Genomic DNA, 54,336 nt, shown 5'->3' with positions numbered 1-54,336 from the left:
ACGAGGGCCAGGTCCGGGTTGCCGTTCTCCTTGATCCCGGCGGCGATGCCGGCCGCCGTGAATCCCTTGGCTGCCGTGACGCTCACTGTGCTTCTCCGTTCGCTTCTCCGACCGCGCAGCGGACAGCTGCGGGCATCGTCTTCGTCTGCGGCCCGGCGGCTGCGCGCTCGTCGCTCACGGTGCGACTCCGATCGTGGAAAGTCCGGTCTCCTCGGGGAACCCGAGGGCGATGTTCATGCTCTGCACCGCGCCGCCGGCGGTGCCCTTGGTGAGGTTGTCGATGGCGCTGATCGCGATGACGCGGCCGGCCGTCTCGTCGTACGCGACCTGGACCTGGACGGCGTTGGAGCCGTAGACGGAGGCGGTCGCGGGCCACTGCCCCTCGGGCAGGAGGTGGACGAACGGCTCGTCGGCGTACGCCTTCTCGTACGCGGCGCGTACGTCCTCGGCCGTGGTGCCCGGCTTGGCCTTGGCGCTGCAGGTGGCGAGGATGCCGCGGGCCATGGGGGCGAGGGTCGGGGTGAAGGAGACGGTGACCTTCTCGCCCGCCACGGCGCCGAGGTTCTGCATCATCTCGGGCGTGTGGCGGTGGCCGCCGCCGACGCCGTACGGGGACATGGAGCCCATGACCTCGGAGCCGAGCAGGTGCGGCTTGAGCGCCTTGCCCGCGCCGGAGGTGCCGGTGGCGGCGACGATCACGGCGTCCGGCTCGACGAGGCCGCTGCCGTACGCCGGGAAGAGCGCGAGCGATACGGCCGTGGGGTAGCAGCCGGGCACCGCGATGCGCTTGGACCCCTCCAGCGCGGCGCGGGCGCCCGGCAGCTCGGGGAGGCCGTAGGGCCAGGTCCCGGCGTGCGGGGAGCCGTAGAACTTCTCCCAGTCGGCGGCGTCCTGCAGCCGGAAGTCGGCGCCCATGTCGACGACGAGGACATCGTCGCCGAGCTGCTCGGCGACGGCGGCGGACTGGCCGTGCGGCAGGGCCAGGAAGACGACATCATGCCGACGGCCCTGCCCGGCGAGGACCTCGGCGGTGGTCGGCTCCAGCACCCGGTCCGCGAGCGGCAGCAGGTGCGGCTGGAGCCCGCCGAAGCGCTGGCCCGCGTTGGAGTTGCCGGTCAGGGCGCCGATCTCGACGCGGGGGTGGGCGAGGAGCAGACGGAGGAGCTCTCCACCCGCGTATCCACTCGCGCCCGCCACTGCTGCTCGTACTGCCATCGGTCCTCCTCGGTGATGGCATGACTATACGCAGCTCCGCAGCTTTATGCAAAGGGTCGGCGGCTCCGCTCAGGCGGAGCCTCCTGGCATGATCCTCGACCATGGAGGACCGGTGTAAGCAGGCAGGCCATGGGGTGCGTTTCGAGTGGGGTCCGATCGGCGCAGAGCGCCTGGCGGCGGACGTCGCCTGTCTGGTGATCGTCGATGTGCTCTCGTTCACCACGTCGGTGACGGTCGCGGTGGAGGCGGGGACACGGGTCTATCCCTATCGGTGGCGGGATGAGAGTGCCTCGGTGTTCGCCGACCAGGTGAACGCCGCGTTGGCCGTAGGGCGCCGCGCAGCTACACGTACGTCTCCTTGGACGCTCTCTCCGGCCGCTTTGCGACGCGCCCCGTTCACACCGCGACTGGTGCTTCCGTCACCCAACGGGTCGGCCATCGCCTCCGCGGCCGGCGACGCCACCGTCGTCGCGGCGTCGCTGCGCAATGCGGCCGCTGTGAGCAGCTGGCTCGCCGCCAACGGTTACGGATCCGCCGAGCGCCCTGTCGGGGTGATCGCCTCTGGTGAACGCTGGCCGGACGGCAGTCTCCGGCCCTCGCTTGAGGACCTGCTGGGTGCAGGAGCAGTGGTCGCCGGGCTGAGGAAACTCGGCAGCGGCTCGCTCTCCCCCGAAGCCGACGCGGCGGCGGGGGTCTTCGCGTCGACCTCCGACGCGGGCGCCGCCGTCGCCGCCTGCGCTTCCGGACGGGAACTCGCCGCAGGGGGGTTTGCCGACGACGTCGCCATCGCGATCGAACTCGACGGCTCCGCTGTCGTTCCCCTCCTCACCGACGGGGCCTTCGCGCCTGCGGGATGATCGTGAGCCGTCGCATGGCTCGCACCCGCTCGGCCCCGGACTTCCCGATCGGGAACGCGCATCAGGGAGCGACCGGGCGCTCGAAGAAGGTCTCGAGCACCACGGTGGCCTGCGTGCCGCTGACGCCGTCGATCGCGTAGATACGGCGCAGCACGTCCTGGAGCTGCTCGGTCGTCGAGGTCCTGACCTTGACGAGGACGGACGCGCTGCCCGCGATGACGTGGGCTTCCTGGATCTCCGGGATGGCGGAGAACCGGTCGCCGGAGTCACCCACCCATTGCGTCGAGTCCACCATGACGAAGGCGAGCACACCCCGGCCGATCGCCATGGGGTCGACTTCCACGGCCGTCCGCCGGATGACACCCCGCTCCCGCAGTTTGCGTACGCGTTCATGGGTCGCCCCCGCCGACAGCCCGACGGCCTGGCCCAGCGCGGCGTACGACTGTGTGGCGTCCTGCTGGAGGAGGGCGAGCAGGTGCCGGTCGACGTCGTCCAACGAATCTCCTTCGGGTAAGTCCTTGATCCATCGAATGTCGTTCTGCATAGTAAGGCTTTGTTCGACTTACATTCGCCGAGGGTGAGGATGCCGCATGTCCAGTGAGCGACCGCCGTTGTACGAGGTCCTCGATGACCGGTTCCGCACGGGCAGGTGCAACGCGGGCGACTCGAGGCTGGAGAAGCTGTACGAGGGCAGCCGCTGGGCCGAGGGGCCGGTCTACGTCCCGGCCGGCCGGTACCTGGTGTGGAGCGACATTCCCAACGACCGGCTCCTCCGCTGGGACGAGACCACCGGGACGGTCGGCGTCTTCCGCTCACCCGCCGGTCACCCCAACGGCAACACGCTGGACGCCGAGGGCCGGCTCGTCACCTGCGAGCAGGGCAACCGCCGGGTCACCCGCACCGAACACGACGGTTCGGTCACCGTGATCGCCGACCGCTACCAGGGCAAGCGCCTGAACAGCCCGAACGACGCGGCGGTGAAGTCCGACGGGTCCATCTGGTTCTCCGACCCCGACTTCGGGATCACCAGCGACTACGAGGGCCACCGCGCCGAGAGCGAGATCGGTGCCTGCAACGTCTACCGCGTGGATCCCCGCAGCGGTGAGGTGCGGCTGGTCGCGGACGGTCTCCGCGGCCCGAACGGGCTCGTCTTCTCCCTCGACGAACGCCGCTTGTACGTCTCGGACAGCCGGGCCAACCACATCCGCGTCTTCGACGTCCACGAGAACGGCACCCTCACCGGCGGTGACGTCTTCGCCGAGTGCAAGATCGGCAACTTCGACAACATCCGCTTCGACGACGACGGCCGGCTCTGGGCCGCCGCCATGGACGGCGGCGTCCACTGCTACGACCCGGACGGCACGCTCCTCGGCCGCCTTCTGGTCCCCGACCCCGTCGCGAACATCCGCTTCGGAGGCGCCAAGCGCAACCGCTTGTTCATCGCCGCCGACACCGCGCTGTACTCCGTCGTCATGGGCGTCACCGGCCCGCCGCCCCTGCCGGCGGCGCGCGGGGACCACGCCCGGCGCAGTGGTTGAGGCCGGCGTCGCGCGTCCGTGACGGCGCCCGCCGCCGGGCCCTGGCCGGCTTCCAGGCCGAGGAGCACGCCGCGGGCTCCCGGGCGCGGCCGGGCCGTCAGGCGGTGTTCGTCACCACGCGCATCCCGCCCGGCCCGTTGACGGCCTCGCCCAGCGCCAGGTAGAGGCCCGGTACGTCGGTGATGGGCCGGCCGTCCAGCTCGTACACGCCTCCGGCGCGCCGGTCCTGGTGCCGGAGGCGACAGCCCCGCTCCCGGACGAGGTCGAGCCAGGCCCCTCGCCGACGGGTCCCGTACCGTTCCCGCCCGCGATGATCGCCGTCCACCTGCACGGGGGGGGGCATGCCCGGATCAGGTGGAACCCGGGAGGCCATTTCCGGCGGAAACGTTCAGTCGCCGGCGCCGACGTACGCCGCGAGGTGCTCGCCGGTGAGGGTGGAGCGGGCGGCGACGAGGTCGGCGGGAGTGCCCTCGAAGACGATCCGGCCGCCGTCGTGGCCGGCGCCGGGGCCGAGGTCGATGATCCAGTCGGCGTGCGCCATGACCGCCTGGTGGTGCTCGATGACGACGACCGACTTGCCGGAGTCGACCAGCCGGTCCAGCAGGCCGAGCAGCTGCTCGACGTCGGCGAGGTGGAGGCCGGTGGTCGGCTCGTCGAGGACGTACACACCGCCCTTCTCCGCCATGTGCGTGGCGAGCTTCAGCCGCTGCCGCTCGCCGCCGGAGAGCGTGGTGAGCGGCTGGCCCAGGGTGAGGTAGCCGAGCCCGACGTCGGCGAGCCGCGCCAGGATCCTGTGGGCCGCCGGGGTGCGCGCCTCGCCGGTGGCGAAGAACTCCTCGGCCTCGGTCACCGGCATCGCGAGCACCTCGCTGATGTCGCGCCCACCGAGGTGGTGGTCGAGGACGGACGCCTGGAACCGCTTGCCCTCGCACTCCTCGCAGGGGGTGGCGACACCGGCCATCATCGCCAGGTCGGTGTAGATGACGCCGGCGCCGTTGCAGGTGGGGCAGGCGCCCTCGCTGTTGGCGCTGAAGAGCGCGGGCTTGACTCCGTTGGCCTTGGCGAAGGCCTTGCGGATCGGGTCGAGCAGCCCGGTGTACGTCGCGGGGTTGCTGCGCCGCGAGCCGCGGATCGGAGTCTGGTCGATGGACACCACACCCTCGGAGGCGGGGATCGACCCGTGGATGAGCGAGCTCTTGCCGGAGCCGGCCACCCCGGTGACCACGCACAGCACCCCGAGTGGGACGTCGACGTCGACGTCCCGGAGGTTGTTCGCCGTCGCGCCGCGGATCTCCAGCGTGCCGGTGGGCTTGCGCACCGCCTCCCTGAGCGCGGCCCGGTCGTCGAGGTGGCGGCCGGTGACGGTGTCGGCGGCCCGCAGCCCCTCGACGATGCCCTCGAAGCAGACCGTGCCGCCCGCCGTACCGGCGCCGGGGCCGAGGTCGACGACGTGGTCGGCGATGGCGATCACCTCGGGCTTGTGCTCCACGACGAGGACGGTGTTGCCCTTGTCGCGCAGCCGCAGCAGCAGGTCGTTCATCCGCTGGATGTCGTGGGGGTGCAGGCCGGCGGTCGGCTCGTCGAAGACGTACGTGACGTCGGTGAGCGAGGAGCCGAGGTGGCGGATCATCTTGACGCGCTGCGCCTCGCCGCCCGACAGCGTGCCCGACGGCCGGTCGAGCGAGAGGTAGCCGAGCCCGATCTCCACGAAGGAGTCCAGGGTCTGCCGCAGCGAGGCCAGCAGCGGCGCCGCCGAGGGCTCGTCGAGGTCGCGGACCCAGGCGGCGAGGTCGCTGATCTGCATCGCGCAGGCGTCGGCGATGCTGATGCCCCGGATCTTGGACGAGCGGGCCGCCTCGGTGAGCCGGGTGCCGTCGCACTCGGGGCAGGTGGCGAAGGTGACCGCCCGGTCCACGAACGCCCGGATGTGCGGCTGGAGCGCCTCCCGGTCCTTGGACAGCATCGACTTCCGGAGCTTCGGGATCAGCCCCTCGTAGGTGAGGTTGATGCCCTCGACCTTGATCTTGGTCGGCTCCTTGTGGAGGAGGGCGTACAGCTCCTTCTCGGTGAAGTCGCGGATCGGCTTGTCGGGGTCGAAGAAGCCGCAACCGGTGTAGATGCGGCCGTACCAGCCGTCCACGCTGTAACCGGGGACGGTGAGCGCGCCCTCGTTGAGCGACTTGGTGTCGTCGTACAGCTGCGACAGGTCGACGTCGGAGACCCTGCCCATGCCCTCGCAGCGCGGGCACATACCACCGGTGATCTTGAAGTCGCGCCGCTCCTTCACGGTCTTGCCGCCGCGTTCCAGGGTGACCGCGCCGGCGCCGCTGATGGAGGCGACGTTGAAGGAGAAGGCCTGCGGCGAGCCGATGTGCGGGTGGCCGAGCCGGCTGAAGAGGATGCGCAGCATGGCGTGGGCGTCGGTGACGGTGCCCACCGTGGAGCGGGGGTTGGCGCCCATCCGCTGCTGGTCGACGATGATCGCGGTCGTCAGGCCCTCGAGTACGTCGACGTCGGGGCGGGCCAGCGTCGGCATGAAGCCCTGCACGAAGGCGCTGTACGTCTCGTTGATCAGCCGCTGCGACTCCGCGGCGACGGTGTCGAACACGAGCGAGCTCTTGCCCGAACCGGAGACTCCGGTGAAGACCGTCAGCCGGCGCTTCGGGATCTCCAGGCTGACGTCCTTGAGGTTGTTCACGCGTGCGCCGTGCACGCGGATCAGATCGTGGCTGTCGGCGGTGTGCGGCACGGGCGACTGCGGGTCCGTCGTCGTGGCCATGCTCATCGTCTCTCCATCTGTGGGGCGGGCGGGGCGGAGGGGCCGGCGATCTCTCGGCGTCGGGGAAGTATGCCCCGCGCCGGGGAGCGCGGTCACTGTGGGCCGCGCTCCCCGGCGACTGGTCTTCGGGCGGCCGAGTCGCTTGCCCGGCACCGGAGTTGGAGCCTCCGGCGGCGGGGCGGCGGGCCCGGCCGAAGCCGGTCGTTACCGCTTGCGGGGCTGGTTGAAGCGGAGCATGTTGCCGGCCGGGTCGCGGAAGGCGCAGTCGCGGACGCCGTACGGCTGGTCGATCGGCTCCTGCAGCACCTCGCCGCCGGCGGCCCGGATGCGTTCGAAGGTGGCGTCGCAGTCGTCCGTGGTGAAGATGACGCCGCGCAGCATGCCCTTGGCCAGCAGCTCGGCCATCGCCTGCCGGTCGGCGGGCGAGGCGTTGGGGTCGGCGAGCGGCGGTTCGAGGACGATCTCCACGCCCGGCTGCGTGGGCGAGCCGACGGTCACCCAGCGCATCCCCTCGAACGCGACGTCGTTGCGCACCTCGAGGCCGAGGACGTCGCGGTAGAAGGCGAGCGCCTTGTCATGGTCGTCGACGGCGATGAAGCACTGTGAGAGTTTGATGTCCATGCCGTCGACGCTACGAGGCGGCGGCCGCTTCCGCTTCTCCGATCCTGACCGGTTCTTCTCCGGTCCCGGCCGGTCCTTCTTCCGCCTCGGCCGGTCGTTCTTCGGCCCCGGCCGGTCGTTCCTCGGCCCCGGCCGGTGCGCGGTCCCGGGACGGCCGGGTGAGGACCTTGGCGACGCAGGCCGGGATCGCGGCACCGGCCTCGTGGGAGCGGGCCCGGTAGGCGCTGGGGCTCTCGCCGACGAGCTCGGTGAAGCGCGAGCTGAACGACCCGAGCGAGGTACACCCCACCGCGAAGCAGACCTCGGTCACGCTCATGTCGCCTCGCCGCAGCAGCGCCTTCGCCCGCTCGATACGGCGGGTCATCAGGTAGTTGTACGGCGTCTCCCCGAAGGCGGCGCGGAAGCTGCGGGAGAAGTGCCCCGCCGACATGAGGGCGACCTTGGCCAGCGCGGGCACGTCCAGCGGCTGCGCGTAGTCGCGGTCCATCACGTCGCGGGCGCGCCGCAGCCGTACCAGGTCCTCCAGGGTCGCCATACGCACCAGGATGGCATGCGGCCGGGGGGCTGCGCGGGCGGAACGTCGTCGACCCCCTTGACGAGTGGGCACGCGCCCCCTACAAGTGGGCGTATGCCCACTTCGCCTGAGCGAGGCCGTCCGTCCGGACGGGGACCTCACCAACACCGGCACGTGGCCGAGTCGTTCGGCACGGACGCCGAGCGCTACGACCGCGCCCGGCCCCGCTACCCCCAGGCCCTTGTCGAGCGGATCGTCACCGCCGGCCCGGGCCCGCGCGTCCTCGACGTCGGGTGCGGCACCGGCATCGCCGCCCGCCAGTTCCGGGCGGCCGGCTGCCGGGCCCTCGGGGTCGAGCCCGACCCGCGCATGGCCGACCGGGCGCGGCGGCTCGGGACCGAGGTGGAGGTGGCGACGTTCGAAGCCTGGGACCCGGCCGGCCGGAGGTTCGACGCGGTCGTCGCCGGCCAGGCGTGGCACTGGATCGACCCCGTCGCGGGAGCGGCCAAGGCCGCGCGCGTACTGCGCCCCGGCGGGCTGCTGGCGCCGTTCTGGAATGTGTTCCGGTTGCCGCCCGACCTGGCGGAAGCCGTCTCCGAGGTCTGCCGACGGGCGCTGCCCGACGCGCCGTTCGACCACGACGCGATGGCGCAGGGCTCCCTGGACGCGTACGAGGCGGTCTTCGCCAAGGCCGCCGACGGGATGCGCGAAGCCGGTGGCTTCAGCAAGCCGGAGCAGTGGCGCTTCGACTGGGAGTGGTCCTACACGCGGGACGCGTGGCTGGACCAGTTGCCCACCCAGGGTGCCTTCACCCGGCTCCCGCCCGACAAGCTGGCGGAGGTGCTGGAGGGTGTCGGGGCCGCCGTCGACGCGCGGGGCGGCGGTTTCACCATGCGGTACGTCACGGTGGCGGTCACCGCGGTCCTCGACGGCGGAGCCGGAGCCGGGGGCGGCCCCGAAAGCGGGACCGGAAGCGACACCGGAACCGGAGCCAGGGACGGAGGCCGGGACTGATGCCGACAGGCGTGGCCATCCGCGACCCGCGCGAGCAGCTCTTCGACGCCGCCGAGCGCGTCCTGCTCCGGGCCGGGCCGAACGCGCTGACCAGCCGGGCGGTCACCACGGAGGCCGGGTGCGCCAAGGGGGTCCTGCACCGGCACTTCGCCGACTTCGACGCCTTCCTCGCCGAGCTCGTACGGGACCGGGTCCAGCGCATCGACGACCAGGCCGCCGCCCTGCGGGCCGCCGCCGGGACCGGCACCGTCACGGGCAACGTCACCGACGCGCTGATGGAGCTCTTCCGGTCGGTCGCCGTGGCGATCGTCGCCCTCGTCATCTCCCGGGACGAGCTGCGCGCCCGCCTGCGCCGGGGCCGGCCGGCCGGCGTCCCGGCCCTGTCCGAAGCGGCCGCGATGATCGCCTCGTACCTGTCCGCCGAGCGGGAGCTGGGCCGCGTCGACGCCCACGCGGACGTCGACACCCTCGCTCCCACCCTCATCGGCGCCGTGCACCTGCTGTTCGCCGACCGGGAAGGCGTTCCACCGGAGGCAGAGGCCGTCGGCAGGGTCGTGGACGCGGTCCTCGCCGGCGTCGTACGTCGGTGATCCGAACCAGGTCTTCCAGGGCCGCCATACGCTCCGGAGCGGCACGCGGCCGGGCGCCGGGGGCGGGGGCCGGGGGCCGGGGCAAGCCGTGGGCAGACGGCCTTCGGGGACAATGGGCCGATGCCGGGACAGAGGAAGAGGAAGAACCGGGAGCAGGCCGCGAGCCGACGGGCCGCCGTCCGCACAGCTCCCGGGGCAGGCCGCTGGGAAGTGGTGTTCGAGACGCAGGACGAGTCGGAGTGGCGCACGTACCTGCGCCGTCTGCGGACGTCGACGGGGCAGCCCGACGGGGCGATGACCCGGATCGACACGCTCTGCGGGCGGCTGACGCAGCCGACCACCTACCGGCTGAGCCGCTTCGTGCCGGACGCGGCGCCGTAGGAGTCCCCGCCGCCGGTCACGCGGCCCGTGGCTCAGTACCCGGCCGGGCGCACCACGCCCGTCTCGTACGCGAAGACCGCCGCCTGGGTCCGGTCGCGCAGGCCCAGCTTGACGAGGATCCGGCCGACGTGGGTCTTCACGGTCTGCTCCGCGACGACCAGCCGCTCGGCGATCTCCGCGTTGGACAGGCCCTGCGCGATCAGCGACAGGACCTCGGTCTCGCGTTCCGTCAGGTCGCCGGCGCGGCCCTGGCGCGGCGTGCGGGCGTTGCGGGCACTGCGGGTCACGCGGGTGAACTCGGCGATGAGCCGCTTGGTGATCGTGGGCGCGAGCAGCGCCTGGCCGTCGGCCACGACCCGGACCGCCTGGGCGAGTTCCTCGGCGGAGGCGTCCTTGAGGAGGAAGCCGGAGGCGCCGGCGCGCAGCGCCTCGTACACGTACTCGTCGAGGTCGAAGGTGGTCAGGACCAGGACGCGGGCGGTGGCGCCGGGTGCCGCGGTGATGCGGTGCGTGGCCTCGATGCCGCCGAGGCCGGGCATGCGGATGTCCATCAGGACGACGTCGGGGGCGAGTTCGGCGACCTTGGCGACGGCGTCGAGGCCGTCCACGGCCTGGCCGACGACCTCGATGCCCGGCTCGGCGTCGAGCAGCACCGTGAAGCCCTGGCGGACCATCATCTGGTCGTCGGCGATCAGGACGCGGATGGGGGACGTCATGCGGTGTCCTCACAGGGGTGGATGGGGTGCGTCGGCAGGACCGCGGTCACCTCGTAACCGCCGTCCGGGGTGGGCCCGGTGGCGAGGTCGCCGCCGAGCATCGCGGTGCGCTCGCGCATGCCGAGCAGACCGTGTCCGGCGCCCGGCGAGGGCGCGGCCGGACGGGCCGGCGGGGTGTTGGTGACGCGGACGGTGAGCGCGGCGGGGTGGTATCCCGTCTCCACGCGCACCTCCGCACCGGGCGCGTGCCGCATCGTGTTGCTGAGCGCCTCCTGCACGATCCGGAACGCCGACAGCTCGACGCCCGGCGGCAGCGGGCGCCGTTCCCCGGTGGTGCGGGCGGTGACGGTGACACCGGCGCCGCGCACGCCCGCGAGGAGCTCGTCCAGCTGGGCGAGCGTCGGCTGCGGGGCGTGGCGTCCGCCCTCGGTGGCGGCCTCCTCGGAGCGCAGGACGCCGAGGACGCGGCGGAGTTCGGTGAGGGCCTCGACGGCGCTCTGGCGGATGCCGGCGAGGTTCTCGCGCAGCGCGTCGGGCGGGTCGGCGACGAGGTGCCGGGCGACCTGCGCCTGGATGGAGATGACCGACATGTGGTGGGCGACCACGTCGTGCAGCTCGCGCGCGATCCGGTGGCGCTCCTCCAGCAGCGTGCGCCGGGCGCGTTCCTCGGCGGTGAGCTCCTCCTGGACGCTCAGTTCGGTACGGGCGACCTGGCGCCCGCGCAGGGCCGCGCCGAGCACCGTCGCCCCCACCAGGACCGGAACGGCCAGAAGGACGCTCCCGAGGCGGTACCCGGAGCCCACGGCGTCCAGCATCAGCACGATCCCCGCCAGCACGGTGATGACCAGTGCCATGGCCGCGGCGCGCAGCCGGACCCGCAGGGCGAGCAGGAACAGCAGGCCCGCCTGCACGCCGAGTCCACCGGATGTCCACGGGTACGGCACCCCCACATGGGGCAGGAGCGGGCCCGGCGCCCAGGGGTGCGGGTCGACGGCGCCGTCGGCAAGGGGCTGCGCGGCCATGGCCATGACGAGCGTCGCCGCCCACCAGGCCGGAACCGGGAAGTACAGCCCGGCGACGAGCGCCGCCGCCTGGACGCAGGCGAACAACACGCCCAGCCCGCTGCCCAGCCCGTAGTCGGAGCCGTACTCCTCCGCGCCCACGACGACCAGCATCGCGGCGGTCAGGACCAGCGGGACCAGGAGAGCGGGCCGCCAGTCGAGCCAGCGCGGCGCGCGGGCTCCCGGCAGCCGTTCCGGGTCCACCGTCAACAGGTCCTCGCGCAGGGCGCGTACGACCGCACGCGGGCCCCTCACCCACCGCTCCCCCACCGTCCCCCTGGTCACATGGCTCACCCTAGGCACGCCGCGCCTCCGTCTCCCGCGCGGGGCCGCCCGTGCGCACCACGCGGCTCGCGCCCGGCCCGGAGCGCTTGCCCGGCGGTTCCTGCTCGTACGTACGGAACGCCACCCAGCACACCAGCAGCGCAAGCGCGAACAGCGGCAGCCAGGCGAGCCGGGCCGCGATCCAGCCGGCGCCGTCCGGGACGGTGTGCAGCCCCGGCAGGGGCCCGTCCGCGAGCAGGCCGAGCGCGGTGACGGCCATCATCGCCGTCTGGTGCCAGAGGAAGACCGTCATCGCGGAGAGGTTCACCAACGCCACGGCCGCCCACGCCCCGGGCCGCCTCAGCACCCGCCGCAGTGGGCCGATGAGCAGCAGCGCCGCGCCGCACTGGGCGACGCCGAAGGTGACGGCGGCGAGCGTCGGCGGGTTGAGGTTGGAGACGGCGGCACCGGGCACGCCCACCATGGACGCCGGGTAACCGGCGACCAGGACGAGGCCGGCGGTGGCGGCGGCGCCGACGGCGACCAGCGCCCATCCCGTCGTACGCCCCGGCAGGCCGTCCCGCGCCCACAGCGCGCCCAGGCAGTACGGCACGAGCCAGCCGGCCGCCACGTTGACCCAGCCGAGCGCGTCCGGGCTGCCGAGGCCGAAGCGCACCAGGTCGACGTGGAGCACGACGGCGAGCGGCCACAGCGGGTGCAGCCGCGCGACGAGCGGGGTCGCCGCCGTCAGCGCCGCGAAGACGAGCAGGAACCACAGCGGCGACAGCACCAGCTTGAGCAGGGTGTGGACGGTCCCGGCGCCCGCCCCGGCGGCGAGCATCGCGCCCGCCGCCACGGCCCACACCGCCGCCACGGCGGCCACCGGCCGGGACAGCCGCACCAGGCGCGCGCCCAGCCACCGGCGGTACCCCGTGCCGTCGGCGCGGGCCGCCGCGTGACTCCGTGCGGCCACGTAACCGCCCGCCAGGAAGAAGACGGCGAGGGTCTGCAGCAGCCAGGAGACGGGGGCGAGGTGGGGCAGGTACGACAGCGGGCTGGTGGCGCGGACCGTGCCGCTGTCGGCGACCAGGGCCGTCACCAGCCAGTGCCCGAGGACCACGCCGAGGATGGCGAGGGCGCGCAGGCCGTCGACGGCGCGGTCACGGCCGGGCGGGGTGGCGGCGTCGATCCGCCGGACGAGTTCACGCATCGGGAACCTCCCCGGAGACGATGCGGGCGATGTTGCGCAGAGGTACGGAGCCGGGTCCGAGGTAGTCGCTGTGGCCGCCCGGGCCCGCGTCGAAGGGGCGGGCGCCGAACTCCGGCGACACCGGGTCGGTCCCGAACCCGACGGTGGCGAGGAGCGGGATCCGGAGCCGTACGTGCGGGACGTCGGCGATCCAGTCGGCGGCGCCCCGGCCCGCCCAGACGGTGGCCGTGGTGCGCAGCTGCCGGACGGTGCCGGTGCGGCCCGTGCCCGGGCTGCCGTACAGGACGATGTCGGCGAGCGGCAGGCCCGGGGCGGCGTCGGCGCAGACGACGGAGCCGTAGGAGTGGCAGAGCAGGGAGATCCGGGCGGCGGGCTTGGCGCGGGCCAACTCCCTGACGAAGCCCGCCAGTCGCGGCCCGGCGTCGGCGGCGCGGCCGTCCGTCAGGGCCTCGGGGCCCAGGGTGCGCGGCGTCTCGTAGCCGAGCCAGGCGACGACGGCCGCCCGGTCGCCCAGTTCGCGCTGGAGCGCCACGGCGCCGGCATGGAAGCGGCCGTACGTGTCGAGGCCGGTGTCGGCGCCGGGTACGAGGACCGCGACGCGGTCGGCGCGTGCCAGGTCCCCGACGACCTCGGCGGTGCGGCCGCCGTCGCGGCCGTCGAAGTGGAGGAAGCGGCGTTCCGGTTGCGCCATCGCGCGCAGCGCGGCCGCCCGTCGGCGGTCGCCGTGGTCGGCGGCCGTGCGCGCGGCCGCGCGGAGGGAGTCCCGGTTGACGGCGTAGCGCGCGTCGAGCGCCCCGGGCTCGGCCGTGGCGGCCGTGAGCGGTGCGAGGCGGGCCGGAGCCGGCGCGGGTACGGCGGAGGGGCGGGCGGCGGCCGACACCGGCAGCGCCACCGAGGTGGTGAGGAGCGCGGCGAGCAGGGCGCGGCGCAGGCGGGACGCCATGGAGGTTCCTTCCGTACCGGAGGGGGTGTGGGGCGGCTTGTGGTCCGGACGTTAGGGACCGGGCCGGGTGATCCGCGTCCCGCCGGGGAGGGCATCCGGGCCCTGGCTCTCAGGTATGACGGGTAGGGGGAGGAGCCATCGGTTGTGTGGGATTCCCATAAACACGGACGGCCGGAATCCGTGGAGGTACGCACCTGACCATGGATCGGTTCGCTGGCAGAGTGACCAGCGAAGTGATCTTGTTGTGTGGTGTTGATAAAGGAGGGTGTGGCAGTGAGCGCTTACACGGGTGACGTGGTGGTGACGGGTCTCGGCGCCACCACCCCGCTCGGCGGGGACGCGGCGGCCACCTGGGCCGGGATGCTGGCCGGCCGGTCGGGGATCCGCCCCATCGAGGAGGAGTGGGCGGCCGGGCTGCCCGTGCGGATCGCGGGCCGGCTCGCGGTCGAGCCCACCGAGGTCCTGGACCGCGTGCAGGCCCGGCGTATGGACCGCTGCGAGCAGGTCGCGCTCGTCGCCGCGCGGGAGGCGTGGGCCGACGCGGGGGCTCCGGAGGTCGAGCCGGAGCGGCTGGCCGTGGTGATCGGTACGGGCACGGGCGGGGCGCTGACCATGCTCGGCCAGGACGACGTGCTGGAGGCGTCCGGGGTCCGGCGGGTCTCCCCGCACACGGTGCCGATGCTGATGGCGAACGGCCCGGCCGCCTGGGTCAGCATCGAGCTCGGCGCCCGTGGCGGTGCGCACACCCCGGTGAGCGCCTGCGCGTCGGGCGCGGAGGCGATCGCCATGGGCCTGGACCTGATCCGGCTGGGCCGGGCGGACGTGGTGGTGGCGGGCGGCGCCGAGGCGTGCATCTGCCCGCTCCCACTGGCTGGGTTTGCACAGGCCAGGGCGCATTCGACGCGCAACGACGACCCGGAGCGGGCGTCCCGGCCCTTCGACGTGGACCGGGACGGCTTCGTCATCGGCGAGGGCGCGGGCGTGGTGGTGCTGGAGCGCGCGGACTTCGCGGCGGCGCGGGCGGCCCGCGCCCACGCGGCGCTCGCCGGGGCGGGCGTGACGTCGGACGCGTACCACATCACGGCCGCGCACCCGGAGGGCCAGGTCCGCGCGATGCGCCTGGCGCTGGCGGCGGCGGGGCTGTCGCCGCTGGACATCGCGCACGTCCAGGCCCACGCGACGTCGACGCCCCAGGGCGATGTGACGGAGGCGCGGTCGGTGGCCGAGGCGATCGGGACGCACCCGGCCGTGACGGCGACGAAGTCGATGACGGGTCACCTCTTCGGCGCGGCGGGGGCGGTGGGCGCGCTGGCCGCGATCATGGCGGTGCGCGAGGGCGTCGTCCCGCCGACGGTGAACGTCGAGACGCTGGACCCGGAGGTGAGGCTGGACGTCGTCACCGGCGGGCCGCGCCGGGGGCCGGTGGGCGCGGCGCTGACGAACGCGTTCGGCTTCGGCGGGCACAACGCGTCGCTGGTGTTCACGGCGGCGCGGTAAAGACCGCTCGCCGGGTCCGGAACAGGGGCAAGGGCAGGGGCGTCGAACGGACCTGGTGCCAGGTGCTACCGCTTCGCCGCCCGCAGGACCACGAACTTCGGGTCGCTCGCGACGGTCTCGCAGTTGCCGAAGATCCGCCGCAGCGTCACGTGGTAGCCCAGGTGCCGGTTGCCGATGACCCACAGCTCGCCGCCGGGCCGCAACGCGCGGCGGGCGTCGGTGAACATGCGCCGGGCCGTGCGGTCGGTGGTCGCCTGGTGGCTGTGGAAGGGAGGGTTGTTGAGGACGAGGTCCACGGACTCCGCGGGGACGTCCGCGAGCCCGTCGCCGACGAGGAACTCCGCCTTCGTCCCGGCCGGGGCGCTCTCCCGGTACGTCTCCTCCGCCGACGCGACGGCCTGGTACGACTCGTCGGCGAAGACCAGCTCCGCTTCCGGGTCGGCGAGCGCCACCGCGAGGCCGACGACGCCGTTGCCGCAGCCGAGGTCGACGACGCGGCGGCGGCCCGGGCCCGTCGTCGGCAGGTGCCGGAGGAAGAAGCGCGTGCCGATGTCGAGGCGGTCGGCGCAGAAGATGCCGGCGTGGTTGACGACGCTCCGGCCGGCCACGGGGGCGGGGGCGTCGCCGGGCAGCGCGTACCGGTAGGGCCAGGGGCTCGGGCCGCGCGGCAGCGACGGGTCCGGCGTGGAGAAGATGAGGCGGGCCTTCTTGACGGCCAGCGAGGTGCGGGTGGGGCCGACGAGCCGCTCGAAGAGCTTCAGCGTGGAGGTGTGGATCTCCTTGACCATGCCGGTGCCGACGACGACCGTCCCCGCGTGCAGCGCGGGGGCGAGGCGGTGCAGCTGGTCCTCCAGGAGCGCGAGGTTCTTGGGGACGCGGACGAGCAGCGCGTCGATGCGGTCGGGCGGGGTGTCGCGGGTGGTGAGGAGCCGTACGGACCTCTCCTCGATCCCGTTGCGGGCGAGGTTGGCGCGGGTGGCCTCGCGGGCGAGGAAGGAGTCGGTGATCTGTACGGGGCCGAGCCCGGCGAGCGAGGTGACCAGCGCGCCCCACCGGTCGCCGACCACGACCACGGTGCCGGAGAGGTCCGGGGACGCCTCCGCCAGGTGCCGCAGCAGGTACTCGTCGGCGGCGTCCCAGGCGCGCAGCGGATCGCGCGGGTCCTCGGGGAAGCGGGCGAGCTCGGCATCGCCCCAGGGCGTGGTCAGACGGTTCATCGTGACCTCAGGCTAACCGCTCGGCCGCGGCCTACTGGAATCGGAGCGCCATCCAGTGCTCGGGCACGTCCAGGGCCCGGAAGCCGACCTTCTCGTACACGCCGTGCGCGTCCTCGGTGGCGAGCATGACGCGTTTGACGCCCAGCGGGGCGAAGTGGTCGCGGACCGCCTCGACGAGGGCGGTTCCCAGGCCCTTGCCGCGGGCGGCGCGGTCGACGTAGACGTCGCAGAGCCAGGCGAAGGTGGCGTGGTCGGTGACGGCGCGGGCGTAGCCGACGAGTTCACCGGAGCCGGTCTCGTACAGGCCGAAGTTGAGCGATCCGTCGATGGCCCGGTCCTGTTTGTCGCGGCTGCGGCCGAGCGCCCAGTACGCGTCGGTCGACAGCCAGTGGTGGACGCGGGCACGGTCGAGGCGGGCGGGGTCGGTGGAGATCTCGTACGCGCCCAGGGCGCCGCCGCTCGCCGCCGGGCCGTTCGCCGTCAGAGGGTTCGCCGTCAGGGGGTTCGCCGTCGTCGTCTCGTCCATGATCGGACTCTGGCAGGGCGGGGGCCGATTGTCAGTGGCGCGTGCCACGCTTTTTGTTGGGCGGTTCGCCACGGTCAGCGCCGCAGTTCGTCGCGGGCGGCGCGCAGCCGGCGTACGCCCTCGGCGAGCTCGGCCGGTCCGGCGACGGCGGCGAAGCCGAGGCGTACGTGCCCGGCGGGTGGTTCGGCGCAGAAGTAGGGGCGGCCGGGGGCGACGGCGACGCCCGCGCGCAGGGCGGCGGCGACCAGGGCGGGCTCGTCGAGGGTGTCGGGGAGGCGGAGCCAGAGCTGGTGACCGCCGGAGGGGAGGTGGGTGAGGGCGAGTTCGGGCAGGTGCAGGGCGAGCCCGGCGGCCAGGGCGTTGCGCCGGGACGTCAACTCGGCTGCTACGGACCGGAGGTGACGGCTCCACGCGGGAGACCCGACGAGCTCCAGCGCGGCTTCCTGCAGGGGTCGCGGTACGAAGAACGTGTCGACGACCTGGATGGCGCGCAGCCGTTCCAGCACCGGGCCGCGCGCGGCCAGCGCGCCGACCCTCAGGCTGGGCGAGGCGATCTTGGTGAGCGAGCGGACGTGGACGACGACGCCGTCCGGGTCGTCGGCGGCGAGCGGCGCGGGGAGCGGGCCCGCGTCCTCGTGGACGAGGTGGCGGGCGAAGTCGTCCTCGACGACGAAGGCACCGGCCTCGCGGGCGATGCGCACCACCTCGCGGCGCCGCTCGACGGGGAGGGCCGCGCCGGTGGGGTTCTGGAAGAGCGGCTGGACGACGAAGACGCGCGCGCCGGTGGCCCGGAAGGCGGCGGCCAGCAGGTCGGGACGGACGCCGTCGCGGTCGGTCGGTACGGGCACGGGGCGCAGCCCGGCGGCGCGGGCGACGGCCAGCATGCCCGGATAGGTGGGCGATTCGACGAGGACGGGCGCGCCGGGCGGGGCGAGGGCCCGCAGCGCGGTGGCGATCGCGGCCTGGCCGCCCGCGGTGATGAGGACGTCCGCCGCCGTGACGGTGCCGCCGATCTCGCGGGCGAACCAGTCGCGCAGCTCGTGCAGCCCCTCGGTGGGCGGCCGGCTCCAGGCGCCGGGGCGCCGGCCGGCGCGGGCGAGCGCGGCGGCGAGGGCCCGTTCGGGCTGGAGGGAGGGGTGCAGGTAGCCGCCGTTGAACTCGACCACGCCGGTGGGCGGCGCGGCGAGGGTGACGAGAACGCCCGAGGCGTCGACGGAGCGCGGGACGAGCTCGGTCGCGGAGTCGGCGCTGAGGGCGACCTCCTGCCAGGAGGTGTCGCCGGCCGCCGGTGTGCCGGCGGCGCGCGGCTGGGCCCGGAAGGCGCCCGCTCCGGGCCGGGTGACGACCAGGCCCTCGGCGGCGAGCCGGGCCAGGGCGCGGGAGACGGTGACCGGGGAGACCCGGTAGCGCTCGACCAGGGCCCGACTGGACGGCAGCTTTCCACCTGGAGAGTAGCGGTCCAACTCCTGCTTCAGGGTGGCCGCCAGTTCAGCGACGCTGCTACGCTCGTGCATGACAGCACAGAATAGCGCTACCACCTCTAACGCGATAGCAGTGCAGGGCTCAGCCACCCCACGCACGGAGCCCAGGACCCCGGCCTCCGGGACGGGCGCCCCCCGGGCGGCCGCCTCCGGCACGACCGCCCGTTCCGGGACGACCACCTCCGGGACGGCCGACCGTCGCGGCGTGGGTACGCTGCTCGCCGCGCTGGGCGTGGTGTCCTTCTCGCTCACCTTCCCCTCCACCGCCTGGGGGCTGGAGAGCTTCGGCCCCTGGTCGCTCGTCGCCGTCCGCTCCACGCTCGCCGCGGTGATCGCCGGAGCCTTCCTGCTCGCCCTGCGCGTACCGGTCCCGGACCGCCGCCACTGGGCCGGGCTCGCGGTGGTCGGCGGCGGTGTCGTGGTGGGGTTCCCGCTGCTGACCACGCTGGCGCTGCAGTCCTCGACCACCTCACACGCGGCCGTGGTCGTAGGACTCCTGCCGCTGACGACCGCCGTGTTCGCGGCCGTGCGTACCGGGAGGCGGCCGTCGCGCACCTTCTGGGCGGCCGCGCTGGCCGGGGCGGCGGTGGTGATCGCGTTCACCGTGCAGCAGAGCGGCGGCGACCTGTCGGCCGGCGATCTGTACCTCTTCGCGGCGCTGCTGGTGTGCGCGGCCGGATACACCGAGGGCGGCCGGCTCGCCGGGGTGATGCCGGGCTGGCAGGTCATCGGCTGGGCGCTGGTGATGTGCCTGCCGCTCGCCGTGGCCGGTTCGGCGGTCGCGCTGGCCTTCGAGCCGGTGCGGCTGACCACGCACGGCGTCGTGGGCCTGGTGTGGGTGGCGGCCGGGTCGACCTTCTTCGGCCTGTACGTCTGGTACCGGGGCATGGCGGCGGTGGGTATCGCCCGGGCCAGCCAGCTCCAGCTCGCCCAGCCGCTCCTGACCCTGGTCTGGTCGGTGTGGCTGCTGGGCGAGGCGGTCTCGCCCGCCGCGCCACTGGCGGCCGGCGCGGTCCTCGTGTGCATCGCGGTGACCCAGCGGACCGGCTCCTGAGCCCTCCGTCCGCCGCCCCGAAGTGACGCGGGACACACCTGCGGACGTAAACTCCCCATACGGGATAACTCCGATAAGTCCGGCAACTTCGATCCACGGCGCGAGGAGGTCACTCGATGCACGCGAGCAAGGGCGACAAACTGACGGTGCACGGCAGGACCGTCGGCCAGCACGACCGGACGGCCGAGGTCGTCGAGGTGCTGGGAAAGGACGGCAACCCCCCGTACCGCGTCCGCTTCGAGGACGGGCACGAGACGGTGATGTCCCCCGGCCCCGACAGCGTCGTCCGGCACGAGGAACAGAGGTAGGCCGACCGCCGGCGGGTCGCCGGCGGTCGGCCGGCCAGGCGGCAGCCGGTCGGCAGCCGCTCAACGGCCGGTCAGCGCCATGGGCGGGCCGCGGTCGGGTAGTGGTCGGACACCACCCTCGCCATCGCCCCGATGCGGTCCGCCCCGACCTCCTTGGCCGAGAAGAAGACGTGGCCGCGCACCTGGTCGTACCGCTCGGTGAGGGTGAGGTGGCGCGACAGCTCGGCCGGGTCCTGCCAGGGCTCGGGCTGAGCGGGGTCGCCCGCCTTGTACAGCGCCTCCCCCACGTACAGCCGTACGCCCGTGTCCCGGACGACCTCGTTCCACCAGGGCACCAGCTTGGCGTAGTCGGCGGCGGCGAACCCGATGTGCCAGTAGAGCTGCGGCACCACGTAGTCGATCCAGCGCTCCTTCACCCACGTGCGGGTGTCGGCGTGCAGGTCGTCGTACGTCTGGACGCCCGCCCGGGTGTCGGAGCCGAGCGGGTCGGTCGCGGCGTTGCGCCACACCCCGAAGGGGCTGACCCCGAACCGGGCGCGCCGCCGTGTCTCCTTGATCCGGTACGACATCTCGCGCACCAGCCGGTCGATGTTGTCCCGCCGCCAGGCGGCCCGGTCCGGGAAGCCCGCGCCATACGCCTCGTACGCCTCGTCGTCGTCGAAGGCCTGCCCGGCCACCGGGTACGGGTAGAAGTAGTCGTCGAAGTGGACGCCGTCGACCGCGTACCGGCGCACGGCGTCGAGCATGGCGTCCTGCACGAAGCGCCGCACCTCGGGCAGGCCCGGGTTGTAGAAGAGCTTCCCGCCGTACGGCACCACCCAGTCGGGGTGCACCCGGGCGGGGTGGTTCTCGGCCAGGCGGGTCGGGTCCGTGTGGTTGGCCACGCGGTACGGGTTGAACCAGGCGTGCAGCTCCAGGCCCCGCCGGTGCGCCTCCTCGACGGCCGTCCCCAGCGGGTCCCAGCCGGGGTCCTCGCCCTGCACGCCGGTCAGGACGTGCGACCAGGGCTCGTACGGCGAGGGCCACAGGGCGTCGGCGGTGGGCCGCACCTGGAAGACCACCGCGTTGAGCCGCCGTTCGACGGCGGTGTCGAGGTGAGCGAGCAGTTCGGCGCGCTGCGCGTCGGCGGTCAGCCCGGGCCGGGAGGGCCAGTCCCGGTTGGCGACCGTGGCCAGCCACATCCCCCGGAACTCCTTGCCGCCCGCCGCGCGCGCCCCCGACGGCTCGGGCACCGTCCCGGGCCGGGCCTCCTCGGCCGGAGCGGGCCCGCCTGCCGCGCCGGCACCGGCGCCGACGCCCGCGCCCGCCGGTGCCCGCCGGGGTCCCGCGCCCGCTTCGGCCGCCGCCCACAGCGTCGCCAGCATCCCCGCCGCGCCCGCCATCAGGCCTCTTCTCCGGATATTTCCGATCCTTCCGTTCCTTCCGATGTGCCGCATTCATCGCCCCTTACCGGTTGGATTGTCCGGACGTCCCCGCAGAGCATGCCCGCCCCGGGCCGCCCCCCACCGGCCCGAACGGAGTAACGTCAGGGGGTCGAGGCGGGCGCCGGAATCACACGGGGAACCTGCCACCCGCAAGAACAGCGAAAGGCACGATGTGACCGACATCGAACGCGTCGGAGTGGTGGGCTGCGGCCAGATGGGCGCGGGCATCGCGGAGGTGTGCGCCCGCAGCGGCCTGGAGGTCAAGGTCGCCGAGACGACCGGCGAGGCGCTGGAGATCGGCCGTACCCGGCTGTACAACTCGCTCTCCAAGGCCGCCGAGCGCGGCAAGATCACCCAGGAGGAGCACGACGCGACGCTGGCCCGGCTCAGCTTCACCACGGACCTCGGCGAGTTCGCCGACCGTGACCTCGTCATCGAGGCCGTCGTGGAGAACGAGCAGGTCAAGACGGAGATCTTCCAGGTCCTCGACCAGGTCGTGACCCGCCAGGACGCGATCCTCGCCTCCAACACCTCCTCCATCCCGCTGGTGAAGCTGGCCGTGGCGACGTCCCGCCCCGACCAGGTCATCGGCATCCACTTCTTCAACCCGGCCCCCGTGCAGCAGCTCGTCGAGCTGATCCCGGCGCTCACCACCTCCGAGGGCACGCTCAGCCGCGCCCAGGCCGTGGTGGAGAAGGTGCTGGGCAAGCACGCCATCCGCGCCCAGGACCGCTCCGGCTTCGTGGTGAACGCGCTGCTGATCCCGTACCTCCTCTCCGCGATCCGGATGTTCGAGTCGGGCATCGCCAGCCGCGAGGACATCGACAACGGCATGGAGCTGGGCTGCGCCCACCCGATGGGCCCGCTGAAGCTCGCGGACCTCATCGGCCTGGACACGGTCCACTCGGTCGCCGACTCGATGTACGCCGAGTACAAGGAGCCGCTGTACGCCGCTCCCCCGCTGCTCCAGCGGATGGTGGACGCGGGCCGGCTCGGCCGCAAGACGGGGTCGGGCTTCTACCCGTACGCGTGACGCGCAACGCTCCGCGACCGGGATTCGCACGGGGTGTGCGGAGCGTGTGCGCATATGCCCTTCGCACACGCTCCCCCCGCTCCACCAGGGGGAGTTGACTCGGCCCCGGCCCGTCATCGGCCAGTCGACGAAGAGGAGCGGAAACCGTGACCACCACCGACCCCGAACACTTAGCGGCCGTCGAGGAGTTCGCAGAGCTGCGGCGCTGTCTCGACGTCGGTCTCGCGCGGATCGACGGCCAACTGGCGCTGCTCGCCCAGCGCCACGGCCAGATCGACCGTGATCTGACCGATCTGGCCTCGCGCGTCGCGGCGCTGGAGCACACGAGGTGGCCCGTGCCCGCCGTGTCCGTGCTCACCGCGGTGGGCGCGCTCGCGGTCGCGGTGTGGCAGGCGCTCGGGCGCTGACGCGCTCCGGGAAGTGGGCCTCAGCCCAGCCGCAGATGGTGCAGCATCAGCAGCCCGGCCGCCATGTTGGCGGCCGGGACCTCACCGCGGGCGATCATGTCGGGCACCAGCTTCAGCGGGACCCACTCGCGGCGCGAGGACTCGAAGGCGTCCTCGGGAGGGCCCGTATAGGTGGCCTCCTCCGCCCAGTAGAGGTGGTGGCGGGCGTCGGTCAGGCCGTTGGACGGTTCGACGGTGAGCAGGTGCCGCAGCGGCCCGGGGCGCCAGCCCGTCTCCTCCTCCATCTCCCGCGCCGCCGCGGTCTCGACGTCCTCGCCGTCCTCGACGACGCCCGCCGCCAGCTCCCACCCCCAGCTGTCGGTGATGAAGCGGTGGCGCCACAGCATCAGCACCTCGTTGGCCTCGTTGACGACGGTCGCCACCGCGACCGGACGGAGCCGGATGAGGAAGTGGTCGAGGTGCCGGCCGTCGGGAAGTGCGACGTCCGCGAGGTTCACCTTGAACCAGCGGTTCTCATACACGGTCTGTTCGTTTAAGTTCGTCCACTGCACGGTTCTGCCACCTTCCGGACAAGTAGGTGGCAATATCGCAGCAGGTACGGGGTCACAGCGGAACGCGCAACGCCCCATCGATGAGCTCGGCGGCCTCGCGCGCCTCACCGCACCCGCTCGCCACCAGGTGCTCCCGCACCGCGCGCAACCGGTCCCGCAGCCGCTGCGACTCCATCCCCCGGGCCCGCTCGGCCATCTCCACGGCGGTCCGCGCGGCGCGATCGGCCTCGCCCTGCCGCAGCTCGATCTGGCTGAGCATCGCCAGCCGGTGGACCCGGCCCCGGTCGTGCGCCGGCGTGCGCACGGCGGCCGCCGCGTGCTCCCGGGCGCCACTCAGGTCCCCCAGGCTCAGCAGCGCCTCCGCGACCTGCACGTTGACCAGCCCGGGCTGGACGTAGCCGGTCTCGTCGGGCTCGCGCCCCGGCCGGATCCGGTCCGCCTCCGCCTCCGCGTGCCGGATGCACCGCAGGGCACCGGCGCCGTCCCCGAGGTGCGCGTACGCCTTCGCCTGCATGGCGTAGAGGTCGGCGGCGAGCGCGGGGGTGATCTCACTGCCCGCCGTGCGCAGCGCCGCCTCCGCGAACGCGACCGCCTGCCGGTGCTCCCCCAGGAACAGCGACTGGTTGACCAGCAGCGCGATCACGTACGCACCCAGCCCGCGGTCCCCGCTCGCCTTCGCCAGCCGCAGCGCCTGGTGGAAGTAGCGCTGCGCGAGCCCGTGCGCGTCGGAGTCGTACGCGCAGATCCCGGCCACCGCCACCAGCCCGCCGGTGGCGCGGTGCAGCTGCCGGCCGAGGGCGTCGCTGTAGGAGCCGCGCAGCAGCGGCGCGGTCTCGGCGTTGAGGAACCCGACGATCCGGGCACGCGTGGCGATGCCGCCCGCCTTGCGGTACATGAGCTCGTAGTGCGCCCGGGCGGCGCGCAGCATCTCGATGTCGCCGTCCGACACGTGCGTCTGCCCGTCGCGCGAGACGTCCGCGTCCTCGGGAGGGTTCTCCCATTCCCATACAGGCATCACCGCGGGCGTGCCGGTGACGGCCGGGGCCCCCAGTATGTGCGGCCGCTGCTGCTCGTCGGAGCGCCACAGGGCGGTGGCCCGCTCGACGAAGCCGGACAGCGGCGAGCCGTGCCCGGCGGCGGCCTCGCCCGCCACGCCCAGGCCGACGTCGTCGAGCGTGACGGGCCGGTGCAGCCGGGCGCTCAGCACCTCGCAGATCAGGTCCGGCACCTGGCCGCGCGGGCGCTGGCCCTTCAACCAGCGGGCGACCGCGGTGTGTTCGTACCGCAGCGCCATGCCTCTGGCGCGGCCTGCCTGGTTCACGTGCGCGGCGAGACCGGCGTGGGAGACGCCCGCCTCGTCGAGCAGGGCGTCGAGCAGGGTGTTGGGCTGCATGGGCCCCTCCGATGACTCGGTGCGCTCAGGGTAGTGCAGGCGCGTTCGCACGGGGTGTGAAACAAGTGCCCCGGTCCGTGCCCCGCGTACGCTCCCGCCCCGCCGCGGGCGCCGGTTGACTGGGCTGTCTCTCACAGAGGCGGCGGGTCACCGGCTCCCCCTCGTACAGTTGCGGTGACCCGTCGCGTGCCGTCCGTCCTGCCGGATCTGCCCGATACTCCGCGGCGGGGCGGGCGGCACCAACGACGGGCGGGTGACGTCGTTGCGCAGGACGACGAGGGCGACGTCGTCGGTCAGCCGCCCGCCGGTGTGCCGCAGCAGCGCGGCGTGCACGCACTGGACGACCGCGGCCGGCGGCGCGCCCGTCCGCGCGGCCTGCGCCAGCACCTCCTCCAGCCGGAAGAACCGCCCACCCCGGTCCCGCGCGTCCTCGGCGCCGTCCGTGTGCAGGAACAGCGCCTGCCCCGGCAGCAGCCGGGTGCACCGTTGCGCGGGCAGCTCGTCGGGGAGCGGGGAGACGCCGAGCGGCGGCAGGGGGTCGCCCGCGGCGACCGGCTCCGCGCCGGGGCCGAGCCGATAGGGCCATGGATGGCCGCAGTTGAGCGCCCGGACCTCGCCGTCCCGGGCTATCTCCAGCAGCAGCACGGTGACGAACTCCTCCGCCGACGGGCTCAGCGGGTTCCAGCCACCAGAGGCCGGGTGCTCGTGGCGCGCCCGCTCGCGCAGGTGCCGCGCCAGCGCCCGGTCCAACCGCCGCAGGACGCCGCCGAGTTCCGGCTCGTCGTGCGCGGCCTCCCGGAAGCTGCCGAGGACGGCCGCCACCGCGCCGAGGGCGCCGAGCCCATGGCCGCGTACGTCGCCGATGACGACGCGTACGCCGTACGGCGTGGCCACCGCCTCGTAGAGGTCGCCGCCCACGGCCGCGCCCGGGGCTGCGGAGAGCTGGCCGGCCGCGACGGACAGGCCGTCCAGCCGCGGCGGCAGCGGGCGCAGCAGCACCTGCTGCGCGGCCTGCGCGACGGCCCGGACCTGCCGCAGCTCCCGCGCCAGGCGGTGCCGGAGGCCCAGGATGAGACCGGTGCCCACGGTGAAGAAGACGACGCAGGTGACGAGCCGGGTGGGCAGGCTCTCCTGCTGGGCCAGCGGGCAGGTGAGCTTCCACAGGACGGCGACCCCGCCCCAGAGGGTGGGCAGCACGAGCGGGACGAGCGAAGCAGGGTGACGAGGCCAAGATCGCGTACGGGCCATACGGATCATGCGGACCGCCCTTCTTCAGGCCCCTGTCGCGGTCGGGACGATTCTGTCGATCGTCTCCGCCGCGGGGCGGGCTCCACCAGCCTTCCCACTCGAACGAGTGAGGGGCATGACCGGTGTTCCGGCCATGCCCCTCATCACGTGGGACGCGTCCCGTGGGACGCACGCGGGTGTCAGGCGCCGCGCAGCACCGCGCCCGTCCGCTCGGCGGCCAGCGCCACCGCGGCGTCCCGGGCGGCCGAGGCCTCCTCGACGGTCAGCGTGCGGTCGGCGGCGCGGAAGCGCAGCGCGTACGCCAGGGACTTGCGGCCCTCACCGATCTGCTCGCCCTCGAAGACGTCGAACAGCCGGAGGGACTCCAGCAGTTCGCCCGCGCCCTCGCGCAGCGCGCGCTCGACCTCGGCGGCCGGCACGTCCTTGCCGACGACCAGGGCGACGTCCTGCGTGGCGACCGGGAACGCCGAGATCCGCGGCGCGCGCAGCGCACCGGCGGAGGCGCGCTCGACGGTGTCGAGGTTCAGCTCCATCGCGCACGTACGGGCGGGCAGGTGCAGCGCCTTGACGACGCGCGGGTGCAGCTCACCGGCGTACCCGACGACCTGCACTGTCTCCTTGTCGCCATCGGCGACCACGACGGCGAGCTCGGCGCAGCGGCCCGGGTGCCACGGCCCGTACTGGCCCTGGCGGACGATGAGCTCGGCGCCGGCCTCGCGGGCGACGCTCCGGGCGGCCTCGACCGCGTCGGCCCAGTCGGCCGGGCGGTCCTGGCCCCACCAGCCGGCCTGCTCGCGCGCCCCGGCGAGGACGACCGCGACGTGGCGCGGCTGCTCGGGGAGCGGGGCGTTGAGGGCCGCGATCTCCTCGTCGGTGGGGCGGCGGTCGACGGGCAGCACCACGGCGGTGCCGGCCTCGGCGGCCGGGTGGAAGACCAGGCCGGTCTCGAAGAGCGCCAGGTCGTGGCTGCCGCGCCCGTCGTTGCGGCGCAGGGCGCCGAGCAGCCCGGGCAGCAGCGTGGTGCGCATCGCCGGCTCTTCGTCGGAGAGCGGGTTGACGAGCGTGACGACCTTGCGGTTCGGGTCGTCGGCCGCGAGGCCCAGCTGGTCGAAGACCTGCGGGGAGACGAACGGGTAGTTCGGCGCCTCGACGTACCCGGCGCCGGCGAGGACCCGTCCGACACGGCGGTGCAGCCGCTGCCGCGCGGTCAGGCCGCGGCCGGCCGGGGGCTTGGGCAGCGTGGACGGGAGGTTCTCGTACCCCTCCAGCCGGATGACCTCTTCGGCGAGGTCGTTCGGGTGGGCGAGGTCGGGCCGCCACGACGGGACGGTGACGGTCAGCTCGTCCTGGCCCAGGACGTCGCAGCCGACCTCCTGGAGGCGGCGGACGACGGTCTCCCGGCCGTAGACGACACCGGCGACGCGGTCGGGGTGGTCGGCGGCCATCGTCACCGTGCGCGGGGCGGACGGCGCGATGATCTCGGTGACCCCGGCCTCGGCGGTGCCGCCCGCGAGCAGCACCAGCAGGTCGACGGTGCGCTGCGCGGCAGCGGCGGCGGCCTGCGGGTCGACGCCCCGCTCGAAGCGCCGGGACGCCTCGGAGGACAGCTTGTGGCGACGCGCGGTGCGGGCGATGGAGACCGGGTCGAAGTGGGCGGCCTCGATGACGATGTCGGTGGTGCCGCGCACCTCGCCGGTCTCGGGGTCGGTGACGGAGTCGGCGATCTCGGTGTTCTCGCCGCCCATCACGCCCGCGAGGCCGATGGCCCCGCGCTCGTCCGTGATGACCAGGTCCTCGGCGTCGAGGACGCGCTTGACTCCGTCGAGGGTGGTGAACTTCTCGCCCGCCTCCGCGCGGCGCACGCCGATCGCTCCCTGGATGCGGGTGCGGTCGTAGGTGTGCAGCGGCTGGCCGAGCTCGAGCATCACGTAGTTGGCGACGTCGACGGCGAGCGAGATCGGGCGCATGCCGGCCTTCTGGAGGCGGCGGCGCAGCCAGATCGGGGAGCGCGCCTCGGGGTCGAGCCCGACGACGGTGCGCGCGGTGAAGCGGTCGCAGCCGATCGGGTCGGAGACCTTGACGGGGTAGCCGTACGCGTTCGGCGCGGGCACGTCGAGGAGCGCCGGGTCGCGCAGCGGCAGACCGTAGGCGGTGGCGGTCTCGCGGGCGACGCCCCGCATCGACAGGCAGTAGCCGCGGTCGGGCGTGACGGCGATGTCGAGGACCTCGTCGTACAGCTCCAGCAGCTCGGTGGCGTCGATGCCGATCTCGATCTCGGGCGGCAGCACGATGATGCCGTGCGTGCCGTCGTCGCCCATGCCGAGCTCGTCGGTGGAGCAGATCATGCCGCGGGAGATCCGGCCGTACGTCTTGCGCTCGGCGATCCGGAAGTCGCCGGGGAGCACGGCGCCGGGCAGGGCCACGACGACCTTGTCGCCCTCGGCGAAGTTCCGGGCGCCGCAGATGATCTCCTGGGGCTCACCGGTGCCGTTGGCGTCGCCGACGTTGACGGTGCAGAAGCGGATGGGCTTCTTGAACTCGGTCAGCTCCTCGATGGTGAGGACCTGGCCGACGACCAGCGGGCCGGTGAGCCCGGCGCCGAGCTGCTCGACGGTCTCGACCTCCAGGCCCGCCGACACCAGCTTGGCCTGTACGTCACGGCCGGTTTCCGTCGCCGGCAGGTCGACGTACTCCCGCAGCCACGAAAGCGGGACCCGCATCAGATCTCCATCCCGAACGGCCGGGTGAACCGGACGTCACCCTCGACCATGTCTCGCATGTCTTCTACGTTGTGGCGGAACATCAGCATCCGCTCGATGCCGAACCCGAAGGCGAAGCCGCTGTACTTCTCCGGGTCCACGCCGCAGGCGGTCAGCACCTTGGGGTTGACCATGCCGCAGCCGCCGAGCTCGATCCAGCCCTCGCTGGAGCAGGTGCGGCAGGGGCGGTCGGGGTTGCCGACGGACTCGCCTCGGCAGACGTAGCAGACCATGTCCATCTCGGCGGACGGCTCGGTGAAGGGGAAGAAGTTCGGCCGGAGCCGGGTCTTCATGCCCTCACCGCCGAAGAGCGCCTGGACCATGTGGTCGAGGGTGCCCTTCAGGTCGGCCATGGTCAGGCCCTCGTCGATGGCGAGCAGCTCGACCTGGTGGAAGACCGGGGTGTGCGTGGCGTCCAGCTCGTCCGTGCGGTACACACGGCCGGGGCAGATCACGTACACCGGGGGCTCGCGGTCCAGCATGGAGCGGACCTGAACCGGCGAGGTGTGCGTGCGCAGCACCACACCGGAGCCGGAGGTGCCCTCGGCGTCGGCGACGAAGAAGGTGTCCTGCTCGCCGCGGGCGGGGTGGTCGACGGCGATGTTGAGCGCGTCGAAGTTGAGCCACTCGGACTCGACCTCGGGGCCCTCGGCGACCTCGTAGCCCATGGCGACGAAGACGTCCTCGATGCGCTCCATGAGGGTGGTCAGCGGGTGGCGGGCGCCGGCCGGCACGCGGTCGTACGGAAGGGTGACGTCCACCGCCTCCTCGACCAGCACGCGCGCGTCGCGCTCGGCCTCCAGCTCCGCCTGGCGGGCGGCGAGTGCCTTGTTCACGGCACCGCGGGCCTGGCCCACGCGCTTGCCGGCCTCCGCCTTCGCGTGCGGGGGCAGGGCGCCGATCTCCCGGTTGGCGAGCGACAGCGGCGAGGTGGGGCCGGTGTGCGCGATCTTCGCCTCGTGGAGCGCGTCGAGGTCGCCGGCGGCGGCGAAGGCGGCGAGCGCCTCGTCCCGCATGCGCTCGATCTCTTCCGGTTTCAGTGCCTCGACCTCGACAGGGTCGTACGACTTATTGGGTGCCGACATCTCTTCCGTACTTCCGTGGGCTGGCTGGGGCCCCCGCTCGACGACCGAGGACGCAAAGGTGCCAAAGGACGAGTCTAACGGGGTATGGGGTGGCGGATGAGCCGAGGATCAGCCCGTGGACACCTGCGCGGCCTCTGTTACGCCAGATAGGCCGGGGCGCTCACGGGCAGCGTAAATCGGAACTCGGCGCCGCCGGCCGGTCCGCGGCCGACGGTGATCGTCCCGCCGTGCGCCTCGACGATGCCCTTGACGATGTACAGGCCGAGGCCGGTCCCGCCGCGCTTGCTCCCCCGCCAGAAGCGGGTGAAGACACGGCCCATCGACTCCTCGGGGATGCCGGGGCCTTCGTCGCTCACGGTGACCGCCGTTCCCTTCTCCTCGTCGTCGGCGCCGGTGGGTGCCACCTCGATGGTGACGGTTCCCTCGCCGTGCCGCACCGCATTTTCGAGCAGGTTGCCGAGGACCTGGTCGATCTTGTCGGGGTCGGCCCACAGATCGGGCAGCGGGCGGCGTACGCGCACGAAGAAGCGGTCCGGGGACTGGCCGCGCGCGGTGTGGGCCTGGATGTGGCGGCCGATGGCCGCGGCGATGTCGACGGGCTGGCGGCGCACCTCGAGGCGGCCGGAGTCTATTCGGGAGATGTCGAGCAGCTCGGCGATCAACCGGGTGACGCGGCCCGCGTCGGCGTCCACGGTCTCCAGCATCAGCCGCTTCTGGTCGTCGGTGAACCGCTCCCACTTGGCGAGGAGGGTGGCGGTGAAACCCTTGACGGAGGTGAGCGGGGAGCGCAGTTCGTGGGCGACGGTGGCGATCAGTTCGGCGTGGCTGCGTTCGGTACGGCGCCGGGCCTCGGTGCCGCGCACGGTGACGACGACCTTCCGGACCGGGCCCAGGGGGTGCTCGCGCACATAGCGGGCGGCGACCAGGACCTCCCGGTTGCCCGGCAGCAGCAGGTTGCGCTCGGGCTGGCCGCCGCGGATGGCGAGCCCGCCGTACGGGTCGGTCAGCGCCCACCAGCGTCGGCCCTTGAGGTCCTCCAGGGGGAGCGCCTCCTCCAGCGGGCGCCCGAGGGCCGCGTCCCGGCGGACGGCGGTGAGGCGCTCGGCGGCGGCGTTGAAGCAGACGACGGTGCCGTGCCGGTCGGCGATGACCAGGCCGTCGGGCAGGTCGTCGGGCTCGTAGGCGCAGGCGTACGCGTACGCGTACGCGTCCGGCGCGGCGGCGGGCGCCTGGGACGCGCCGGGTGCTGCGGGCGTGCGTTCGGCGGCGGACTCGGCGGGCGCGCCGGGCGCGCTGGGTGCGGCGGGCGCGTTGAGTAAAGCGCCCCGCTTCGCCGACGGCCTGCTCGTCCCGGGCGTCATCCCCGAATCCCACCCCTCCGTACCGCACAGTGGGCCGTTCCCCCGGCCCGCCAGCCTACTAGCTGGAGGTGACGGAGCGGCACCCTCCGGCAGCGCGCTGCGCACGTGCGGAGCCGTAGAGACATACGGCGGCGGCGGTGGCCAGGTTCAGGCTCTCGGCTTTGCCGTGGATCGGTACGCGGACGACCGCGTCGGCGAGGGCGCGGGTCTCCTCGGGGAGGCCCCAGGCTTCGTTGCCGAAGATCCAGGCGGTGGGGCCGCCCATGGTGCCCGCGTCGAGCTCGGCGTCCAGGTCGGCCTCGCCCGCCCCGTCGGCGGCGAGGATCCGCACTCCGGCGCCCCGGAGCCCGGCGACGGCCTGCTCGACGGGGACGCCGACCGCGACCGGCAGGTGGAAGACGGAACCCACGGAGGCGCGTACCGCCTTGGGGTTGTACAGGTCGACGGAGGCGTCGGTGAGGACCACGGCGTCGGCGCCGGCCGCGTCGGCGCAGCGCAGCACGGTGCCGGCGTTGCCGGGGTCGCGTACGTGGGCGAGGACGGCGACGAGCTTGGGGCGGCCCTTGAGGATCTCCTCGAAGGGCGAGTCCAGGAACCGGCAGACGCCGAGGAGGCCCTGCGGGGTGACGGTCTGCGAGACCTCGGCGAGGACGGCGTCGGAGGCGTGGTGGACGCGGGCGCCGGTGGCACGGGCGGCCTCGACGATGTCGGCGTACCGCTCGGCGGCCTCGACGGTGGTGAACAGCTCGACCAGCGTCGGCTCGCCGCCGCTGCGGTGGGCGACGGCCTCCCGCACGGCCTGCGGGCCCTCGGCGATGAACCGCCGCTCCTTGCCCCGGAAGTTCCGCTTGGCGAGCCGCCGGGCGGCGATGACGCGCGGGGAGCGGGGGGAGATCAGCTCGGGGAGCTCGGGGGTGCCCATGGTGGTCGGCGGCTCTCTTCTCGTACGCACGGGGTGGAACAGACCGGACCCGCAGGCGCTGGGCCTGCGGGTCCGGGCGGAAGTACTGCGGCCTGGGAGATCAGGCGGCGGCCTTCGGGGCGTTGACGTCGCTCGGGAGCGCCTTCTGGGCGGCCTCGACGAGCGCGGCGAACGCGTTGGCGTCGTTGACGGCCAGCTCGGCCAGGATCTTGCGGTCCACCTCGATGTTGGCGGCCTTCAGACCCTGGATGAAGCGGTTGTAGGTGATGCCGTTGGCGCGGGCAGCGGCGTTGATGCGCTGGATCCACAGCTGACGGAAGTCGCCCTTGCGCTTCTTGCGGTCGTTGTAGTTGTAGACGAGGGAGTGGGTGACCTGCTCCTTCGCCTTGCGGTACAGGCGCGAGCGCTGGCCGCGGTAACCGCTGGCCTGCTCGAGGATCGCCCGGCGCTTCTTGTGGGCGTTGACTGCCCGCTTGACGCGTGCCACGTGTTAACTCCTTGTAGCGGGGTCGTGGTTGGACTCACACGACCCGGAAACGAATGGATCCCGGCGGTGACCGGATGCCCCCGTCACCGAGGGCGGGAGGTCAATCAGATGCCCAGCATCTTCTTGATCTTGGCGCTGTCACCCGGGGCCATCTCGGCGTTGCCGGTGAGGCGACGCGTCAGCTTGGACGACTTGTGCTCGAGCAGGTGGCGCTTGCCGGCGCGCTCGCGCAGCACCTTGCCGGAGCCGGTGATCTTGAAGCGCTTCTTGGCACCGCTGTGCGTCTTGTTCTTCGGCATAGCGCCGTTCTCTCCTCGTCAGTGGCGCTCCCAGCCGGTCCGGGGACCGGCACGCGGGAGCGTCAGGTGTATCGGTTGAGTCCTGGGCGGATGCCCCGGACACAGGCCCTCGGGGACCTCGGGCCTACTGGGCGGACTCCGCCTCGGCGGGCTGCTCCACCTCGGTGGGCTCGTCCGCCTGAGCGGGCTGGCCCTGGCGCTCCGCCTTGCGGGCGGCCTGCGCCTCGCGGGCCTCGGCCATGGCCTCGGTCTTCTTCTTGTGCGGACCGAGAACCATGATCATGTTGCGGCCGTCCTGCTTCGGGTTCGACTCGATGAAGCCGAGGTCCTGGACGTCCTCCGCCAGCCGCTGCAGCAGTCGGTAGCCGAGCTCCGGCCGGGACTGCTCGCGACCACGGAACATGATCGTGATCTTGACCTTGTCGCCCTGCTTGAGGAACCGGACGACGTGACCCTTCTTGGTGTCGTAGTCGTGCGGGTCGATCTTCGGCCGGAGCTTCATTTCCTTGATGACCGTGTGCGCCTGGTTCTTGCGCGCCTCACGGGCCTTCATGGCCGACTCGTACTTGAACTTGCCGTAGTCCATGAGCTTGCAGACCGGCGGCCGTGCGGACGCCGCGACCTCAACCAGGTCCAGGTCGTACTCCTGCGCAAGCTCCAGCGCCTTGGCGAGCGGCACAATGCCCACCTGCTCGCCGCTGGGACCGACAAGTCGCACCTCGGGAACGCGAATCCGGTCGTTGATGCGGGGCTCGGTGCTGATGGATCCTCCTCGGTAGCACCACGCGACCGCCTGGCGGACGGACGCGTAACGTCTGTTTAGTGAGACCAACCGCGCCGGCGCATGAAAAATGCCCCGGACGGGACACAGGCGGGGCTCCTCGTGCTACCGGAGCACCGCCGCGGTCAACCGCGGGGCGCGCATTCGGACGGCCCCATCGTCCGTACGGAACGATGGTCGCCGTCTGACCGGTGACCCGCCGCCCCGGAGGACGGCCAGGTGGGAGAGCGGAGCCTCCACTTGTGGGCCGGAGCACGAGTCGTGTCCGGCCGGTCGTCACACCAGGTTAGCAGCTCCCCGGGGGTGCGGCTAACTGTGAGGCGTACGCCTATCGTGGGCGTCATGAGTGACGCCACGCCGAGCAACCCCTCCGCTTCCGACTCCGCCCCCGGTGCGGAGACGACCGACTTCGAGACCATGACCCGCGACATCGCGGAGGTGCCCGCGGTCGAGGTGATCGTCACGGTCGCCGTCAACCTGATGAGCGCCGCGGCCGTGAAGCTCGGTCTCACCGAGGAGGGCGACCAGTACAAGGACCTCGACGAGGCGCGCAAGCTGATCCACGCGCTGGCGGGTCTGCTGGACGCGGGCGCGACGGAGATCAGCTCGTTCCACGCGGCGCCGCTGCGCGACGGGCTGAAGTCGCTGCAGCTGGCGTTCCGCGAGGCGTCGATCGTGCCGGACGAGCCGGGTCAGGGGCCGGGCGAGAAGTACACGGGCCCCGTTTACAGCTGATCGCTCACGGTCTCACGTAGAAGGGCTCGCCCGGAGGGGTGGCCTCGGCCGGCAGGAGTGCCAGGTCCAGGCCCCGCACCAGGCGGGCCCTCAGTGTTTCGTCGGCCGCGAGCGCGCGGGCCACGCGCTGGGCGGTCTCCGCGGGCGGCGCGGCCGGGCCCGTGACGAGCGCGAGCGTGCCGTCCGCGCCGCCGCCGGGCACCAGGTGCGCACGGAGCACGGCCGGCTCGGCGGCCACCACCGCGCGTACCGCCTCGGTGACGGCGGGGTCGGCGAGCGGGTCGGTCGTCGTGCGGCCCTCGGCGGCGGCGAGCAGCGCGCGGCCGGTCAGCTGGTACGGCACCGGTCCCGCGAGGTCCAGCACCAGCGTGTCGGCCTTCTCGTGGGCGGCCGCCTGGAGCGCCTGGTGCAGCGGTACGGCGACGGGGCGGGCGGCCGGGTCCCAGCGGGCCAGGGACTCGATGGAGGTGAACGCGGGCAGCGCGCGGCGGTCGCCGGCGGTGAGCGTGGGCACGGCCATGTCGCTGGTCTTCTCGCGGCGCAGCCCGGTCTCCTCGTCCTCCTCCACCTCACCGAGGACGGCGACGACGGGGACCAGCAGCCGGGCGCCCTTGAGCGCCGCGAGCACGCGCGGCTCGGCCGACCGGTCCTCGGCCCAGGCCGCCAGCGCGGCGGTGAGCTCGGGGTCGGCGGTGCCGTCGTCGTCGGAGAAACCGGGGTCGGGGATGTTCTTGAGCGCCACGCGTCGAGCCTATCCGGGCGTCAGTACCCGTTCGCGCGGCCCCCTCGCCACAGGACGACGGCGACGATCACCAGCAGGACGCCGACGCCGCCGGTGACGGGCGCGATCAGCCCGGTGCCCGCCTCCTCCCCGGGCTCGGGGCTGGGGCCGGTGCCGAAGTAGCGCTTGGCGTAGCCGGAGGTGGCGGCCTTCGGGTCGGCCGGGCGCAGCGTGCCGCCCGCCTCGATCGCCGCCGCGGGGTCGACCGTGCCGTAGCCCTTGTCGTCGTCGTGGCCGCCGCTCTCGGGGCGGTCGCGGGCCGTGTCGGCGAGGAGCTTCTTGATCTGGGCGGGCGTCAGTCCGGGGTGGGCGGCGCGGACCAGGGCGACGGCTCCGGAGACGAACGCGGAGGCGGCGCTGGTGCCCCAGCCCTGGTAGTACTTGCGGTCCGGGTCGGGGATGACGATGTCGACGCCGGGCGCGCTGACGGTGGCGTACCAGCGGCTGGTGGAGAAGGCCGCGTGGTTGCCGTAGCGGTCGACGGCGGTGACGGCGATGACGCCGGGGTAGGCGGCGGGGTACGAGATGTGGTCGCCCTTCTCGCCGCCGTTGCCGGCGGAGGCGACGACGACCACGCCCTTGGAGAGGGCGTACTGGACGGCGGCGTCCTCACCGGCGTCGGGGTGGGCGGACTCGCTGTCGTCGCCGAGGGAGAGGTTGATGACGTCGGCGCCCTGGTCGACGGCCCAGCGGATGCCCTTGGCGAGGGCGGTGCCGCGCGTGGTGCGGGCCTTGGCGCGGGCGGGGTCGGCGCCTTCGAGGATGACGCGGACGGGGAGGATCTTCGCCTCGGGCGCGATGCCGAGGACGCCGTCCTGGTTGCCGCGCCCATGGCCGTGACCGGCGATGATCCCGGCCATGGCGGTGCCGTGGCGGGCCCAGGCGCGGTCGCCCTGGCCGGCGCCGAAGCCGATGAGGTCCTTGCCGGGCAGGACGTTGCCGGCGAGGTCGGGGTGGGTGGGGTCGACGCCGGTGTCGAGGACGGCGACGGTGACGCCCGCGCCCTTGGTGGTACGCCACGCCTGGGTGGTGTGCATGGCCTCCAGGCCCCACTGCTGGGCGCGGATCGCGTCGGCGTGGGCGGGGGCGGCGGGCAGCAGCGCGAAGCCGACGGCCGCGAGGGCGGCGGCGAAGGCGCGCGGGCGGCGTCTCACTGCGGCTCCTGGGTGCTGGTGGCCTTGGTGAGGGCGGCGCGCAGGCCGCGCTCGACGCGGTCGGCTATGCCCTTGGCCTCGTGTCCGAGGCCGGCCTGGGCGGACGCGGTCGTCTGGCCCTCCGCCATCGCTTCGGCGGCGGGCTGCGGGTCGGGGACGGTACGGCCGTCGGCGAAGCCGGAGACCGCGTACACGATCACCGGTGCCTCGGTGAGGACGCTCACCCGCCAGCTGGCGCGCTGCTTGTCGCCGAAGCCGGCGGCGACGGTGCCGGGGGCCGGCAGGGTGCGGGGCATCAGGTCGGGGCGCTCGTCGAGGCTCTCGTCGCCGAAACGCGCCCTGAGGGCGGTCATGGCGGTGGCGTCGGCCTCGGTGAAGACCATGCCGACGGTGGTGACGCTGGTCGAGGTGGCGTCGGTGTACGTGGCGCGCAGCACGCGCGCGCAGCCGACGGGGCGCAGCGCCTTGAGGAGCAGCGGGTCGAGCGCCCCCGCGCAGGGGCCGTCGGGCGCCACGGCGACGCGTGTCCACACCCGGTCGGCGCGGCCGGGACCGGCGTCGTCGCCCTTGAGGGTGCGGGGGAAGAGGGTGTCGACGGGGACGCTGTGCCAGAGGGTGCGGGCCTCGGTGTACGCGGTACGGGTGGCCGGGTCGGGGCCCGGGTCCCCGGCGAGCCACGCCCCGGCCACGGCGCCGCCGATCAGCCCGAGCCCGAGCACCAGGCACGCGAGGGCGGCCCCGGTGCGCGCGGGGTGGCGGTCCCGGACGGGCCGCAGGCGGGTGGTCTGCTCCACGGGCGCCTCGGGGGGCAGCGGCCCCCAGTAGGCGTGCGGGGCGCTGACGGGTGGGCCGGAGGGCGCCGGTCCGAGGTTGACGGACCCGACGGGCGGTCGCCGCGAGGGCGCCGGAGCCACGGCCGGGGCGCCGGCCGGGGCGGACTGCTGCGGTACGGGCCTCAGGCGCGCGGTGCTTTCGGCGCCCGGCTCCTGCCGCACGGGACGGAGACGCGCGGTGGTCTCGACGGCTGCGGGCTCGGGCTGCTGGGCGGCGGCCGGGGCCTGGGGCGTGGCGGGGGCCTGCGGCCGCGGTACGCCGGGGGCGCGCGGCGGCTCCTGGGCGGCGGCGTGCGCGGGCTGCTGGGGGGTGCCGGGGCGCGAGGGCACGACCGGCGGCGAGGTCGGTGGAGCGGCCGGCGGCGGCGTCGGCGGGGAGGCCGGCGGCGGCGTCGGCGGGGAGGCCGGCGCGAGCGGAGGCAGCGGGGCGGCGGCCTGGCGCGGCGGGGAAGCCGGCGGGGTGCTCTGGGGCGCCGGGGAGGCCGGCGGTTCAGCCGGCGGGGTGCTCTCGGCGAGCGGGGGCAGCGGGGCGGCCGTCCGTGCCGCGCCGGAGGGCGCGGACTGCGGGACAGCCGGGGCCGGCGCTTCCGGAGGTGTGGGGCGTTCCGGCGATGCGGGGCGTTCCGGAGGGAGGAGGGCGTCGGTGATGCGGGAGGACGGGCGTCGTGCTTCGGTGCTCATCCGCCCCCCTGGTCGTCATCCGGATCGCCTTTCGGGGCAGGCCCGTTCGTCGGCGCGTGTCGTCACTCTAAGGCTTCCTCCCAGGTCCGCCGCAACGCGGCCGCGGGTGGGCGGCGGGGGCCCGCACGATCTGACCGGAACATCCCCCTACCCGGAGGTAGCACCGTCTGGCAGGCTCGGGCCATGACTCCCCGTGCCGCTGACCGGGCCCGGTACGACCGGGCCACCGCCCATCTCGACGCGCCGCTGGCCGTCGTCGATCTGGAGGCGTTCGACGCGAACGCCGACGACCTGCTCCGCCGGGCCGGCGGGAAGCCGGTCCGGGTGGCGAGCAAGTCGGTACGGTGCCGGGCGCTGCTGGAGCGGGTGCTCGCGCGGGACGGGTTCGCCGGGATCATGTCGTTCACGCTCGACGAGTCGCTGTGGCTCGCGCGGGCGGGGTTCGAGGACGTCCTGCTGGCGTACCCCTCGGTCGACCGGGCCGGTTTCTCGGAGCTCGCGCGGGACCCGAAGCTCGCGCGCGCGGTGACGGTGATGGTCGACGACCCGGCGCAGCTGGAGCTGATCGACCGGGCGCGTGAGGGCGGGGCCGAGGAGATCCGGGTCTGTCTGGAGCTGGACACCTCCCTGCGCCTGCTGGGCGGTCGCGTACGGATCGGAGCCCGGCGCTCGCCGCTGCACACGCCCGCGCAGGTGGCCGAGGTGGCCCGGTCTGTGGCGCGGCGGCCGGGGTTCCGGCTGGTCGGGCTGATGGCGTACGAGGGGCACGTCGCGGGGGTCGGGGACGCGGTCGCGGGGCGGCCGGCGCGGTCGCGGGCCGTGCGTCTGATGCAGGCGGCCGCCCGTAGGGAGCTGGCGGTCCGGCGGGCGGCCGTGGTGGACGCGGTCCGGGCGGTGGCGCCGGAGCTGGAGTTCGTCAACGGCGGCGGTACGGGGAGCGTGCAGCACACCGCGGCCGAGGACGCGGTGACGGAGATCGCGGCCGGGTCGGGGCTCTACGTGCCGCGGCTGTTCGACCACTACACCTCCTTCACCGGCCGGCCGGCCGCGCTGTTCGCGCAGCCCGTCGTCCGCCGCCCGGGCGTGGGCGCGGTCACCGTCCTCGGCGGCGGCTACCCCGCGTCGGGCGCGCCGGGCAAGGACCGGCTGCCGGTGCCGTACCTGCCCGAAGGGCTGCGGTACGACCCGCAGGAGGGCGCGGGCGAGGTGCAGACGCCGCTGCTGGGCGCCCCTGCCGACGATCTGCTGATCGGCGACAAGGTGTGGTTCCGGCACGCGAAGGCGGGCGAGCTGTGTGAGCGGTTCGACGCGCTGCACCTGATCGAGGGCGACCGGGTCACGGCGACCGTGCCGACGTACCGGGGTGAGGGCCGGACGTTCCTCTAAACAGGTCATCTCAATCGGTGTAATGCGGGTGTCGCAGGTTCGGATCCTGCCGGGGCACGCGCAAAGGGCCGGCTCAGGAGGGTTTCCTCCCAGGCTGGCCCTTCGTCGTGTTCGGGCCCCTCGCGGATCACGGCTCCGAACCGGTCGGCGATGGCCCGGTCACGGTCGCTGGTCATGTGCCGGTCGAGGGTCCTGGAGACGCCGCTCAGCGATACCGGGTCGGGTGTCAGCTCACGGACGGGGCTTCCGTGCGGCCCCGCACGATGATCTTGCCGGTGTTCTCGCCGCGCAGCATTCCCAGGAACGCGTCCACGATGTGCTCGAAACCGTCGACCACCGTCTCGTCCAGAGCGAGCCGACCGCTCTGCAGATGCGGCACCGCGAACTCGTACAGTTCCTCCTGCACATCGCGGTAGTTGCTGACCAGGAAGCCCTCCATGCGGATGCTCTTCTCCACGATGTCCGCGTAGTCGAAGCGCGGTTGCGACGCGTCGGGGGTGTTGTACTGGCTGATCGTGCCGACGCGGACGATGCGCCCGAACTCGCGCAGCGCTCCCACCGCCGCGGCCAGCTGCTCGCCGCCGACGTTGTCGACGAACACGTCGATGCCGCCTGGTGCGGCCTTGCCGAGCAGGTCGGCGGCGGGCCCGTCGTGGTAGTCGAAGACGGCGTCATAGCCCACCTCCCGCGTAAGGTGGTCTGCCTTCGCTGCCGAGCCCGCGCTGCCCACGAGCCGTCCGGCGCCGAGCAGTCGGGCGAACCGGCCGGTCGCCGTGCCGACCCCGCCCGCCGCTGCCGACACGAACAGATCCTCGCCCTCCTGGAGCCGGGCGATCCGGGTGAGGCCCACATAGGCGGTCAGGCCGGTGCCGCCGAGAGTGCTCAAGTACGCGGTCAGGGGCACCCCTTCGAAGCGGGGCAGCTGTCGGACCTCCTCCGGCGTGACCGCCGAGTGCGTGCGCCAGCCCTGCCGGTGGAACACGATCTCGCCCTCGGCCAGACGGGGTGTGCGCGAGGCGACGACTCGCCCTATGGTGCGGCCCTCCAGCGGTGCGCCGAGCGCGAAGCCGCCGGGCACATCGTCCATCATCTCGCGGTGATACGGGTCGACGGACCAGTAGAGGTTCTCCACGAGCGCGCTGCCGGCTGCGGGCTCGGGAAGCGGGGACTCGATGAAGGCGAAGTGGTCGGCGGTGGGAAAGCCGTGGGGGCGGGCGATCTGATGCACGGTGAGCGCGGTCGTGTTCATGACCGGACCGTATGGCGGGAATGCGCCACCTGGGCAGTCGGTTGGGCTCATGCGACCGACCGTTCCATGAGCAGTCCTCATATCTCGAGGTGAGCGCCCTGTGGCCCGCAGTACCGACTCCGATCTCGCCCCGCACGAACTGCGCGTCCTGGTTGCGGTCGCGGACACCGGCGGGTTCTCGGCCGCGGCCGGGACACTCGGTCTGACGCAGTCCGCGGTCTCCCACTCGGTGCGCGGCAGCGAGCGCAAGATCGGTGCCGTGCTCTTCGACCGCGGCCGCACCGGCGCCCGTCCCACCCCCGCCGGAGACAAGGCCGTGGCGTACGCCCGCCGCATCCTGCGCCTGCTGGACGTCCTGAACGCCGAGGCGCGCGGTGCGGCCAGGTTCGACGCGGCGGAGGGGCCGCTGCGGATCGCGGCCTTCCGCAGTGCGGCGCTCCACCTGTTGCCGCCCGTCCTCCAGCGGCTACGCGTCCGGCATCCCGGGATCGAGCCGCGGGTGCGGATCGTACGCGAGGTGGGGCGCGGCACCGCGGGCGAAGTGGCCGACGGGAGAGCCGACATAGCCATCGCCACACTCGGCGGCTCCGTGCCGCCTCCACCGGGTCTGGTCGCGAGCCGGCTCCTTGAAGAGCCGTATGCCCTGGTACACCCGGCGGGTCACGCCGCCCCGCGCTCGCTGCCGCTGGTCGACTGGGCGGAGAACTGCGGCTCGTACACCCGCGACTGGTGGGCGGCACAGGACTGGATCCCGAAGGCGACCGTCGAGGCCGAGGATGACGGGGCGGTGCTCTCCCTGGTGAGCGGCGGTCATGGAATGGCGATCATGCCTGCGCTCTCCTTGGTCGGAGCGGCGAACTCGGTCGCGATCACTGATCTCGGTCTCGATCGCCCGACACGCCAGGTCGGCTATGTCACCACCTCCGAACTGGCCGGATCCGCCGTCGTGCGCGCTGTGGTGAGGGAGTTGCGGGCGGCGGTCCCGCGGTCGAGCGCGTGAGCGCATCCAAGGCCCTCACGGCCCGATGGAGCTGCCGACGCCGCCGCCCGTGGCACTGCCGATGGGGCGGATCCCGCGCGTGATCTCGTCCATGAGGGCGAGGGGTGGCCCCTCCGGGCCGGCGTCGAAGGCGAACCGTACGACCACGGGGGTCCCGCTGCCGGAGGGGGCGGGAAAGGCGAGCGACTGGACGTAGCCGCCCGGGCCGTTGCCGGTGGTGACCTGCCAGCGGACCAGGTGGCCGGTACGGCCGGCGACGACGGCCGGGCGCGAGGCGATCACCTTGTGGGAACGGATGCCGCCGTGGAGGCGGTTGCCGAGGGCGTCCTCCTCGTACGCGCGGTCGGCTGCCGTCACGATGTCCTGTTCGGCGATGGCCTTGACGGTGCTGCCCTCCGGCGCGCTGACGGTCCAGGAGGTGACGGTCCCGGGCTTGCAGAAGCGGCTCGTGTCGCCGGGACAGGCGACGTCGGCCACGGTGGTCACGGTGGCGACGTCGGCCGTGGTGTGCTCCGGCTTCTCCCAGCCGTCGGGGATGGGGAGCGTGATGCCGTTGAGCTGGTCGACGACGACCGCGGGGTCGTCCTCGGCGCCGGCATCTGAGGGGGAAGGCGTGGGCGTCGCCGGGGTCGTCGTCACCGGGGCCGTGGGGGAAGGCGGCGGGGCGAGGGCCTCGTCGTCGCCGGAGGGCCGGAGGACGACCGCCGCGACGGCGACCGCCGCCACCAGGACGGTGCCGGCGACGGCGAGCGGAAGCACACCGCTCCGGCCTCTCGGGGGGCGGCCGACGGGGCGGGTCCGGCCGGTCCACGCGGTGCCGTCCCACCAGTGCTCGACGGCGGGGTTGCCCGGGTCCGGGTACCAGCCGGGAGGAGTCGTCATGCTCATGCGATCAGGGTAGGCAGCCGGACGCCGTACGACGACGCCCGGCCACCGCGCTGTTCCCTACAGGGGCGTGACGTACGCGCCGGAGATGCCGCCGTCGACGAGGAAGTCGGTGGCGTTGACGAAGGACGAGTCGTCGCTGGCGAGGAACGCGACGGCGGCCGCGATCTCCTCCGCCTCGGCGAAGCGCCCGACCGGGATGTGGACGAGGCGGCGCGCGGCCCGCTCGGGGTCCTTGGCGAACAGCTCCTGGAGGAGCGGGGTGTTGACCGGCCCGGGGCACAGGGCGTTGACGCGGATGCCCTCGCGGGCGAACTGCACACCCAGCTCGCGCGACATGGCGAGCACGCCGCCCTTGGAGGCGGTGTACGAGATCTGGCTGGTGGCCGCGCCCATGCGGGCGACGAAGGACGCGGTGTTGATGATGGAGCCCTTGCCCTGGCGCCGCATGTAGGGGATGGCGGCCTTGCAGCACAGGTAGACCGAGGTGAGGTTGACCTCCTGGACGCGCTTCCACGCCTCCAGGCCGGTCTCCAGGATGGAGTCGTCGTCGGGCGGCGAGATGCCCGCGTTGTTGAAGGCGATGTCGACGCTGCCGTACGTGTCGTACGCCGTCTTGAAGAGCGCCTCGACCTGTTCGGCGTCGGTGACGTCGACGCGTACGAAGGTGCCGCCCACCTCGTCGGCGGCGGCCTTGCCGGCCTTCTCGTCGATGTCGCCGCAGACGACGTGGGCGCCCTCGGAGGCGAGGCGGCGGGCGGTGGCGAGGCCGATGCCGCTGCCGGCGCCGGTGATGACGGCGGTACGGCCGACCAGGCGGCGGCAGACGGTGTTCTCGTTCGTGGCGGTCATGGGGTCTCAGGCCTCCGTGCTGATGAAGACGTTCTTGGTTTCGGTGAAGGCGGTCAGGGCGTCGGGGCCGAGCTCACGGCCGAGGCCGGACTGCTTGAAGCCGCCGAACGGAGTCCAGTAGCGGACGCTGGAGTGGGAGTTGACGGAGAGGGCGCCCGCGCGGACGGCGCCGGAGACGCGCAGGGCGCGGCCGACGTCGCGGGTCCAGATGGAGCCGGACAGGCCGTACTCGGTGGCGTTCGCGAGCCGTACGGCGTCCTCCTCGTCCTCGAAGGGGAGGACGACGGCGACCGGCCCGAAGATCTCCTCCGTGGCGGCCGGCGCGTCCGCCGGGAGGCCGGTGAGGACGGTGGGCGGGAACCAGAAGCCGGGTCCCTCCGGGGCCTTCCCGCGGATGGCGGCCGCGTCCTCGGGGACGTACCCGCGCACCCTCTCCAGCTGCGTGCGGGAGATCAGCGGGCCCATCTGCGTCCGCTCGTCGGACGGGTCGCCGACGACGACCTCCTCGATGGCGGGCGTGAGGAGCTCCAGGAAGCGGTCGTACGCGCTGCGCTGGACGAGGATGCGGGTGCGGGCGCAGCAGTCCTGACCGGAGTTGTCGAGGAACGCCATGGGGGCGGTGGCGGCCGCGGCCTCGATGTCGGCGTCGGCGAAGACGATGTTGGGGCTCTTGCCGCCGAGTTCGAGCGTCACGCGCTTCACGCGGTCGGCGCACGTCGCCATGATCTGCTTGCCGACGCGCGTGGAGCCGGTGAAGACGATCTTGGCGACGCCGGGGTGCTCGACGAGCGCGTTCCCGGCGACGGAGCCGGCTCCGGGCAGCACCTGGAACAGGTGCTCCGGAAGGCCCGCCTCCAGGGCGAGCTCGGCGAGCCGCAGCGCCGTGAGCGGGGTGGTCTCGGCGGGCTTGAGGACGACGGCGTTGCCGGCCGCGAGCGCGGGGGCGGTGCCCCAGGCGGCGATGGGCATCGGGAAGTTCCACGGGGCGATCACGCCGACGACGCCGAGGGGTTCGAGGATCGTGACGTCGAGGCCGCCGGGGACGGGGATCTGGCGGCCGTTCAGGCGCTCCACTCCCCCGGCCGCGTAGTCGAGCAGGTCCCGGACGTTGCCGGCTTCCCAGCGGGCGTTGCCGAGGGTGTGGCCGGCCTCGCGGACCTCCAGCCGGGCCAGCTCCTCCCGGTGGTCGTCGACGACGGCGGCGAAGCGGCGCAGGAGGCGGGCGCGGTCCGCGGGGGCGGCGGCGGCCCAGGTGCGCTGGGCGGCGGCGGCGCGCGTGACCGCGGCGTCGACGTCGGCGGCGGTGGCCGCCGGGACGGTGGCGACGACCTCTTCGGTGGCGGGGTTCAGTACGAGGTGTGCGGTGGTCTCTTCGGTGGTCTCTTCGGTGCTCAAGACGAGGGCCTCACATGCGTTCGAAGGAGCGGCGCAGCTCCCAGTCGGTGACCGCGGCGTCGAAGGCGTCCAGTTCGACCCGCGCCATGTTGCGGTAGTGGGCGACGACCTCGTCCCCGAAGGCCGCCTTCGCCAGGGGGCTGTTCTCCCACAGTTCGGCGGCCTCGCGCAGGGTGGTCGGCACGTGGGCGTAGTCGGCGGTGTAGGCGTTCCCGTCGCACGGCTCGGGCAGCTCCAGCTCGTGCTCGATCCCGTACAGGCCGGCCGCGACCAGGCCCGCGACGGCGAGGTGCGGGTTGACGTCACCGCCGGGGAGGCGGTTCTCGAACCGCAGGGAGCGACCGTGGCCGACCACCCGGAGGGAGCAGGTGCGGTTGTCGTATCCCCAGGCGACGGCGGTGGGGGCGAAGGAGCCGGGCTGGAAGCGTTTGTACGAGTTGATGTTGGGCGCGTAGAGGAGGGAGAAGTCGCGGAGCGCGGCGAGCTGCCCGGCGAGGAAGTGGCGCATCACCGGGGACATGCCGCCGGGTCCGTCACCCGCCATGGCGTTGCGGCCCTCGGCGTCCTGGAGGGAGAGGTGGATGTGGCAGGAGTTGCCCTCGCGCTCGTTGTACTTCGCCATGAAGGTGAGCGAGACGCCCTCCTGGGCGGCGATCTCCTTGGCGCCCGTCTTGTAGATGGTGTGCTGGTCACAGGTGACCAGGGCTTCGTCGTACTTGAAGGCGATCTCGTGCTGGCCGGGGTTGCACTCGCCCTTGGCGGACTCGACGGTGAGGCCGGCGGCGGCCATCTCGTTGCGGATGCGGCGCAGGAGGGGCTCGATGCGGCCGGTGCCGAGCACGGAGTAGTCGATGTTGTACTGGTTGGCCGGGGTGAGCCCCTTGTACCCGGCGTCCCAGGCCTGCTCGTAGGTGTCCTTGAAGACGATGAACTCGAGCTCGGTGCCGACGTGCGCGGTGTAGCCGTGCTCGGCGAGCCGTTCCAGCTGGCGGCGCAGGATCTGGCGGGGCGCGGCGACGACCGGGGTTCCGTCGCTCCAGGCGAGGTCGGCGATGAGGAGCGCCGTGGCCTCGTTCCAGGGGACGCGCCGCAGGGTGGACAGGTCGGGGCGCATGGCGAAGTCGCCGTAGCCGTTGTTCCACGAGGACATCGCGTAGCCGTCGACGGTGTTCAGCTCCACGTCCACGGCGAGGAGGTAGTTGCAGCCCTCCGTGCCGTGCTCGAGCACGTCGGAGAGGAAGAAGGGTGCGGCGAACCGCTTGCCCTGGAGCCGCCCTTGCATATCGGGGAAGGCCAGGACCACTGTGTCGATCTCACCGCTCGCGACGAGGGCGCGCAGCTCCTCGACGGTGAGCGGGGGTTTGCGGTCTGCCACGGGAATGCTCCTCCTTCGGTCAGCCGGGAGCCATAAGGTATTGCCGGAGACCATTGCTTGGGAAGGGGAAACCGCGAGGTGGCGAAGAAGAGCGAACCGGAGGACCGGCTGACACCGGTCCTGCGCCCGGTGCGGGCGGGCAACGGCTTCGAGGAGGCGCTGGAGCAGATCCTCCAGGTCGTACGGCTCGGCCTGGTGCCCGGCGGCGAGCGCCTGCCCGCCGAGCGGGAGCTGGCCGAGCGGATGGGCATCAGCCGGGTCACCCTGCGCGAGGTGCTGAAGGTGCTCCAGGAGCAGGGGCTCGTGGAGAGCCGGCGCGGCCGCTATGGCGGAACGTTTGTGCTGCGCCGCGACCGCGCGCCCGGCGACCACGGCGAGGAGGAGCTGCGCCGCCGCGTCGCCGCCGTCGACGTCGAGGACACGCTGCGCTTCCGCGAGGTGCTGGAGGTGGGCGCGGCCGGGCTGTGCGCGGCGCACGGGCTCTCCGAGGAGGGCGCGGAGCGGCTGCGTGCGGCGCTGCGGGCGACGCACGACGCGCCGCTGGAGGACTACCGGCGCCAGGACACGCTGCTGCACCTCACGCTGGCGGAGCTGTCGGGGTCGCCGACGCTGACGGCGCAGTACGCGGCGGTCCGGGCGACGGTGAACGACCTGCTGGACTGTATCCCGCTGCTGGTGCGGAACCTGGAGCACTCGCAGCACCAGCACACCGCGCTGGTGGAGGCGGTGCTGGAGGGGGACGCGGACGCGGCGCGCGAGGTGATGCGGGAGCACTGCGCGGGGACGGCGGCGCTGCTGCGCGGCTTCCTGGCGTGAGCCGCGGGCGGGGCGCGGGGCCCGGCGTAACCGGAACGTAACGCACGGGGGTTGCGCTCCCCTCCCGGCCACCGCAAAGGTATGGGTCCATTCCATTGGGCCCCGACCGATGCGGGAGCACGCTGCCATGACGCTGGAAGAAACCAAGGACGCCCCGGTCCCTGCGGATGACTACTTGAAACGACGGGCCCTGCGGCAGGGCAGCGCCGGCTGGCTGCTGCTGACCGGCCTGGGGGTCGGTTACGTCGTCTCGGGAGACTTCTCCGGCTGGAACATCGGCCTGGCGGAGGGCGGTTTCGGCGGGCTGGCCGTCGCCACCCTCCTGATGGGCGTGATGTACGCCTGCCTGGTGTACGCGCTCGCCGAGCTGTCCGCCATCCTCCCCGCCGCCGGAGGCGGTTACGGCTTCGCACGCCGCGCGCTCGGCACCTGGGGCGGCTTCCTGACCGGGACGGCCATCCTCATCGAGTACGTCCTGGCCCCGGCCGCCATCTCCATCTTCATCGGCGACTACGTCGAGTCACTCGGCCTGTTCGGGCTGGAGTCCGGCTGGCCGGTCTACCTCGCGTGCTTCGTCGTCTTCATCGGCATCCACCTGTGGGGCGTGGGCGAGGCGCTGCGCTTCAGCCTCATCGTGACGGCGATCGCGGTGGCGGCGCTGCTGATCTTCGCGGTCGGCGCCTTCACGGAGTTCCGCGCCGACGGGCTGGACGACATCCCGGTCGACGGGTCCGCCTTCGGGGCGAGCTCCTGGCTGCCCTTCGGCCTGCTCGGCATCTGGGCCGCCTTCCCCTTCGGGATGTGGTTCTTCCTGGGCGTGGAGGGCGTGCCGCTGGCCGCCGAGGAGGCCAAGGACCCGGTGCGGTCCATGCCGCGCGCGCTCTCGCTGTCGATGATGGTGCTGGTGCTGCTCGCCGTGCTGACGTTCTTCGCGGCCACGGGGGCGCGGGGTTCGGCGGCGATCCAGGACGCGGGCAACCCCCTCGTCGTCGCGCTCCAGGGGGACGGCGGCCCGACCCCGCTGAGCCGGTTCGTCAACTACGCGGGCCTTGCCGGCCTGGTGGCGTCGTTCTTCTCGCTCATCTATGCCGGCTCGCGCCAGCTGTTCGCCCTGTCCCGCGCGGGCTACCTGCCCCGCTTCCTGTCGCTGACCAGCCGCCGCAGGTCGCCGTACCTGGGGCTGCTGATCCCGGGCGCGATCGGCTTCGCGCTGGCGGCCGGGACCGGCGACGGCGCACGGATGCTGAACATCGCGGTCTTCGGCGCCACCATCAGCTACGCCCTCATGGCGCTGTCCCACATCGTGCTGCGGCGCCGCGAGCCGGACCTGCCGCGCCCCTACCGCACGCCCGGCGGCGTCCTGACCTCCTCCGTCGCGCTCGTCCTCGCGCTGTCCGCGCTGGTGGCGACGTTTCTGGTGGACGTGGACGCGGCACTCATCGCGCTGGGGGTGTACGTCGTCGCCCTCGCGTACTTCGCCTTCTACAGTCGGCACCGTCTCGTCGCGAACGCGCCCGAGGAGGAGTTCGCGGCGCTGGCGGCGGCCGAAGCCGAGCTCGAACGCAACTGAGAGGACCTTGTCGTGCCGAAGCCGCTCATCGGCGTCACCACCTACCTGGACCGCGCCCGGTGGGGCGTCTGGGACATGCCGGCGGCACTGCTGCCGGAGACGTACCCGCGCCTGGTCCAAGCGGCGGGCGGTATCGCCGCGATGCTCCCGCCGGACGCGCCCGCCACGGCCGCGGAGGCGGTGGCCCGCCTCGACGCCCTGGTCGTCGCGGGCGGCGCCGACGTCGACCCCGTACGGTACGGCGCCGAGCGCGACCCCCGTACGGGCCCGGCGGCGGCGGAGCGGGACTCCTGGGAGCTCGCGCTGATCGACGCGGCCCTCGCGACCGGCACGCCGCTGCTGGGCGTCTGCCGCGGCATGCAGCTGCTCAACGTGGCGCTCGGCGGCACCCTGGTGCAGCACCTGGACGGGCACACCGGCGGCCCCGGCGTCTTCGCCGCCCACACGGTGAAGCCGGTCCCGGGCACGCGGTACGCCTCCCTGGTCCCGGAGGCGGTGACGGTCCCGACGTACCACCACCAGGCGGTGGACCGGCTGGGCCGCGGCCTGGCCCCTTCGGCGCACGCGGAGGACGGCACGGTGGAGGCGGTGGAGCTGCCGGGCACGCGCTGGGCGATGGGCGTGCAGTGGCACCCGGAGATGGACGCCGACCTGCGGGTGATGGAGGGGCTGGTCGCGGCGGCGTCGTGAGTACGCGTGAGGCCCGGCCCGCTGGTGCGCGGACCGGGCCTCACGTGTGACTCAGGCGGCCGGGAGCCGGGGCAGCTTCTCGGGGAAGGTCCGCGCCTCCTGGCAGTCGACGGTCTCGTACGTGTGGCGGGCGAGCTGGTAGGCGAAGTCGACGAGGACCTGGCGCAGCTCGGTCCCGTGGACGCGGGTGTCACCGATGGTGCGGGCGTCCACCGTCAGCGCATAGGCCTCCCGCGCCTCGCCGGGCTTCATGCCGGGCGTGGTGCAAGGGATGTACACGTACGCGGTGTCCGGGTGCACCACGGCTCTGATGTCGCCGGACGACACCTCGACGGGGTCCGCGTCGTACGGCTCCTTCGCGTAGTAGTCACGCCACGGGCCGGGAGCCGAATCCCGGGACTCCACTTCACCCGAGATGACGGAGCCGCCGCTGGTGCGTACGTAACACCCGAAGAGGAAGCCGCCGTCCGACCGCAGGTTGAGCCTCCCGCGTTCCTCGGCCGAACGGGCCGTCGGCAGCGCGCGGGCCGCCGTCTCCCGGTCGACCGCACCGTCGCACGGCCGGGCCGGTAGCCGGTCGAGACCCTTGGTGAAGATCTCCAGGTATCCGAAAACCGCCGCGAGGGCCAGCAGACACCCCAGACCCGCGCGCATGACGGTCTTCTTACGACGTGCCTGCATCAGACTGCCCGTATCCACTCAAGGTCACGCGGCCGGGCGGGCATGGGAGTCCTCGAGCAAGGTGTCGCTCCGGGTCCAGCCCGCCTCGATCGCCTCGCGAATCACTTGCATTCGCGAGGAACTTCTGCCGTTGGCGCCGGCTTTCAGTTGCTCCCATTCGTCCCATGCCATCTGATGGGTTCCCTTCCCCCGTGCGGACAAGCGCATGATCGACGTTCCGGACGGAAACGGACGCAAGACGTCCGGGACACGTCATTGGATGACCCTACACAAGGCAATGGGCGTACTTACGTGGGGAGTTGGGGCGACCGTCCGGAGGTCTGACCCCCTCAACCGTTATCCTCCGGCCCCCGCCCTACCCCCGCGCCAGCGACAGCAGGTCGCGGGCCGGCCCCGTGGGGAGCGGGCCCGTCGGCCAGACCGCGCGCAGGGCGCGGTGGAGGTGGACGCCCTCGACCGGCACCTCGACCAGGCGGCGCGAGGCGAGTTCCTCGGTGACCGCGAGCTCGCTGAGGACCGCCGGACCCGCGCCGGTCACGGCCGCCGCCTTGACGGCCGTGGTGGAGGCGAGCTCCAGCAGCGGGTCCGCGAGGCCGCCGTGGTCGGCGAGGGCGGCGTCCAGGACCTGGCGGGTGCCGGAGCCGTACTCGCGCAGCACCAGCGGGGTCGCCGCCAGCTCCGCCGGGGTGACGGGGCCGCGGCGGCGGGCCCAGCGGTGCGAGGGCGCGGCGACCACCACGAGCCGGTCGTGGGCGACGACCACGGCGTCCAGGCCGTCCGGCACGGCGAGCCCCTCGACGTACCCGAGGTCCGCCTCGCCCGCGAGCAGGGAGGCGGCGACGGCGGCCGAGTTGCCCGCCTGGAGCGAGACGGCCGTGTCGGGGCGCTCGGCGCGCAGCGCGATGAGCCACCCGGGCAGCAGGTACTCCGCGATGGTCATGGAGGCGGCGACCCGGAGGCGCGAATCGCGCCGGTCCCGCAGCGCCTGCGCCCCCACGTCGAACGCCTCCGCCGCCTCCACCACCCGCCGCGCCCAGTCGGTGACGAGGGAACCCGCGTCGGTCAGCCGCGAGCCGCGCGGCGAGCGGTCCACCAGGGCGACGCCGAGCTGCCGCTCCATGGAGCGGATCCGGCTGCTGGCGGCCGGCTGCGTGATGCCGACCTCGCGCGCGGCCCGGCCCAGGCTGCCGTGCCGGGCGACGGCGAGCAGCAGTTCGAGGGCTCCGAGGTCGGGGACGCGATGCGACAGGCTCATAACTTCAGTTTATGGGGTCATAGGGTCAAGATCCCTGGTGGTGGGCATCGGCGCAGGTCACGGTGGGTGAATGGCAACAACGCTCGCGCAGTACACCCCTCTCCCCCGCGTCCCCCGCACCCTGGCGGTCCGCCATCTCGGACCCAACTGGTACGCGACGGTGATGGGTACCGCGATCGTCGCCGGCGCGGGTGCCGCCCTGCCCGTCCGGGTGCCCGGTCTGCGGACCGCCTGCACCGCCGTCTGGGCCCTGTCCCTGCTGATGCTCGCCGTGCTGCTCGTGGCGCGGACGCTGCACTGGACGCACCACCGCGACCAGGCCCGGGCCCATCTCCTGGACCCGGCGGTGGCGCCGTTCTACGGGTGCGTGGCCATGGCCCTGGTGTCGGTCGGCGGAGGCGCCCTGACCGTCGGCAGGGACTGGATCGGGCTGGACGCGGCCCTCGCCCTGGACGGTGTGCTGTTCGTCCTGGGCACGGCCCTCGGCGTGGCGGTCGCGGTCACCGTCCCGTACCTGATGGTGGTGCACCACCGGATCGAGGCCGCCTCTCCGGTGTGGCTGCTGCCGGTGGTGGCGCCCATGGTCTCCGCCGCGCACGGCCCCCTCCTCGTACCGCATCTGCCGCCGGGGCAGTGGCAGGGGACGCTGCTGCTCACCTGCTACGGGCTGTTCGGGCTGAGCCTGTTCGCGGTGCTGCTGATGCTTCCGCTGGTCTTCGGGCGGCTGATGACGGGCGGGCCGCTGCCCCTCACCCTGACCCCGACGCTCTTCCTGGTGCTCGGGCCGCTGGGCCAGTCCACGACGGCCGCGAACAACTTCGCCGACGCGGCACCGCACCTTCCCTACGGGACGACGCTGGCCGTGCTGTACGGCGTACCGGTCATGGGCTTCGCCCTGATGTGGCTGGTACTGGCCGGTGCCCTGCTGGTGCGGGCGCGCCGCAGGGGCATGGGGTTCGCGATGACGTGGTGGGCGCTGACGTTCCCGGTGGGGGTGTGCGTGACCGGCGCGGAGGGGCTGGCCCGGCACACCGGGCTCACGCCGCTGCTGTGGCTGGCCGTGGCGCTGTACGCGCTGCTGGTGGCGGTCTGGCTGGTGGCCGCCGCCCGGACCGTACGGGGGCTGGTCAGCGGAGCGCTGCTCGCAGCGCCGCCGGCGCCGTCGCCAGGGACGGCCCGTACCAGGTGAGGTGGCGCCCGTCGACGAGCGCGGCGGGGATCCCCTCGAACGCCTCGGGTCCGTCGTCCGCCGTGAAGCGGTACGGCTCGTCCGGCAGGACCACCAGGTCGGCGCCGGAGGCGCGCAGCTCGTCGAGCGGGACGCGCGGGTAGCGCTCGGCGTGGTCCGCGTACACGTTGACCACACCCAGGCGGGCCAGCAGGTCGCCCGCGAAGGTGTCGCGGCCCAGCACCATCCAGGGGCGGCGCCAGATGGGCACGACGGCCCTGCGCCGGTACGGGCCCGGGGTGAGCGTTTCCCAGGCCGCCTCGGCCTCGTCGAGCCACCGCGGCCGGGTCCGTACGCCGCAGGCCCGCAGCACGCGGTCCAGCTCGGTGAAGGCCTGCTTCAGGGTGCGCACCTCGGTGACCAGCACGTCCAGTCCCGCGGCACGCAGGGCGGCGAGGTCGGGGGCGCGGTTCTCCTCCTCGTTGGCGAGGACGAGGTCGGGGCGCAGGGCGGTGACGGCGTCCACGTCCGGGTTCTTGGTACCGCCGATACGGGTGACGTCGAGGGCGGAGGGGTGGGTGCACCAGTTCGTGGCACCGACGAGGAGGCCGGGCGCCGTGGCGGCGACGGTCTCGGTCAGGGAGGGCACCAGGGAGACGACCCGCGTGCGCACGGCCGCCCCGTGCTCGGCCCCCGCGCGCACGGCACTCGTGCGTTCAACCATCGCGGGGCGCCGTCCCCATGTGCTCGGCGACGGCGACGACCAGGATGCGGGTGGCGGGTCCGCTGGCGCGCCAGCGGTGGCGCACGCCGCCGGAGAGGTACAGCGTGTCGCCGCGTTCCAGCCGGTAGGCGCGGCCCTCGGCCTCCACCTGGGCGGCGCCGTCGGCGACGTACAGCAGGGCGTCGTTGCGCAGGACGAGTTCCCGTCCGGCGTCGTGCTCGCCGGTGAACTCGTCGGCGTGCATCTGGTGCTCGCCGCGCACCAGCGGCCGTACGCCGGGCACGCCGGAGGCGTCGTCGGCCCGTACGACGTCGACGGTGCGCGTCGAGTCGGCCGCGTAGAGCAGCTCCACGGCCGTGGTCTCCAGGGCGTCCGCGACCCGCTCCAGGGAGCGGGTGCTGGGCCGGGCGCGCTCGTTCTCGATCTGGCTGAGAAACGGCACGGACAGCCCACTGCGCTCGGCCACCGCGGCGAGGGTGAGCGAGAGTGCTCTGCGCCTCCGGCGGACGGCCGCGCCCACGCGAAGCGTCTCCTTGTCGTCCATCTCTACGGCTCCCTCCCTCTTCGACCACCTTACGCAGCGTCGGTACCACCGAGTAGCGCAACGGGAGGGAAAGGCGCGATAGGGCGGGCCTCACGTGCACGGTGAGACCCGCCCTGGGAGAGCGTTCGGGTGGGCTTTACGCGGCGGGGGCCAGCCTGTCCGCGAGGCCCGGGTGCTCCCCGAGCCAGGCCCGGACGGCCTGCTGCTCCTTGCCCTTGCCCGTCTCCTGGATCGTGGCTTCGAGGTCCGTGAGCTGCTTCTCGGTCAGCTTGAAGCTCTTGAGCCAGTCGGCGACCTCGGGGTGGTCGGCCGCGAACCCCTTGCGGGCGAGCGTGTGCACACCGTCACCCTTGCCCCAGGTTCCCTTCGGGTCCTTGAGCTTCTTCAGGTCGTAGGTGGAGTACGCCCAGTGCGGTGACCAGAGGGTGACGACGATCGGCTCCTTCTTGGCGTACGCGCGCTTGAGCTCGGCGAGCATGCCGGGGGTGGAGCCGTCGACGACCTCGTACTCGCCGTCCAGGCCGTACGCCTTGAGGACCTTGTCCTTGAGGAGCCCCATCATTCCGGCGCTGGGCTCGATGCCGACGATGCGGCCCTTGAACCGGCCCGGCTGCCCCTTGAGGTCGTCCAGGGAGTCGACGCCCTTCAGGTACGAGGGCACGGTCAGCTCCAGCGAGGTGGGGCCGTACCAGGCGCCCAGGTCCTCCAGCCGGTCCCGGTACGTGTCCCAGTAGGTGGCGTGGGTGACGGGCAGCCAGGCGTCGGTCTGGACGTCGATCTGGCCGTTGGCCATGCCGGTGTAGAGGGCGCCGGCCTCGTACTGCTTGGCGTCGACCTCGAAGCCGCGCTGCTCCAGGAGCTCCTTCCACAGGAAGGTGGAGGCGATGCCCTCGTCCCAGGGGATGTACCCGAGGGAGATCTTCTCGCCGTGCCCGACGTCCTTGCCGGCGGCCGCCGCCCCGGAGGGGGTCGCGCCGCCGAAGACGCCCATGCCGCCCGCGACGAGCGCGAGGACGACGACGCCCA

General features: G+C 73.4%; 55 protein-coding genes and 1 pseudogene (2 of these 56 cut by a window edge). 17 read left to right on the top strand and 39 right to left on the bottom strand.

The genetic code is table 11. The annotated features are described in order from the left end of the window. Both argJ and argC read right to left on the bottom strand, forming a co-directional pair. Positions 1 to 86: the 5' end (the start) of a bifunctional glutamate N-acetyltransferase/amino-acid acetyltransferase ArgJ gene (gene argJ, locus ACZ42X_RS16645; protein WP_468289868.1), read on the bottom strand. 1,069 nt of this gene lie to the left of the window's left edge; the window shows 86 of its 1,155 coding nt (coding positions 1-86); the start codon lies at positions 84 to 86; its stop codon lies beyond the left edge, outside the window. An 88-nt stretch (positions 87 to 174) separates the two neighbouring features. Beyond that, positions 175 to 1,215, bottom strand: a complete 1,041-nt coding sequence (argC, locus tag ACZ42X_RS16640; RefSeq protein WP_468289866.1) for an N-acetyl-gamma-glutamyl-phosphate reductase — start codon at positions 1,213 to 1,215, stop codon at positions 175 to 177. Between the two features lie 101 nt (positions 1,216 to 1,316). Here argC and ACZ42X_RS16635 point away from each other — a divergent pair, with 101 nt between their 5' ends. Next, on the top strand, positions 1,317 to 2,072 hold the full coding sequence (locus tag ACZ42X_RS16635; protein ID WP_468289863.1) for a 2-phosphosulfolactate phosphatase: 756 nt from the start codon (positions 1,317 to 1,319) through the stop codon (positions 2,070 to 2,072). A gap of 61 nt (positions 2,073 to 2,133) precedes the next feature. Here the strand turns inward: ACZ42X_RS16635 and ACZ42X_RS16630 are convergent, their stop codons facing one another. Further along, on the bottom strand, positions 2,134 to 2,568 hold the full coding sequence (locus ACZ42X_RS16630; RefSeq protein ID WP_468289860.1) for an Lrp/AsnC family transcriptional regulator: 435 nt from the start codon (positions 2,566 to 2,568) through the stop codon (positions 2,134 to 2,136). A gap of 94 nt (positions 2,569 to 2,662) precedes the next feature. Here ACZ42X_RS16630 and ACZ42X_RS16625 point away from each other — a divergent pair, with 94 nt between their 5' ends. Beyond that, positions 2,663 to 3,610 (top strand): SMP-30/gluconolactonase/LRE family protein, encoded by a 948-nt coding sequence (locus ACZ42X_RS16625; RefSeq protein ID WP_468289857.1) that lies wholly within the window; start codon positions 2,663 to 2,665, stop codon positions 3,608 to 3,610. 124 nt (positions 3,611 to 3,734) lie between these two features. Here ACZ42X_RS16625 and ACZ42X_RS16620 read toward each other — a convergent pair. From ACZ42X_RS16620 to ACZ42X_RS16605, 4 genes and pseudogenes are all read right to left on the bottom strand, one after another. Continuing rightward, positions 3,735 to 3,899 (bottom strand): annotated as a pseudogene (locus ACZ42X_RS16620) (barstar family protein); the annotation flags it as partial. Between the two features lie 99 nt (positions 3,900 to 3,998). Beyond that, positions 3,999 to 6,395 carry an ATP-binding cassette domain-containing protein gene (locus tag ACZ42X_RS16615; protein ID WP_468289854.1) on the bottom strand — a complete coding sequence of 799 codons (2,397 nt, stop codon included), beginning with the start codon at positions 6,393 to 6,395 and terminating at the stop codon, positions 3,999 to 4,001. Positions 6,396 to 6,593: 198 nt separating this feature from the next. After that, positions 6,594 to 7,010 (bottom strand): VOC family protein, encoded by a 417-nt coding sequence (locus tag ACZ42X_RS16610; RefSeq protein ID WP_468289851.1) that lies wholly within the window; start codon positions 7,008 to 7,010, stop codon positions 6,594 to 6,596. 10 nt (positions 7,011 to 7,020) lie between these two features. Beyond that, positions 7,021 to 7,545 (bottom strand): helix-turn-helix transcriptional regulator, encoded by a 525-nt coding sequence (locus ACZ42X_RS16605; RefSeq protein ID WP_468289849.1) that lies wholly within the window; start codon positions 7,543 to 7,545, stop codon positions 7,021 to 7,023. Between the two features lie 93 nt (positions 7,546 to 7,638). Between ACZ42X_RS16605 and ACZ42X_RS16600 the strand changes: the two genes are divergently transcribed. The 3 genes from ACZ42X_RS16600 to ACZ42X_RS16590 all read left to right on the top strand — a co-directional run bounded on the left by ACZ42X_RS16600 (position 7,639) and on the right by ACZ42X_RS16590 (position 9,509). Continuing rightward, positions 7,639 to 8,538 (top strand): class I SAM-dependent methyltransferase, encoded by a 900-nt coding sequence (locus tag ACZ42X_RS16600; protein WP_468289846.1) that lies wholly within the window; start codon positions 7,639 to 7,641, stop codon positions 8,536 to 8,538. Next, complete coding sequence (locus tag ACZ42X_RS16595; RefSeq protein ID WP_468289843.1) at positions 8,538 to 9,128, top strand: TetR/AcrR family transcriptional regulator; 591 nt, start codon at positions 8,538 to 8,540, stop codon at positions 9,126 to 9,128. The genes ACZ42X_RS16600 and ACZ42X_RS16595 overlap by 1 nt, the downstream gene beginning before the upstream one ends. Positions 9,129 to 9,248: 120 nt before the next feature. Further along, positions 9,249 to 9,509, top strand: coding sequence for a hypothetical protein (locus tag ACZ42X_RS16590; protein WP_468289841.1), 261 nt, complete (start codon positions 9,249 to 9,251; stop codon positions 9,507 to 9,509). A gap of 32 nt (positions 9,510 to 9,541) precedes the next feature. On the opposite strand, the gene ACZ42X_RS16585 is transcribed toward ACZ42X_RS16590, so the two are convergent. From ACZ42X_RS16585 to ACZ42X_RS16570, 4 genes are read right to left on the bottom strand one after another with little or no spacing between them, the layout of a single operon-like run. Beyond that, positions 9,542 to 10,225 (bottom strand): response regulator, encoded by a 684-nt coding sequence (locus ACZ42X_RS16585; RefSeq protein ID WP_468289838.1) that lies wholly within the window; start codon positions 10,223 to 10,225, stop codon positions 9,542 to 9,544. After that, positions 10,222 to 11,541 carry a sensor histidine kinase gene (locus ACZ42X_RS16580; protein WP_468289836.1) on the bottom strand — a complete coding sequence of 440 codons (1,320 nt, stop codon included), beginning with the start codon at positions 11,539 to 11,541 and terminating at the stop codon, positions 10,222 to 10,224. Before ACZ42X_RS16580 ends, ACZ42X_RS16585 begins: the two co-directional genes overlap by 4 nt. A gap of 40 nt (positions 11,542 to 11,581) precedes the next feature. Beyond that, positions 11,582 to 12,760, bottom strand: a complete 1,179-nt coding sequence (locus ACZ42X_RS16575; protein ID WP_468289833.1) for an acyltransferase family protein — start codon at positions 12,758 to 12,760, stop codon at positions 11,582 to 11,584. Continuing rightward, positions 12,753 to 13,703, bottom strand: coding sequence for an alpha/beta hydrolase (locus tag ACZ42X_RS16570; protein WP_468289830.1), 951 nt, complete (start codon positions 13,701 to 13,703; stop codon positions 12,753 to 12,755). Before ACZ42X_RS16570 ends, ACZ42X_RS16575 begins: the two co-directional genes overlap by 8 nt. A gap of 273 nt (positions 13,704 to 13,976) precedes the next feature. Between ACZ42X_RS16570 and ACZ42X_RS16565 the strand changes: the two genes are divergently transcribed. Further along, complete coding sequence (locus ACZ42X_RS16565) at positions 13,977 to 15,200, top strand: beta-ketoacyl-[acyl-carrier-protein] synthase family protein (RefSeq protein ID WP_468289827.1); 1,224 nt, start codon at positions 13,977 to 13,979, stop codon at positions 15,198 to 15,200. Positions 15,201 to 15,265: 65 nt separating this feature from the next. On the opposite strand, the gene ACZ42X_RS16560 is transcribed toward ACZ42X_RS16565, so the two are convergent. The 3 genes from ACZ42X_RS16560 to ACZ42X_RS16550 form a co-directional block, all read right to left on the bottom strand. After that, entirely contained in the window at positions 15,266 to 16,417 is a 1,152-nt protein-coding gene (locus ACZ42X_RS16560; protein WP_468289824.1) for a methyltransferase, read from the bottom strand. A gap of 31 nt (positions 16,418 to 16,448) precedes the next feature. Further along, complete coding sequence (locus ACZ42X_RS16555) at positions 16,449 to 16,943, bottom strand: GNAT family N-acetyltransferase (protein ID WP_468289821.1); 495 nt, start codon at positions 16,941 to 16,943, stop codon at positions 16,449 to 16,451. A gap of 74 nt (positions 16,944 to 17,017) precedes the next feature. Further along, positions 17,018 to 18,457 carry an aminotransferase-like domain-containing protein gene (locus ACZ42X_RS16550; RefSeq protein WP_468289819.1) on the bottom strand — a complete coding sequence of 480 codons (1,440 nt, stop codon included), beginning with the start codon at positions 18,455 to 18,457 and terminating at the stop codon, positions 17,018 to 17,020. Between ACZ42X_RS16550 and ACZ42X_RS16545 the strand changes: the two genes are divergently transcribed. Beyond that, entirely contained in the window at positions 18,456 to 19,478 is a 1,023-nt protein-coding gene (locus ACZ42X_RS16545) for a DMT family transporter (RefSeq protein WP_468289816.1), read from the top strand. The genes ACZ42X_RS16550 and ACZ42X_RS16545 overlap by 2 nt on opposite strands. Positions 19,479 to 19,594: 116 nt before the next feature. Beyond that, a complete protein-coding gene (locus ACZ42X_RS16540) occupies positions 19,595 to 19,786 on the top strand; it encodes a DUF1918 domain-containing protein (RefSeq protein WP_468289813.1) in 192 nt (63 codons plus the stop codon). Between the two features lie 71 nt (positions 19,787 to 19,857). Here the strand turns inward: ACZ42X_RS16540 and ACZ42X_RS16535 are convergent, their stop codons facing one another. Beyond that, positions 19,858 to 21,150 carry a glycoside hydrolase family 10-like protein gene (locus tag ACZ42X_RS16535; RefSeq protein WP_468290164.1) on the bottom strand — a complete coding sequence of 431 codons (1,293 nt, stop codon included), beginning with the start codon at positions 21,148 to 21,150 and terminating at the stop codon, positions 19,858 to 19,860. Between the two features lie 232 nt (positions 21,151 to 21,382). Between ACZ42X_RS16535 and ACZ42X_RS16530 the strand changes: the two genes are divergently transcribed. Both ACZ42X_RS16530 and ACZ42X_RS16525 read left to right on the top strand, forming a co-directional pair. Then, the gene (locus ACZ42X_RS16530) at positions 21,383 to 22,243 is read left to right on the top strand and encodes a 3-hydroxybutyryl-CoA dehydrogenase (RefSeq protein ID WP_361422313.1); all 861 of its coding nucleotides are present in this window, start codon (positions 21,383 to 21,385) and stop codon (positions 22,241 to 22,243) included. Positions 22,244 to 22,389: 146 nt separating this feature from the next. Further along, complete coding sequence (locus ACZ42X_RS16525) at positions 22,390 to 22,650, top strand: ADP-ribosylation factor GTPase-activating family protein (RefSeq protein ID WP_468289810.1); 261 nt, start codon at positions 22,390 to 22,392, stop codon at positions 22,648 to 22,650. Positions 22,651 to 22,670: 20 nt separating this feature from the next. Here ACZ42X_RS16525 and ACZ42X_RS16520 read toward each other — a convergent pair whose 3' ends face one another. The 10 genes from ACZ42X_RS16520 to infC all read right to left on the bottom strand — a co-directional run bounded on the left by ACZ42X_RS16520 (position 22,671) and on the right by infC (position 33,587). Continuing rightward, positions 22,671 to 23,201, bottom strand: coding sequence for an NUDIX hydrolase (locus ACZ42X_RS16520; protein ID WP_468289806.1), 531 nt, complete (start codon positions 23,199 to 23,201; stop codon positions 22,671 to 22,673). Positions 23,202 to 23,253: 52 nt separating this feature from the next. Continuing rightward, positions 23,254 to 24,594, bottom strand: coding sequence for a transcriptional regulator (locus tag ACZ42X_RS16515; RefSeq protein WP_468289803.1), 1,341 nt, complete (start codon positions 24,592 to 24,594; stop codon positions 23,254 to 23,256). 147 nt (positions 24,595 to 24,741) lie between these two features. After that, on the bottom strand, positions 24,742 to 25,842 hold the full coding sequence (locus ACZ42X_RS16510; RefSeq protein ID WP_468289801.1) for a PP2C family protein-serine/threonine phosphatase: 1,101 nt from the start codon (positions 25,840 to 25,842) through the stop codon (positions 24,742 to 24,744). Between the two features lie 179 nt (positions 25,843 to 26,021). Beyond that, a complete protein-coding gene (pheT, locus tag ACZ42X_RS16505; RefSeq protein ID WP_468289798.1) occupies positions 26,022 to 28,562 on the bottom strand; it encodes a phenylalanine--tRNA ligase subunit beta in 2,541 nt (846 codons plus the stop codon). Continuing rightward, complete coding sequence (gene pheS / locus ACZ42X_RS16500; protein WP_468289795.1) at positions 28,562 to 29,686, bottom strand: phenylalanine--tRNA ligase subunit alpha; 1,125 nt, start codon at positions 29,684 to 29,686, stop codon at positions 28,562 to 28,564. The genes pheT and pheS overlap by 1 nt, the downstream gene beginning before the upstream one ends. Before the next feature lie 137 nt (positions 29,687 to 29,823). Next, the gene (locus tag ACZ42X_RS16495) at positions 29,824 to 31,047 is read right to left on the bottom strand and encodes a sensor histidine kinase (protein WP_468289792.1); all 1,224 of its coding nucleotides are present in this window, start codon (positions 31,045 to 31,047) and stop codon (positions 29,824 to 29,826) included. A 58-nt stretch (positions 31,048 to 31,105) separates the two neighbouring features. Beyond that, positions 31,106 to 31,969 (bottom strand): TrmH family RNA methyltransferase, encoded by an 864-nt coding sequence (locus ACZ42X_RS16490; protein ID WP_361422485.1) that lies wholly within the window; start codon positions 31,967 to 31,969, stop codon positions 31,106 to 31,108. 100 nt (positions 31,970 to 32,069) lie between these two features. Then, positions 32,070 to 32,456, bottom strand: coding sequence for a 50S ribosomal protein L20 (gene rplT / locus ACZ42X_RS16485; protein WP_031080021.1), 387 nt, complete (start codon positions 32,454 to 32,456; stop codon positions 32,070 to 32,072). A gap of 104 nt (positions 32,457 to 32,560) precedes the next feature. Next, positions 32,561 to 32,755: a 50S ribosomal protein L35 gene (gene rpmI / locus ACZ42X_RS16480; protein ID WP_010476245.1), complete on the bottom strand. Its 195-nt coding sequence runs from the start codon at positions 32,753 to 32,755 to the stop codon at positions 32,561 to 32,563. 124 nt (positions 32,756 to 32,879) lie between these two features. Then, the gene (gene infC, locus ACZ42X_RS16475; protein WP_355362395.1) at positions 32,880 to 33,587 is read right to left on the bottom strand and encodes a translation initiation factor IF-3; all 708 of its coding nucleotides are present in this window, start codon (positions 33,585 to 33,587) and stop codon (positions 32,880 to 32,882) included. Between the two features lie 291 nt (positions 33,588 to 33,878). Here infC and ACZ42X_RS16470 point away from each other — a divergent pair, with 291 nt between their 5' ends. Continuing rightward, positions 33,879 to 34,271, top strand: a complete 393-nt coding sequence (locus ACZ42X_RS16470) for a DUF1844 domain-containing protein (protein ID WP_468289787.1) — start codon at positions 33,879 to 33,881, stop codon at positions 34,269 to 34,271. A 4-nt stretch (positions 34,272 to 34,275) separates the two neighbouring features. Here the strand turns inward: ACZ42X_RS16470 and ACZ42X_RS16465 are convergent, their stop codons facing one another. Genes ACZ42X_RS16465 through ACZ42X_RS16455 form a run of 3 tightly spaced genes read right to left on the bottom strand, consistent with a single transcriptional unit; the run spans position 34,276 to position 37,018 of the window. Further along, positions 34,276 to 35,013, bottom strand: a complete 738-nt coding sequence (locus ACZ42X_RS16465; RefSeq protein ID WP_468289784.1) for an SseB family protein — start codon at positions 35,011 to 35,013, stop codon at positions 34,276 to 34,278. Positions 35,014 to 35,033: 20 nt separating this feature from the next. Further along, on the bottom strand, positions 35,034 to 36,206 hold the full coding sequence (gene mycP / locus ACZ42X_RS16460) for a type VII secretion-associated serine protease mycosin (protein WP_468289781.1): 1,173 nt from the start codon (positions 36,204 to 36,206) through the stop codon (positions 35,034 to 35,036). Then, positions 36,203 to 37,018, bottom strand: a complete 816-nt coding sequence (locus tag ACZ42X_RS16455; RefSeq protein ID WP_468290161.1) for a hypothetical protein — start codon at positions 37,016 to 37,018, stop codon at positions 36,203 to 36,205. The genes mycP and ACZ42X_RS16455 overlap by 4 nt, the downstream gene beginning before the upstream one ends. Before the next feature lie 885 nt (positions 37,019 to 37,903). On the opposite strand from ACZ42X_RS16455, the gene ACZ42X_RS16450 reads away from it, so the two are divergent. Further along, positions 37,904 to 39,106, top strand: coding sequence for an amino acid deaminase/aldolase (locus ACZ42X_RS16450; RefSeq protein WP_468289778.1), 1,203 nt, complete (start codon positions 37,904 to 37,906; stop codon positions 39,104 to 39,106). A 226-nt stretch (positions 39,107 to 39,332) separates the two neighbouring features. Here ACZ42X_RS16450 and ACZ42X_RS16445 read toward each other — a convergent pair whose 3' ends face one another. Further along, entirely contained in the window at positions 39,333 to 40,355 is a 1,023-nt protein-coding gene (locus tag ACZ42X_RS16445; protein ID WP_468289775.1) for an NADP-dependent oxidoreductase, read from the bottom strand. Positions 40,356 to 40,455: 100 nt separating this feature from the next. Here ACZ42X_RS16445 and ACZ42X_RS16440 point away from each other — a divergent pair, with 100 nt between their 5' ends. Next, positions 40,456 to 41,355, top strand: a complete 900-nt coding sequence (locus ACZ42X_RS16440) for a LysR family transcriptional regulator (RefSeq protein WP_468289772.1) — start codon at positions 40,456 to 40,458, stop codon at positions 41,353 to 41,355. Between the two features lie 15 nt (positions 41,356 to 41,370). Here the strand turns inward: ACZ42X_RS16440 and ACZ42X_RS16435 are convergent, their stop codons facing one another. The 4 genes from ACZ42X_RS16435 to ACZ42X_RS16420 are packed head-to-tail and all read right to left on the bottom strand — an operon-like array spanning position 41,371 to position 45,862. Further along, on the bottom strand, positions 41,371 to 42,243 hold the full coding sequence (locus tag ACZ42X_RS16435; RefSeq protein WP_468289769.1) for a DUF2510 domain-containing protein: 873 nt from the start codon (positions 42,241 to 42,243) through the stop codon (positions 41,371 to 41,373). Positions 42,244 to 42,300: 57 nt separating this feature from the next. Beyond that, positions 42,301 to 43,092 (bottom strand): 3-oxoacyl-ACP reductase, encoded by a 792-nt coding sequence (locus tag ACZ42X_RS16430; RefSeq protein ID WP_361422273.1) that lies wholly within the window; start codon positions 43,090 to 43,092, stop codon positions 42,301 to 42,303. A gap of 6 nt (positions 43,093 to 43,098) precedes the next feature. Next, positions 43,099 to 44,487 carry an aldehyde dehydrogenase family protein gene (locus ACZ42X_RS16425; RefSeq protein ID WP_468289765.1) on the bottom strand — a complete coding sequence of 463 codons (1,389 nt, stop codon included), beginning with the start codon at positions 44,485 to 44,487 and terminating at the stop codon, positions 43,099 to 43,101. Between the two features lie 10 nt (positions 44,488 to 44,497). Further along, on the bottom strand, positions 44,498 to 45,862 hold the full coding sequence (locus ACZ42X_RS16420) for a glutamine synthetase family protein (RefSeq protein WP_468289762.1): 1,365 nt from the start codon (positions 45,860 to 45,862) through the stop codon (positions 44,498 to 44,500). Positions 45,863 to 45,940: 78 nt separating this feature from the next. On the opposite strand from ACZ42X_RS16420, the gene ACZ42X_RS16415 reads away from it, so the two are divergent. From ACZ42X_RS16415 to ACZ42X_RS16405, 3 genes are all read left to right on the top strand, one after another. Next, a complete protein-coding gene (locus ACZ42X_RS16415) occupies positions 45,941 to 46,678 on the top strand; it encodes a FadR/GntR family transcriptional regulator (protein WP_468289759.1) in 738 nt (245 codons plus the stop codon). 127 nt (positions 46,679 to 46,805) lie between these two features. Continuing rightward, positions 46,806 to 48,248, top strand: coding sequence for an ethanolamine permease (gene eat / locus ACZ42X_RS16410; protein ID WP_468289757.1), 1,443 nt, complete (start codon positions 46,806 to 46,808; stop codon positions 48,246 to 48,248). A gap of 12 nt (positions 48,249 to 48,260) precedes the next feature. Further along, positions 48,261 to 48,938 carry a gamma-glutamyl-gamma-aminobutyrate hydrolase family protein gene (locus ACZ42X_RS16405; RefSeq protein WP_468289754.1) on the top strand — a complete coding sequence of 226 codons (678 nt, stop codon included), beginning with the start codon at positions 48,261 to 48,263 and terminating at the stop codon, positions 48,936 to 48,938. Between the two features lie 51 nt (positions 48,939 to 48,989). Here ACZ42X_RS16405 and ACZ42X_RS16400 read toward each other — a convergent pair whose 3' ends face one another. From ACZ42X_RS16400 to ACZ42X_RS16390, 3 genes are all read right to left on the bottom strand, one after another. Continuing rightward, positions 48,990 to 49,619, bottom strand: coding sequence for a hypothetical protein (locus tag ACZ42X_RS16400; RefSeq protein WP_468289751.1), 630 nt, complete (start codon positions 49,617 to 49,619; stop codon positions 48,990 to 48,992). Between the two features lie 24 nt (positions 49,620 to 49,643). Further along, positions 49,644 to 49,790 (bottom strand): hypothetical protein, encoded by a 147-nt coding sequence (locus tag ACZ42X_RS16395; RefSeq protein WP_468289748.1) that lies wholly within the window; start codon positions 49,788 to 49,790, stop codon positions 49,644 to 49,646. Positions 49,791 to 49,974: 184 nt separating this feature from the next. Further along, the gene (locus tag ACZ42X_RS16390; RefSeq protein ID WP_468289745.1) at positions 49,975 to 50,874 is read right to left on the bottom strand and encodes a LysR family transcriptional regulator; all 900 of its coding nucleotides are present in this window, start codon (positions 50,872 to 50,874) and stop codon (positions 49,975 to 49,977) included. Between the two features lie 70 nt (positions 50,875 to 50,944). Between ACZ42X_RS16390 and ACZ42X_RS16385 the strand changes: the two genes are divergently transcribed. After that, complete coding sequence (locus tag ACZ42X_RS16385) at positions 50,945 to 52,063, top strand: TDT family transporter (protein WP_468289742.1); 1,119 nt, start codon at positions 50,945 to 50,947, stop codon at positions 52,061 to 52,063. Here ACZ42X_RS16385 and ACZ42X_RS16380 read toward each other — a convergent pair. The 3 genes from ACZ42X_RS16380 to ACZ42X_RS16370 all read right to left on the bottom strand — a co-directional run. Continuing rightward, a complete protein-coding gene (locus tag ACZ42X_RS16380; protein WP_468289739.1) occupies positions 52,002 to 52,766 on the bottom strand; it encodes a helical backbone metal receptor in 765 nt (254 codons plus the stop codon). The genes ACZ42X_RS16385 and ACZ42X_RS16380 overlap by 62 nt on opposite strands. Further along, positions 52,759 to 53,310 (bottom strand): helix-turn-helix domain-containing protein, encoded by a 552-nt coding sequence (locus ACZ42X_RS16375; protein ID WP_468289736.1) that lies wholly within the window; start codon positions 53,308 to 53,310, stop codon positions 52,759 to 52,761. Before ACZ42X_RS16375 ends, ACZ42X_RS16380 begins: the two co-directional genes overlap by 8 nt. A gap of 136 nt (positions 53,311 to 53,446) precedes the next feature. After that, positions 53,447 to 54,336 carry the 3' portion of an ABC transporter permease/substrate binding protein gene (locus tag ACZ42X_RS16370; protein WP_468290158.1) on the bottom strand. The gene runs 916 nt beyond the window's last position, so the window shows 890 of its 1,806 coding nt (coding positions 917-1,806); its start codon lies off the right edge, out of view — the gene reads right to left on this strand; its stop codon occupies positions 53,447 to 53,449.

The organism is Streptomyces sp. NPDC030862 (genome assembly GCF_055571835.1).
This window is presented reverse-complemented; position numbering and strand designations above follow the sequence as displayed.

Bases quoted from the DNA above. Each gene is read 5' to 3' on its own strand.
- argC (WP_468289866.1), bottom strand. From the start codon at position 1,215: ATGGCAGTACGAGCAGCAGTGGCGGGCGCGAGTGGATACGCGGGTGGA.
- ACZ42X_RS16635 (WP_468289863.1), top strand. From the start codon at position 1,317: ATGGAGGACCGGTGTAAGCAGGCAGGCCATGGGGTGCGTTTCGAGTGG.
- ACZ42X_RS16625 (WP_468289857.1), top strand. From the start codon at position 2,663: ATGTCCAGTGAGCGACCGCCGTTGTACGAGGTCCTCGATGACCGGTTC.
- ACZ42X_RS16615 (WP_468289854.1), bottom strand. From the start codon at position 6,395: ATGAGCATGGCCACGACGACGGACCCGCAGTCGCCCGTGCCGCACACC.
- ACZ42X_RS16610 (WP_468289851.1), bottom strand. From the start codon at position 7,010: ATGGACATCAAACTCTCACAGTGCTTCATCGCCGTCGACGACCATGAC.
- ACZ42X_RS16605 (WP_468289849.1), bottom strand. From the start codon at position 7,545: ATGGCGACCCTGGAGGACCTGGTACGGCTGCGGCGCGCCCGCGACGTG.
- ACZ42X_RS16600 (WP_468289846.1), top strand. From the start codon at position 7,639: ATGCCCACTTCGCCTGAGCGAGGCCGTCCGTCCGGACGGGGACCTCAC.
- ACZ42X_RS16595 (WP_468289843.1), top strand. From the start codon at position 8,538: ATGCCGACAGGCGTGGCCATCCGCGACCCGCGCGAGCAGCTCTTCGAC.
- ACZ42X_RS16590 (WP_468289841.1), top strand. From the start codon at position 9,249: ATGCCGGGACAGAGGAAGAGGAAGAACCGGGAGCAGGCCGCGAGCCGA.
- ACZ42X_RS16585 (WP_468289838.1), bottom strand. From the start codon at position 10,225: ATGACGTCCCCCATCCGCGTCCTGATCGCCGACGACCAGATGATGGTC.
- ACZ42X_RS16575 (WP_468289833.1), bottom strand. From the start codon at position 12,760: ATGCGTGAACTCGTCCGGCGGATCGACGCCGCCACCCCGCCCGGCCGT.
- ACZ42X_RS16570 (WP_468289830.1), bottom strand. From the start codon at position 13,703: ATGGCGTCCCGCCTGCGCCGCGCCCTGCTCGCCGCGCTCCTCACCACC.
- ACZ42X_RS16560 (WP_468289824.1), bottom strand. From the start codon at position 16,417: ATGAACCGTCTGACCACGCCCTGGGGCGATGCCGAGCTCGCCCGCTTC.
- ACZ42X_RS16555 (WP_468289821.1), bottom strand. From the start codon at position 16,943: ATGGACGAGACGACGACGGCGAACCCCCTGACGGCGAACCCTCTGACG.
- ACZ42X_RS16545 (WP_468289816.1), top strand. From the start codon at position 18,456: ATGACAGCACAGAATAGCGCTACCACCTCTAACGCGATAGCAGTGCAG.
- ACZ42X_RS16550 (WP_468289819.1), bottom strand. From the start codon at position 18,457: ATGCACGAGCGTAGCAGCGTCGCTGAACTGGCGGCCACCCTGAAGCAG.
- ACZ42X_RS16540 (WP_468289813.1), top strand. From the start codon at position 19,595: ATGCACGCGAGCAAGGGCGACAAACTGACGGTGCACGGCAGGACCGTC.
- ACZ42X_RS16535 (WP_468290164.1), bottom strand. From the start codon at position 21,150: ATGCTGGCGACGCTGTGGGCGGCGGCCGAAGCGGGCGCGGGACCCCGG.
- ACZ42X_RS16515 (WP_468289803.1), bottom strand. From the start codon at position 24,594: ATGCAGCCCAACACCCTGCTCGACGCCCTGCTCGACGAGGCGGGCGTC.
- ACZ42X_RS16510 (WP_468289801.1), bottom strand. From the start codon at position 25,842: ATGGCCCGTACGCGATCTTGGCCTCGTCACCCTGCTTCGCTCGTCCCG.
- pheT (WP_468289798.1), bottom strand. From the start codon at position 28,562: ATGCGGGTCCCGCTTTCGTGGCTGCGGGAGTACGTCGACCTGCCGGCG.
- pheS (WP_468289795.1), bottom strand. From the start codon at position 29,686: ATGTCGGCACCCAATAAGTCGTACGACCCTGTCGAGGTCGAGGCACTG.
- ACZ42X_RS16495 (WP_468289792.1), bottom strand. From the start codon at position 31,047: ATGACGCCCGGGACGAGCAGGCCGTCGGCGAAGCGGGGCGCTTTACTC.
- ACZ42X_RS16490 (WP_361422485.1), bottom strand. From the start codon at position 31,969: ATGGGCACCCCCGAGCTCCCCGAGCTGATCTCCCCCCGCTCCCCGCGC.
- rpmI (WP_010476245.1), bottom strand. From the start codon at position 32,755: ATGCCGAAGAACAAGACGCACAGCGGTGCCAAGAAGCGCTTCAAGATC.
- ACZ42X_RS16470 (WP_468289787.1), top strand. From the start codon at position 33,879: ATGAGTGACGCCACGCCGAGCAACCCCTCCGCTTCCGACTCCGCCCCC.
- ACZ42X_RS16450 (WP_468289778.1), top strand. From the start codon at position 37,904: ATGACTCCCCGTGCCGCTGACCGGGCCCGGTACGACCGGGCCACCGCC.
- ACZ42X_RS16445 (WP_468289775.1), bottom strand. From the start codon at position 40,355: ATGAACACGACCGCGCTCACCGTGCATCAGATCGCCCGCCCCCACGGC.
- ACZ42X_RS16435 (WP_468289769.1), bottom strand. From the start codon at position 42,243: ATGAGCATGACGACTCCTCCCGGCTGGTACCCGGACCCGGGCAACCCC.
- ACZ42X_RS16430 (WP_361422273.1), bottom strand. From the start codon at position 43,092: ATGACCGCCACGAACGAGAACACCGTCTGCCGCCGCCTGGTCGGCCGT.
- eat (WP_468289757.1), top strand. From the start codon at position 46,806: ATGACGCTGGAAGAAACCAAGGACGCCCCGGTCCCTGCGGATGACTAC.
- ACZ42X_RS16400 (WP_468289751.1), bottom strand. From the start codon at position 49,619: ATGCAGGCACGTCGTAAGAAGACCGTCATGCGCGCGGGTCTGGGGTGT.
- ACZ42X_RS16395 (WP_468289748.1), bottom strand. From the start codon at position 49,790: ATGGCATGGGACGAATGGGAGCAACTGAAAGCCGGCGCCAACGGCAGA.
- ACZ42X_RS16390 (WP_468289745.1), bottom strand. From the start codon at position 50,874: ATGAGCCTGTCGCATCGCGTCCCCGACCTCGGAGCCCTCGAACTGCTG.
- ACZ42X_RS16385 (WP_468289742.1), top strand. From the start codon at position 50,945: ATGGCAACAACGCTCGCGCAGTACACCCCTCTCCCCCGCGTCCCCCGC.
- ACZ42X_RS16380 (WP_468289739.1), bottom strand. From the start codon at position 52,766: ATGGTTGAACGCACGAGTGCCGTGCGCGCGGGGGCCGAGCACGGGGCG.
- ACZ42X_RS16375 (WP_468289736.1), bottom strand. From the start codon at position 53,310: ATGGACGACAAGGAGACGCTTCGCGTGGGCGCGGCCGTCCGCCGGAGG.